This is a genomic window from Flavobacterium sp. 103 (assembly GCF_003096795.1).
GTDB lineage: Bacteria > Bacteroidota > Bacteroidia > Flavobacteriales > Flavobacteriaceae > Flavobacterium.
On the sequence record NZ_QENX01000001.1, the window covers coordinates 1,499,461 to 1,557,131 of the forward strand.

Below are 57,671 nucleotides of genomic sequence, written 5' to 3' on the forward strand. Positions count from 1 at the left end.
TTGAACACTACATCTTCGAGATGAACAATACTACGATCTGTAAAATATAATAAACTCAAGGGAAATGGTTTTTTATATTAGTTTTTTACTCCAATTGAAAATAGCTCCAAAACAAAGTATTTTATTATTTTTTGTCTTAAGAAAATCAAACTTACTTGATATGTATTCCAAATTACAATTTATCACTAAATCTTTATTTGTTTATTACAAAAATGTAATATCTTTGTAGAAGAATTATACATCAATAGATGTTTATATATTTGGATTGGGGTGTCCCCGGTCGACAATAAAGGCTGATTTTATCAGTCTTTTTGTTTTTACGGAAATATCTTTAATCCGTATCGTTTTCCGTTTTTCGTATAAAATTTATCTTTGATTAACTCATAAGAAATATTTACTCCCTCTGGAAATATAATTTTTCTAGCTATTGGGTAAGCCAATAAATCCGAAATTTGTAATCCGTTATTATTTTTTCTTTTATCAAGAAAATGATGCTTTACCGCGTATTTTTTCATTCGTTCTGCATCAACATAAAAAGTGCCAACTTGGTTTAATTTGTTTAAATGATTAGCTAGTTTTGCATCTTCTTTTTTTCCTCTTTTTTCGATTATTATCTCTAAAGAATCACAATCCTGAAGTTCATCAAGACAAAAAATCGTTCTTTCTAATATAAAAGAAAGAGCAATTTCATAAACATCATCTTCTAGTTTTCCATACTTTTTGATAAATGAAATTTTATCAATAGCCGAACAAATTATTTTGTAAATGCTCAAAGTAAGAATACTATTCAGGTCGTTATAAAATTGCTCTTTTATTTTTAAATCAAATAATATCTTGAATTCATTATTACATTTTCTAATATCACGAGAATGTATAATCACATTCGTATTGTCCCAGTATTTTAGTTTTGCATCATTAACTATTGAATTGATTTTAGAAAACTCATTTTCTGAAATCAAAACACCACATAACAAAAACACAGGGAAACTCTCGTCAATAGTTTTCAAACCGTGATCGCCACTTTCATCAATAAACAAATAATATTTCAAATCATTAAATACTTAAGATCCACACATTTCACAATCGTCTGGACCAGCATTTTTAGCTAATTCAATCATTGCTCTGTATTCCTCAGTAGTCATTTGAGTTTCTACTACTTCAACCGCCTCAAGAACTCTAGCTTGTGGTTTAGAATCAGGAATAGCTTCCTCTTTTTTATCGTTGTTTAACGTGAACTTGATAGCATCAACTGCCGCTTTGGTTCTCAAATAATACATACCTGTTTTCAAACCAGATTGCCAAGCATAGAAGTGCATTGAAGTCAATTTAGAATAATTAGCATCTTGCATAAACAAGTTCAATGATTGCGATTGATCCACAAAATATCCTCTTTGACGAGACATATCGATAATGTCTTTCATAGACATTTCCCAAACGGTTTTATACAATTCTTTCAAGTCTTGAGGAATTATATCAATATTTTGAACCGATCCGTTATGACGCATGATTTCTTGTTTCAAATTGTCATTCCACAATCCTAATTTCACTAAATCGTGCAATAAATGTTTGTTCACCACAATAAATTCACCAGACAATACACGTCTTGTATAAATATTCGAAGTATATGGTTCGAATGCTTCGTTGTTACCCAAAATTTGAGAAGTCGAAGCCGTTGGCATTGGCGCAACCAATAAAGAGTTACGAACACCGTTTTTCACTACTTCTTTTCTAAGCGAAGCCCAGTCCCATCTTCCTGATAGTTCTTCGTCTTTCATTCCCCACAAATTGTGTTGGAATTCTCCGTTTGACATTGGAGACCCTTTGAAAGTAGAATACGGACCTTCTTCGATTGCCATTTCCATAGAGGCAGTACAAGCTGCAAAGTAAAGGGTTTCGAATATTTCTTGGTTTAATTTTTTGGCTTCATCAGATGTAAAAGGCAAACGCAACATAATAAAAGCATCGGCAAGTCCTTGTACACCAAGACCAATTGGCCTGTGACGCATATTGGAGTTTTCAGCTTCTTTTACAGGATAGTAATTTCTGTCGATTACTCTGTTCAAGTTACGAGTTACACGCTTGGTCACATCGTACAATAATTTGTGGTTGAAAGCTCCATTCTCTACAAACATTGGCAAAGAAATAGAAGCTAAATTACAAACAGCCACCTCATCACTTGACGTGAATTCCATAATCTCAGTACACAAATTCGACGAACGAATAGTACCTAGATTTTTTTGATTTGATTTTCTGTTGGCTGCATCTTTATACAACATATAAGGCGTTCCAGTCTCAATTTGTGATTCTAGGATTTTCTCCCATAATTCACGGGCTTTAATGGTTTTTCTACCTTTGCCTCTAAATTCATAATCGGTATATAAAGCTTCAAATTCTTCTCCATACACATCATACAAACCTGGACATTCGTTAGGACACATCAAAGTCCAAGTAGAATCTTCCTGTACACGTTTCATAAATAAATCGGAAGTCCACATCGCAAAGAATAAATCTCTGGCGCGCATTTCTTCTTTACCTGTATTCTTTTTCAAATCTAAAAAGTCGAAGATATCCGCATGCCAAGTTTCGATATAGATAGCAAAACTTCCTTTTCTTTTTCCACCACCTTGATCCACATAACGAGCGGTATCATTAAACACTCTCAACATTGGTACAATTCCGTTTGATGTACCATTTGTCCCACGAATATAAGAACCTGTTGCACGAACGTTATGAATAGAAAGTCCAACTCCTCCCGCTGATTGCGAGATTTTTGCTGTTTGTTTTAAGGTATCGTATATTCCATCAATACTATCATCTTGCATTGCCAAAAGGAAACAAGAAGACATTTGAGGTTTTGGAGTACCCGCGTTAAACAAAGTTGGTGTTGCATGGGTAAAGAATTTTTTAGACATTAAGTCATAAGTCTCCATCACCGATTTCAAATCGTCCAGGTGAATACCAACAGAAACACGCATCAACATATGTTGCGGACGTTCTACAATTTTTCCGTTTATTTTCAATAAATACGAACGTTCCAGTGTTTTAAAACCAAAATAATCGTAATTAAAATCTCTGTTGTATATAATATGTGAATCTAGAAATTCAGCGTTTTCCATAATCACTTTATGAACTTCTTCGGCTAATAAAGGTGATTCTTGATTGGTTCTAGGATTGATGTAATGAAACATTTCATTCATCGTTTCCGAGAATGATTTTTTGGTATTTGAATGTAGATTTGAAATAGCGATACGAGCAGCCAATTGTGCATAATCCGGATGAGCAATGGTCATTGACGCAGCGGTTTCGGCAGCTAGGTTATCAAGTTCAGATGTAGAAACCCCATCATACAAACCTTCGATAACTCGCATAGCAACTTTAACTGGATCAACCAATTCGTTCAAGCCGTAACATAATTTTTTAATTCTCTCTGTAATTTTATCAAACATTACAGGTTCTTTGTGGCCGTCTCTTTTTACTACATACATACTTTTATCAATTTTTAATTAATGAATTGTGACTTACGAATAGCAGGAATTCATAAATCATTTTTTACTCACGGTCAATCCATAAACCATTTCGATATTTTGTTTCATCGCATAAATGAGATGAAACAAAACGCCGTCATTTGACCCAAAATTAATCGGGCTGAATTAACTTAGCTTTTAGATTTGGGGATCTTAAAAAACTACTTAATTATTGTTTTTTCTTTTATTTTTTTTTAGCGCTTTCAAAAGCTATAGGAAACATTTGAAAAATCAAAACTGTATTCTAAAAATCGGCGTCGAAGCTAATTTTTTGGGAATCACCTTCGGTAACTTTAACCCCAGATTTTTGATATTCTGCAACTTTTTTCTCAAAGAAATTAGTTTTTCCTTGAAGTGAAATCATATCCATGAAATCAAACGGATTGGCAACATTGTATTCTCTGTCACAACCCAATTCTACCAATAATCTATCGGCAACAAATTCTAAGTATTGAGTCATTAAACCTGCATTCATCCCAATCAAACTTACTGGAAGCGATTCGGTAATGAATTCTCTTTCGATATTCAAAGCATCAACGATAATGCTTCTTATTCTTTCTTTTGGCACTTTATTAATTAAATGATGATTGTGTAAATGCACCGCAAAATCACAGTGAACCCCTTCATCACGAGAAATCAACTCATTGGAAAAAGTCAATCCTGGCATCAATCCACGTTTTTTTAACCAATAAATAGAACAAAATGCTCCTGAAAAGAAAATTCCTTCTACCGCTGCAAAAGCGATTAGCCTTTCGGCAAAAGAATCAGATTCTATCCATTTCAAAGCCCAGTCTGCTTTCTTTTTAATAGCTGGGAAAACATCCAAAGCATTAAACAAATCAGATTTTTCAGCTTCGTCTTTTACATAAGTATCTATCAAAAGTGAATACGTTTCGCTATGTATATTTTCCATCATGATTTGGAAACCATAGAAAAATTTAGCTTCAGCATATTGCACTTCATTAACAAAATTCTCCGCTAGATTTTCATTTACAATTCCATCCGACGCTGCAAAAAAAGCAAGAATGTGTTTTATAAAGTAGCGTTCGTCATCATTTAGCTTATTATTCCAGTCATTTAAATCTTGTGACAAATCAATTTCTTCAGCAGTCCAGAAACTAGCCTCCATCATTTTATATCTTTCCCAAATATCATGATGTTTAATTGGAAAAATCACGAAACGATTTTTGTTTTCTTGTAAAATTGGTTCAATTTGAGACATTTGACTTTTTGTTTATTTTTGATTTTTATACTGAAAATAGATGCGAAATATGAATTACAAAGATTGTGAATTAATGCGGTTATTAAAAGCCAAACTTATTCACAATACCTCATAGTTTTTAACAAATAAGAAAAAACCCTTATTTTATTGTTGAATAATTAACATATTGATTAACAATGTTTTAAAAATAACTAAAACAAGCGACCTCCTGTAAAATAGGGAAAATTTAAACGATAAGAAATAGAAATTAGCTTTAGATTTTACAAACCTTTTTTTAAGTCTTCGGCAACTTTTTCAAGTTCCAAATACCAATCTTCACCAAAGCGACGAATAAGGGCTTCCTTGACAAATTTGTATACAGGAACTTCGAGTTCTTGCCCTAAAGAACAGGCTGCATCACAAATATCCCATTTGTCATAATTGACAGCTGCAAACTCGGTGAAATCTTTAACTCGTATTGGGTATAAATGACAGGAAACAGGTTTTTTCCAGTCTATTATACCTTGATTATAGGCTTGCTCAATTCCACAAAGAGCTGTTTTTCCGTCAAAAATAACGTAGGCACAATCTTTATTGTCAATTAGCGGAGTTTCAAGATCCCCATCAACACCATTAACCCAAGTCCCTTGGGCTTCTATAGCCTCAATTCCTTGTTTTCTTAAAAATGGTTTTACTTTTGGATATATTTCTTCCAATATTTTTGTTTCTGCCAAACTCAATGGTGCTCCTGCATCGCCATCGACGCAACAGGCTCCTTTGCAAGCTGACAAATTACAAACAAATTCTTTTTCGAGTATATCCTCCGAGACGATGGTTTTTCCTAGTTGAAACATTTTGCAAAGGTAACCAAAGATTCAAGAAATAAAAAACCCACTAACAAACATAAACTCCCAAATCAGACAAATTAACACATTGCAACTATTTTACTTACATAAATTTATAATCTGCTTTATTGAACACATAAGCGTTTTTCTCCAAACTAACGCATTTCATAGTCGTCACTTTTTCCTTGTTTTTCAAATCTTTCATACTCATATCCATTAACAATGTTTTTTCATTGGGCTTGAGATAACCGGCTAAAGCATCTGGCATTTTCCAATTTTTTTGATTTTTAAACATATCACCAAAACTCACTTTGGCTTCATTTGTAAAATAAAAAATGATATCATATTCGTCATTTGTGGCCTGAATCCCTTTGCAGTTGTAACCTAAAAATATTTTATTTGGCAATGTTTTATAAGTGAATTTAGATTTCTCACTCTCTTTCTTTGTCATTTCCGAATAATCAGGCATTTTGGAAGCCGAAGCCATTTTTTCCGTGCCATTTCCAAAAGAAGTCACCGTTAGTCTGTTTTTCATATCCATAACCATAAACATGTTTTGCCCTTCGCCCTGCGACACATTAAATCCAAAATAAGACACATTAGGTTCCAGAAAATAATCTGCATTCATCGCCTTAGCATCAGCACCTTTAATTTCCATAACGTATTTCCAGCTAAAAGTATACGAATCTGGAACTTGAGAAGCATCCACTTTATTTTTGCCGTAACCCAAAATCGCTTCATTCCTATTTACATTTTGGTCCACACTTTCCCCAATGGCTTTATCTCCCTCATCTAAAGCCTTATCCGTTGCAGCATTTGCTTTTTGCGAAGCTTTATTCAGCGCTTTTTGCTCCGCAGCTTTTTGAACTTGTTTCCAAATCTGTGCCTGTGAACCATCAAATGACAACAACAAAACCAAGAGTACTATAACAAACCACATCTTTTTCATAGTTAGTATATTTAAAATTACAAACAAATTTACTAATTGATTTTCAGTAAGTTAAATATTTTAACGTTTGATTTATCCTATTTTAATAATTCAACAAAAAGCAAAAAAACCTACTTTTCAATCATTTAATAATAGAATTCCCAAAATGAAAAAATAACCGTATTTTTGAAAGACAAAAAAGATTTACCCAACTTTTCATAAAAAAAACAATACTTATGATGGATTTTAATTTGAAGGAAATAATAACCGTAGGAATGGTGCTTTTTGCCGTAATTGATATAGTTGGATCTATTCCAATCATAGTGGGGCTGAGAGCCAAACACGGCCATATCGAATCGGAAAAAGCAGCTTTGGTAGCAGGATTGATTATGATATTGTTTCTATTTATTGGAGAGGAATTTTTAAGTTTAATTGGAATTGATGTCCATTCATTTGCAGTGGCGGGTTCTTTTGTATTATTCTTTTTGGCCCTAGAAATGATTTTAGGCATTCGTATTTATCGAGACGAAGAAGCAAGTTCCGCCTCAATAGTACCATTGGCATTCCCATTAATTGCAGGCGCAGGAACAATGACCACTTTACTTTCTTTACGTTCACAATTCCACACTATAAATATTGTCCTCGCAATTATATTGAACATTATATTGGTTTATATTGTTCTGAAATCATCCGGGAAAATTGAAAAAATGCTAGGACAAAATGGACTTGGCGTAATTCGTAAGACTTTTGGTGTAGTACTTTTAGCAATAGCTGTTAAATTATTCGCCGCTAATGTTAAAGGTTTGTTTGTCTAAAAAAAAAAATTATAAATTTACCCCCTAAATATTTTATTCGTCAAAGATTAAAGCCCATTTTTAAGCAATTTTTATTTCAAAATTAGACTCAAAAATACTTTGGCATTTTTTATAAAAAAATTAAACCTATGAAAACTTTCACTAACATTTTAGTGCTTTTGGCAGTTGCGCTTCTTATTTTCAATATTACTTTAATTGATTTTCAAAATCCATTTAAAGGAGATAGCATAGTGGCGTTCGTTGGTGTAGTCGCTTCATTTTGTGCGGTATTAATTCTTCTTATTTTTAGAATGTCTAAAAAAATAGTTGAAAAAATGAACGACAACGCATAACTGTGTTTGACGTATTAATTATAGGCGGTGGCGTTTCCGGAATATCATGCGCTATGGTATTGGGTTCCGCTAAAAAGAAAACTTTTGTTTCGTCTAAGAAAATCGGAATTCTCACGCATCAAAAGACTTCATCTCTTCAAGAGGCCCTTTTCAACAATGCTTACGGAATTCCTCCTGGAAAATTAGGTTCGGAATTACTAATTGAGAGCATCGATCATTTATCCAACACTTATCCCCATATTCTTCAAATCCCAGAGGAAAAAGTATTGAAAATAGAAGGTCTCTATCCCGAATTTACTGTTGTTACAAACAAAAACACATACAAAACTGCTACTATCGTAATTGGGATTGGATCAGCCAATACTTTTGCTATCGAAGGCTTAATGCAGTTTGTGGAACCGCATAAAAAAGCCCTTCCCGAAAAACAAAGGATTCAACTTAAGAATATTGACCATAAAGTGGCTGATGGTATTTATGTAATAGGAACTCTTGCGGGCTGGCGAAGCCAATTGGCTATTGCCGCAGGGAGTGGCGCAGCTGTCGCTACCGATTTACTTACTTTATGGAACGAGGGAATTCAGACGCATTCGCACGACAGCATTAGAAAATAAACTGTTTACACCTATATTAAATTACTTTGAAGTTTCAAGTTTAGAATTTTCCTTCAAAACTGCTTTTATCATAGCGTCGTCTTTCAAAACCATTTCGTAGTAGTAAGTATCCCCAAATAACTGTTTTGCAAACTCTGCACTGACATATCTTTTTACCAATGTTTTATAGCTCCCAAGATTAACCTCCAAACCGTTTTTGGAAAGGTATTTTTGAAAAGCATTAAAATACGAATCGGTAGCGTTTATTTGTATTTTAAATTGATCGTAAGTCAATTTGGTAAATGCATTTCTATCTTTGTCTAGTTCTTCAAAAACAAAATGTCCCACAATACCTGACTGCAACAAATATGAAATATTTTCTGCTCCGTGTTCCGCTTCCAAAGGCACGAAAACATCGGGCACAATTCCACCACCGCCATAAACAATCTTCCCTTTTTTGGTTTTAAACTTTAAAGAATCAACCACTTTTATGCTGTCTTTTTTATACAATTCGCCATGCAAAAAACGATCATCCGATTCTTTGAAGTATTCCTCATTCCCTTTAGAATATGGCTTTTGAATAGACCTACCCGTTGGTGTATAATATCTGGCAATGGTCAATCGCACAGCTGAACCGTCATTAAAATCCATTTCGCGCTGTACCAATCCTTTTCCAAATGATCGTCTTCCCACAATAGTTCCACGATCATTATCCTGTATCGCTCCAGCCAAAATTTCACTCGCCGAAGCACTGTTTTCATTAATCAAAACAAATACATTTCCGGTTTCGAAGCTACCCTCTTCTGTAGCATAGGTTTTCTCAGTTGGCTCTTTCTTGCTTTTGGTAAAAACAATTAATTCTTTGTCTTTCAAAAATTCATCGGCAATAGCAATGGCTTCTTCCATATAACCGCCCCCATTATCCCGAACATCGATCACCAGTGTTTTAATTCCTTGTTTTTTCAAAGAAGTCAAACCTTTTTTAAACTCATCGAAAGTAGTTTCCGCAAAACGGTTAATCTTGATATAACCCGTATTTTTGTCTAAAAGCATTGCAACATCAACACTTTTTAAAGGAATTACATCGCGCTTTATGGTAACCTTCATTTTCTTGTGTTCGGATTTTCTATAAACCGTCAATTCAATTTGCGAACCCGCCTGACCTTTTAGCGTGGCAAACAAACTGTCATTAGGCAATTTTCGACCAAATAACTTAGTTTTATCTGCATACAAAATTCGGTCTCCAGCCTTGATTCCTGCTTTTGCCGAAGGGCCATTTTTAACTGGATTTATAACCGCAACAGAATCATTGTGCATATAAAAATTAATTCCAATCCCAACAAAATCGCCTTTCATTGTCTCAGCTATTTCGGCTTGATCTTTTGGCGGAATGTACACGGAATGTGGATCTAATTTTGCTAAGATGCTATTTACCGTAAGACTAACAATCGAATCGGTATTTACATCATCTACATATTCGTTGTCAATGAAATCAATCAGTTTATTGAGTTTTTCTTTGGTATTCTTTTTGGCTATAAAAGATTTGGACGAAGGCGTACCGGACAAACTGCCAATAAAAATTCCAAGAGCAAAAATGCCCCCAATAAGTATGGGTAAATATTTGTTGTCGAATTTCATTTTTTTTCTAATCTGAGTGATTATTCTCTTTTACTTTTTAGATAATTGCAAAAAGGCAAAATATCTCCTTTTAGCCCCGGTTGAAGTGAAAATCCTTTTTGTGAACTTTATCAAAGTTCACAAAAAGATTGAAACGGAAAACGGGACGATCTTACCAAAAAAGGAAAAATGTTTCTGCTCCAAAATTAACAATCGAACTCCAGCTTCCTAATCTTCCAAAACGGGAATATGCTCTACTTCTATGCCTGCTTTCATTAAAAATTGTATTCCGGAATCATCACGGTATCCATTGTGGTACACTACTCTTTTTATCCCCGATTGATGAATTAATTTGCTGCATTCTTTACAAGGCGAAAGTGTGATGTACAAAGTCGCTCCTTCACAGGATTGAGTTGATCTGGCCACTTTCAATATCGCATTTGCCTCAGCATGGAGAACATCCCAACGTGTCAAACCTTCTTCGTCTTCACAACAGTTTTCAAATCCTGATGGTGTTCCATTATATCCGTCCGAAATAATCATACGGTCTTTTACTATGATAGCACCTACTTTTTTTCTGTGGCAATAGGACAACAAACCCCATTCTGTAGCAATCCTAAGATAGGCTTTGTCGTATTTATTTAATTTTATTTTGTTCATATTTTGAATTATCTTTTCCAGATTTCACTTTCCAGAATCATAGGCAACACTACCCCAATTATAAATGCCGACATCACTAATGTCCAATCGCGTTTTGAAAAACGAAATACCGTTTGTACAATATACGACAAAATCAACACAACAATCACTACCACAATTTGAGCGGCTTCGATTCCCAGTGCAAATTCGGCCATCGGCAATAACTTCGAACTTGGACTTCCTCCTAATATCGTTTTAAAATAATTAGAAAAACCTAAACCATGAATGATTCCAAAGAAAAGCGTTATTATAAAAACTAAATTGACACTACCATTTTTACTGGATTTACCAGCTGTAAACAAATTATAGAGAGCCGTTATTAATATTGTAATCGGAATAAGCAGTTCTACCACATTTACCTTAACTGAAATAATTCCAAAAACGGAAAGAAACAATGCGGTTGTATGTCCCAAAGTAAACACAGTTACCAAAAGCAAAATCCTTTTCCAGTCATTAAACGAAAAAGGAACAGACAAAGCAATTAAAAATAAAACATGATCATAGGAATGTATATCCAGTACGTGTTTCAATCCTATTTGAAAGTAAATCAAAAATTCTGACATCATAAAATAATTAAATTGATATGGGGTTGTAAACTTACGATTAATTTTGAAAATGGAATATTTGATTAAAAAATCATTCTTCAAAAAAAATAAAAAATAGAGGTCAATCGTACAAAAAAGTCATTAAAAACAAAAATCATTAGTGAAAAATTAATTATCTTTATGTCAAACCTTAAACACCACAATTATGCCATTCTCAGATTTATTTAGTAGCGAATTCAACCAAGCAAACAAAGGCCATTTTTCAGCCATTGTGCGGGTAGCCTATGCCGGTGGAAATATTACGGAACAAGAACAAAAATTTCTGGACAAACTTGCTGTGGATCTTGAAATTTCCGAAGAAGAATACAAAGAGATTTTAAAAGATCCGAACAAATATCCAATCAACGCACCATACTTATACATTGAAAGACTGGAAAGTCTCCACAAACTAGCCAGAATAGTTCGCCGAGACCATCAACTGGGAGATCAGCAAGAACACTTAATGGTTAAATTTGCATTAGCTTTAGGATTTACTCCTGCCAATGTGAATTATATTGTGGACAAAGCACTCAAATTGGTTGATAAACATGTAGATCTAGATACTTTTATATATGAAATGAAGAATATGTATAAATAAAAAACAGCTCCAATTTAGGAGCTGTTTTTTGGTTTAATCTTTGGTTTGTTTCTTGGTTTAATATTTACTCAGTTTTGCTTTATACATAAACTCTTCTGCTTTTTCAACCATTTTTATGCTACCGCAAAAGAAAGGCACCCTTTCGTGTAATTCTGTAGGTTGGATTTCCATTATTCTATCAAAACCATCCGAAGCTTTTCCACCAGCCTGCTCCACAATAAATGCCATAGGATTACATTCGTATAACAAACGTAACTTCCCTTTTGGTGCTTTTTTACTGGTAGGATAAATATAAATCCCCCCTTTAATCATATTTCTATGAATATCCGCCACTAAACTTCCAATGTAGCGAGAAGTATAAGGACGATCTTCTTCTTCCAATTGACAATACTTGATATAATCTTTCACCCCTTGCGGAAAATGAACATAATTTCCTTCGTTGATGGAATAGATATTACCATCTTCAGAGAATTTCATATTGGGATGCGAAAGGTAAAATGTTCCAATAGCGGGATTCAAAGTAAATCCGTTTACTCCATGACCTGTAGTATATACAAGCATAGTTGACGTTCCATAAATTACATAACCTGCAGCTACTTGTTGCGTACCCGGTTGCAAAAAATCTTCTAATGTAACAGGAGTTCCTATAGGCGTTACTCTTCTATAAACCGAAAATATAGTCCCCACTGTAACATTTACATCAATATTCGAAGATCCATCAAGAGGATCCATCAAAACCACATATTTATTATTATGACTGCTATCACTTCCTTCTACCGTAATAAAATCATCATTTTCTTCTGAAGCGATACCACAAACAATTTCGCGGTTGATTAAAGTTTGGATAAAAATCTCATTGGCATATACATCCAATTTTTGTTGGTCTTCGCCTTGAATATTTTGTTCTCCGGCTGCTCCTATTATATCGACTAATCCGGCTTTATTAACTTTGTAATTGACCACTTTGGCCGCCAAACGAATTGAGTTGATAATCCTGGATAATTCACCTGATGAATATTGGAAAGCTTTTTGGTTTTCAATAATAAATTCCCCTAGTGTTTTGTTTCTTTCTTCCATTACGAAATCGATGTAGTTAGTTTGAAGTCACAAATATCGTTTTTTTTGTGAAATTGAAAAGAATAATACTTAGATAGTTTATCAGTATTGTATATTTGCTACATATTCCATAAAAACTAGTCACTATTTGACTGTTTTTTAATAGAATTCAAGAATAATAATACGAAATCATGAAAATACGCAAAGGAGAAAAACAGGACATGCACGGTGTTTTGGCATTAATTAAGGAGTTGGCCGTATTCGAAAAAGAGCCAGATGCCGTTTTGATCACCGAAGAAGATTTAATTCGTGATGGTTTTGGAACAAATCCATTGTTTCAGGTTTTTGTTGCCGAGGTTGAAAAAGAAATTGTAGGCATTGCTTTGTATTATTACCGATACTCTACTTGGAAAGGAAAAACAATCCATTTGGAAGATTTAGTAGTTAAAGATAGCATGCGCGGAACCGGATTGGGTTATGCTCTGTATTCTGAAATCATCAAACAAGCCAAAAAAGATCAGGTTCGAAGAATTGATTGGAATGTCTTGGACTGGAACACACCAGCAATTGATTTTTATGAAAAATCAGGAGCCAAAGTTTTAGACGAATGGAGAGTTGCACAAATGGACGAAGCTGCAATCAACTATTTTGTGGACAACAAATTAAGAAATTAAAAAAAATAAAATATGATTTCGTTTTGGAGAAATTCCAAAATCTGAAATCTAAAATCTGAATAAAATGAGGGTATTTAAATTTGGTGGTGCTTCTGTGAAAGATGCAGCCGGTATCAAAAACGTTTATGACGTTTTGCAACAAGTGGGTTATGAAGATGTATTAGTGATTGTTTCAGCAATGGGAAAAACAACTAATGCTCTGGAAGAGGTTATCAAAAACTATTTTGACAAATCTCCAGAATTGAATTCATCGGTACAAGAAGTAAAAAAATACCACAATCAAATCTTGTTGGATTTGTTTGAAGATGAAACAAATGAAGTTTTTGCCGCTGTGAATGCTCAGTTTGCTGATTTAGAATATTTTCTGGCCCATAATAAATCTCCAAATTACAATTTTGTTTACGACCAAATCGTAAGCTTCGGAGAATTGATTTCGACTACTATTTTGAGTCATTTTATGGCTTTCAAAGGCATTCAAACACAATGGCTGGACGTTAGAAACTTTATAAAAACAGATTCAACTTACCGAGATGCTGAAGTGGATTGGGAATTGACGCAAAAAAATATTGCCAACAACATCAAACGCAAAATATTGAATATCACTCAAGGATTCTTGGGTTCTGATGAAAACAATTTCACCACTACTTTAGGACGTGAAGGTTCGGATTATACCGCTGCAATTTTTGCTTATTGCTTGAATGCCGAAAGCGTAACAATCTGGAAAGACGTCCCAGGAGTTATGAATGCCGATCCAAGATATTTTGAAAATGCAAGTTTGCTGAATCAAATTTCGTATCGTGAAGCTATCGAATTGGCCTTTTATGGTGCATCGGTTATTCACCCAAAAACATTACAACCTTTACAGAAAAAAGAAATTCCATTGTATGTAAAATCGTTTATCAATCCATTGTTACCCGGAACCCGTGTAGCCAAAGGAGCTGACCTTGAACCTTATTTACCTTGTTTTATTGTAAAAAGAAGCCAATTGTTGATTTCATTATCTTCGATAGATTTCTCTTTCATCATGGAAGAAAACATAAGCGAAATCTTTGGTTTGTTTCACCAATTCAAACTAAAAGTGAACTTAATCCAGAATTCCGCGATTAGTTTCTCAGTTTGTGTGGAAGATAAATTTGGCAATTTCAATGAATTGAATGCGATTCTTTCGAAAAAATTCAAAGTAGATTTCACCGAAAATGTTACTTTATATACCATTAGACATTTTAATGAAAACGCTGCTCAAACTGTAGAAGAAAACAAAACAGTTCTTTTGAAACAAGTGAGTAGAGAAACAATGCAAATTGTAACCAAAGAGAATTAACACATTACCAAAAAACAAATTACCTTTAAAAATGGAAGCTGAGAATTCGGCTTCCATTTTTTTATTTTTAATGTGTCTAATTATCTAAAATTCAATCCTTAAAATCATTTTCAATATCTTGAATTGTCACATCGACTAATTAACACATTATAAAAATAATAAACACTATTTTTGACACTTTGGAGTTATACTATTTATGCTAAAAAAGGTATTATTTTGGGTTGTCATTTTTTATTTTTCTGGGCTTCAGGCGCAAGAAATAGATTCGACTTACACCACCAAAAAAATAGCTTTTACGACCGACACGATTCACTTGGAATCCGTAAGTATCAACTCCAGTTATTTCAAGGTATTGGATGCCAAAAATCAAGTCATTGACAGTACTTTGTATCAAATCAACTTTCCCAAAGGCTATCTTCTATTCAAAAACCAAAACTTCTCTCCTACTGATTCTCTGACGGTTCATTATCTAAAACTACCGGATATTTTAACCAAAGAATATACCATTTACGACAGCAGCAAAATCATTGACAACGATGCCACCAATCAGAACTTATACAGGATGGAGAGTATTTCGGCTCCAAAAAACATTCCGTTTGATGGCCTTTTAGCAACAGGAAGTCTTTCCCGTGGTGTTACTGTAGGCAACAATCAAAATGCGGTGGTCAATTCAAATCTAGACTTTCAAATCACGGGAAAAATATCCGAAAAAGTCAGCATTCGAGCTTCGATTCAAGATACAAATATTCCGGTTCAAGAAGGCAGTTACTCACAACGGCTGAACCAATACGACAACATTTTCATGGAGCTTTTTACCGATAGCTGGAATGTTCGTGCAGGCGATGTTTTTATTGGCAACAACACTACTCGTTTTCTTACTTTCAACAAAAAAATACAAGGATTGTCTGCTACTGTCAATTTTGGAAATGAAGACAGCAAGACCAATGTTTTCGCATCGGGCGGATTGGTTACGGGGAATTATGCCAGCAGTAATTTCAAAGGACAGGAAGGAAATCAGGGGCCGTATAAATTAGTTGGACAAAATGGAGAATTGTATGTTTTGGTCATCATTGGTTCGGAACGGGTTTATGTCAATGGTGTTTTGCTAAAAAGAGGCGAAAACTTTGACTATATTATCGATTATAATTCGGGGGAAATTGTGTTTAACGCTCAATTCCCTATTACTTCCGAGATGCGAATAGTAGTCGAATACCAATATTCCGAAAACAATTACACGAGATTCATCACCTACGACGGCGGAAGTTATACCGACAAAAAATGGAATTTTGGAGCCGCCGTATATTCCGAAAATGATTTAAAAAACCAACCCGTACAGCAAAACCTTTCCAGTGAGCAGGCTCAAATTTTGGCGAATGCCGGAGACAATCCCAATATGATGGTTGCTCCATCAGCCGTTCCTGATACCTATGACGAAAAGAAAATACAATATAAAAAAACCATTCTCGGGGCTTCAACTATCTACGAATATTCCACAAACCCCGATGACGAGCTATACAATGTTCAATTTACTTTAATTGGCCAAGCCAAAGGAAATTACATACTGACAAACCCTACCAGTGTTGACAAAATATTTGAATATGTTGCACCAGTAAACGGAATTCCACAGGGAAAATACGAACCGGTTATACAATTGGTTGCTCCAATAAAAGCCCAAGTAGCCACTTTCTTTGGAAAATACAATCCTTCAGAAAAAACTGCTGTCGATTTTGAATTGGCCGTCAGTAACAACGATAAAAATTTATTTTCTTCGACAGACGACACCAACAATCAAGGATTTTCGGGCGAGATTAACGCCAAACAGAGACTATATTCCAAAAAATGGAATATTGATGCTTTCTTCAATTTTCAAGGCGTAGAAGCAGAGTTCAAGCCCGTAGAACGCATCAACAGTATCGAATTCTATCGAGATTGGAATGTGAACACTACAGCAATTGGAGATCAGAGTTTATTGGGAACGGGTTTGAATTTTAATTTAATTCCGAATGAAAACTCCAAAAACATAGCCACAATTACCTATGCTTTCCAAAAACTCAATCTTTCAAATACGTATTCGGGTGTAAAAAACAACCTTAACGCGGGATTTGAATTTACTGATTGGAGTATCAAAAACGACGGGAGTTATTTAAAAAGTGACGACTTGAAAAACACTTCAAAGTTCTTAAGAAACTTTTCGCACGTTCGCTACAATTCCAAAAAAAACTGGATTGGTAGTACATTACGCTTTGAAGACAATCAAGAAAAAAACAAGGCAACCCAACAATTCTCTTTACTAAGCCAACGCTTTTCGGAATACGGAATATATGCCGGACATGGCGACAGCACCAAAGTTTATGTCCAATTGGGTTATGTAAAAAGAGTAAACGACAGTGTTCAAAACGGTTTATTGCAAAGAGTAAACACCTCAAACAGTTATAATTTGCAAACCAAATTATTTCAAACTGAGAGTCGTGATATATCCTTATTCGTTAATTACAGACAATTGAATTACACCGATCCAGCTTTAAAAACAACTCCGTCGCTAAATGCAAAAATGCTGTACAATGACCAATTTTTCAATAAATTGATTCAAAGCAATACACTCTATCAAACCAATTCCGGAACCATGCCTTTCCAAGATTACACTTATGTTGAAGTTCCAGCTGGACAGGGAAAATATACTTGGAATGATTACAATGGCAATGGAATAAAAGATTTGGAAGAATTTGAAATTGCCCCATTTTCTGATTTGGCGACCTACACCAGAATCTTTTTACCAAATCAGATTTACGTCAAAACCAACCAAAACAAATTCTCCCAGTCTTTTATAATCAATCCTATTGTTTGGCAAAATAGTACTTCGTTCAAGAAAAAGCTGTCCTATTTTTATATGCAGACTTCCTTTATTATGGATCGAAAGATTAAAAACAGCGGAGAACATTTGGTCCTGAATCCATTTGAATCTTCATCGGAAGACATTTTGGGGCTTATCAAAACCTTTACTAATACTTTATCGTACAACAGAGGAAAAAGAGACAATTCAGTTACCTATACTTTTACAAAAAACGAAACCCAAAATTTATTGTCCATTGGAACCATCCAAAACAAAAACAGTTTCCATCAACTGCAATACCAACACTTATTGCAAAAAAGCTGGCTTTTTGATATACTGGCCAAAACCATCCAAACTGCAACAGAATCACAAACATTTGCAGAAAAAAACTATACTATTGAAGGTTATTTATGGACTCCAAAAATTAGTTATCTTTTCTCCAAGAATGTTAGCTTAGATCTTTTCTACGAATACATCAACAAGGAAAATCAAATTGGTACGTTGGATACTTTGACCCAAAATCGATTTGGCACTTCTTTTAGTTACGTTGGCAATTCCAAGTTTAACGTAAACGGAGAAGTCTCTTTGTATGAAAATGATTTTGTGGGCAATGAATTTTCTTCGGCTGGATACCAAATGCTGGAAGGATTGCAAAGAGGACAAAATGTAACCTGGAGAACCCTGTTTCAAATGAATTTGACAAAGTTCTTGGATTTAAATTTTGTTTACCAAGGCCGAAAAAGCGAAACAAGTGACGCTATTCATACTGGAAGCGTGGAGATTAGAGCTTATTTTTAACTATTTTAAATTCAATATTAAAAATAAAGTAGTAAATTTAGGTTTAATCTAAAAACTAATAGACATGAAAAAATTATTGCTATTAAGCTTCCTATTTATTGCATCAGGTACTTTTTACGGTCAAACCAAAGCGAAAGAAAAAGTAAAAACGGAAGCAAAAAACGAAGTCAAAACAGAGGCTAAAAAAAGCGTAAACACTACATCTAACAATTCGAAAGTAAATGACCCCAAACAAACAAAATCTGAAGCTGAAAAAACAAAAGCAGATGCAAAAGCAAAAGCAGACAAAGCAACAAAAGTGGCCAATGATCCGAAAACAGCAGCTAAAGATGGAGTAAAAACAGAAGCTAAAAAAAACATCAACACAACATCTAGCAATTCGAAAGTAAAAGATGCAAAAGAATCGAAAGCTGAAGCAAAAGCAAAAGCTGACAAAGCAACCAAAGTAGCCCAAGATCCAAAAGCGGCTGCCAAAAAAACAGCAACAGACAAAACTGCCAGCGCCAAAAATGAAGCAGCAGCAAAAACAAAAGATAAAGTAACTGGAGAATATAATGGTAAAAAAGTATATACTGGACCACAAGGAGGTCAATACTACATCAACTCAAACGGAAACAAAACTTATATCAAACAATAGTTTTGTTTTTTTTAAATACTGTAAAGGCTATCCAAATTGGTTAGCCTTTTTTGTTTACTACCACTTTTCAATACTATTTTAGCATAGAAAATCTCAATTTATTAAATTAAATAATCTTTTAGTAATACATTGCAAACATTAAAAAACAAAGCATCCAGTATCTTTCGCCTTACAACTAAACTGTAAGACTGACACATGAATTTAGACTCTAAAAATAAAACTATTTTGATAACTCCATTGAATTGGGGACTGGGTCATGCTACCCGCTGCATTCCTATTATTAAAGCATTGCAAGAAAATAATTTTACCCCAATAATTGCCTCAGATGGAGTTGCCCTTGAGTTACTTCGAAAAGAATTCCCATATTTAAAAACCCTCGAATTGCCTTCCTACCAAATTGAATATGCCAAAAACGGCAAAAACTTCAAATGGAAACTGATGAAAAACCTCCCAAAAATGGTTGAGGCAATCAGGGAAGAAAAAAGAATCGTGAAAAAATGGATTCAGAAATATGAGATAGACGGTATCATATCCGATAATCGACTGGGGGTTTTCAGTAACAAAATTCCATCCGTATTTATCACTCATCAATTGAATGTAATGACTGGAAACACCACTTGGATTACCAGCAAATTACACCAACATATTATAAAAAAATACAATGCCTGCTGGATACCCGATGTCAATGCAAAATTGAATCTCACAGGAAAATTGGGTCATCTGGAAAACAACTCTTTAAACTTACGTTATCTGGGGCCATTGAGCCGTATGCACAAAATGGCCTTGCCTATTCAATACGACTTAATGATTATTCTATCTGGACCGGAACCACAACGCGGATTACTGGAAGCCCATCTTACCGAAGAGATAAAGCGATTTCAAGGAAAAGTAGTTTTTGTAAAAGGCATTATCGAAGCCGAACAAAAAAAGGAACAAGTTGGAAATGTAACTTATTATAATTTCATGAAAACCCGTCAATTGGAACAAACTTTCAATGAAAGCAAAAAAATACTGTGCCGTTCTGGATACACTACCATAATGGATTTAGTCAAACTACATAAAAAAGCATTTTTCATCCCCACTCCCGGGCAATATGAACAAATTTATCTGGCCGAAAAACTGCAAAATGAAGGCTTAGTACCTTATGCAACCCAAGAAGCCTTTAGAATTGAAAATCTTTCGCAAATAGAACAATTCAAAGGACTTCCTGAAATAGAAACAACAGTAAATTGGGAAGAACTCTTCAAAATATTCTAAAATAATATTGATCTAATTCTGTTTTATTTGTTTTTATGAGACAATAAAACCGTTTTATGTTCATTTGATATACGAAAGAAAAAATCAATGTTTTAGTTTCCAACCAAATCCTGTTGAAAAAACATAATCCAATTTTGTTGTATTTTGTGAAGGTTGATTGTCATAATTGGCACTGATAGACGATTTTATATAAAAATCTAAGGGCAAATCATATTTGAATGAAAAATCAATATCTGTTCTAAATCTACCTTTTTCGGACAAACTAGGAAACATTAAAATAGATGTGTTTATATTGATATCTTTAAAATTAAACATATTAAATTCTGTGGACAAAACCACTTCAAATGAATTTTTGTCTGTTGCAGAATCAAAATACTTTTCAATATTATAAGTCAAACCTCCTCCAACCAAAAAATAAAGTTTATTATTTCTGACCAAATAATTCCCCATACCCAAACTTGGACTATATCTTCCTTTTATGGATTGACTTGTATTTGACAAAAAAGAAAAATTTGAATTAAAAAACCAATTATTTTTATAATATTTTTTAGTGTCCAACTCCAAATCCACTCTTTCAATATCTTCAACATCATCCTGAACAGTGTTCAATTCATCATATTTAATGGTGTGAATCCACTTTTCACTAATATAATTCAATTGTAAGGCAAAAGTTAATTGTTGACTATTATTTGTTTTTGTTAAGTTATATCCAAAATCAAGTGAGCCTGTAAAATGTTTCCAAAAACCATTTTCAATTTTATTCAACCTGACTATTTTATTAACCCGTACATCCTGTGTTAAATCCCCAAAAGTGATCGTAACTTCATTATCCTTATTTGATTTTAATGTACCGTAAAAACTACTGCCATCAACTAAATAAATAGAATATTTATTGACTAAAATTAGTCTTTCCACTTTATCAAATTCAATTTTAAAATCCTGATCACTATATTTAGTTTCAGCAATAAGTATATTATTTGACATACTTTTCACTTTCCCAACCATCATTTCTTTGTTTTTAAAATATAGCGTGTCATTTTGGCTGTACAATCCAATATAAAAAAGTAAAAAGAAAGGTAGCAAAAAACATTTCATAAGGATTAAATAGAAGTCAAAGCATAAAGTTAAACAATTGAATTTAAAGAAAATACCATCATTGCAAAAACAAAAAAGCCGGAACAAACAAATGTTCCGACTTTTTAAAATTTATATTCTTTAAATTTTGAAAGAAAAACTAGTCTTCCGATCTCAAATCATCGAATTTATCGTGTTTGATAATTTTGGCATTAACCGTAAAATAAACGTACTCCGCGATATTGGTACAATGCTCAGAAATGCGTTCCAAATGTTTCAAAACAATCACCAAATTGGTTCCTGAAACCACAGCTTTAGAATTCACCTTCATTTCATTGATAATATCATGAATGGCATCTTCACAGCTATTTCTTATGTCCTTATTTAAAACAAATATCTCTCCGGTAGCTTTACCGTTTTGCTCAGAAAAACAATTGTTGGTTTTAGCCGTAATTAATTCAACTTGCCTTGCAATATCGCCAATATCGAACTTTAAGATCAAATCGTGTTTTTCCTTTATGTTTTTTGCTTTTTTAACGATACTAATAGATAAATCCCCTATTCGTTCAATCTCATTACTGATTTGCATTGCCGACATAATAAAACGCAAATCAGAAGCAACAGGCTGTTTCAAAGCAAAAATACTTTGACAGATTTCGTCTATTTTGACATCTAATTTATCAATTTTATTCTCGGTCTTTTTTATAACTTTTCCTTCAGCGGCTTCCGGTTCCTGTAAAAGTATTTTGACTGCTTCGCTCACTTGGCCTTCAGCCAATTTTCCGATTTTTTTAATAATACTTTTTAAATTATCTAGTTCCATTTCGAAATGTGTTGCCATTGTATTTTGTTTAAAATTGTAGAAGTTTATAAATTTAATAGTCTAAAAGTTCAATAGTTCAAAATCAACTATCATACCAAAACTAATATACTTAAAACCATTAACCAAATCTTCCTGTAATATAATCTTCCGTTTGTTTTTGCATTGGTTTGGTAAAAATAGAATTTGTTTTTCCCATTTCTATTAAATTACCCATATAAAAGAAAGCAGTGTGATCACTCGTTCTAGCCGCTTGTTGCATATTGTGCGTCACGATAATGATTGTGTATTGTTCTTTTAACTCGTGTATCAACTCCTCAATTTTTGAAGTAGAGATTGGGTCCAAGGCACTTGCTGGTTCATCCATCAAAATAATATCTGGACTTACCGCCAACGTTCTTCCAATACACAAACGTTGCTGTTGTCCTCCAGAAAGTCCCAATGCAGAATCTTCCAAACGATCTTTCAACTCATCCCAAATAGCCGCCTGACGCAATGATTTTTCTACAATTTCATCCAATTCCGCTTTATTGTTTATCCCATTGATACGAGGTCCGTAAGCAATATTTTCATAAATAGATTTAGGAAAAGGATTCGACTTTTGGAAAACCATCCCAATCTTCTTTCGGATATTAACCACATCCACATTTTTATCGTAGATGTCAACGTCCTCCACTAACATTTGACCAGTAATGGAAACACTTGGAATCAAGTCATTCATTCTGTTGATGCATCTCAAAAAAGTAGATTTCCCACAACCCGAAGGTCCAATTAAGGCTGTCACTTTATTGGATGGAATATCCATTGTGATTTCATTCAGCGCCTTCTTTTCACCATAGTATAATGACAAATCATTAACTTTTATTTTTATGTCTTTCATTGTATATTTTTTATATCTAAAAGAATATCTATTTAGTTGAACTAAGTCTTATTTTGCTTTTCTTCTAATTCTTGATCTAATAATTACGGCAACGACGTTTAGTGACAGTGTCAAAATTAACAACACTAAAGTTGTGGCAAACTGTATCGGCATCGTCTTCTCCACATCCGAAGATTGAGTTGACATAATATAAACGTGGTATCCTAAATTCATAAACTGATCACTCAGAGATCCTGGCAGTGTCGCCAAATAATAGGCCGCACCCGTAAATAATATTGGGGCTACCTCACCGGCACCTCTACTTACGGCAAGAATAGTTCCTGTCATAATTCCGGAAACAGAACCTGGAAGCACCACTTTTTTGATGGTTTGCCATTTCGTTGCGCCAAGTGCCAAACTAGCTTCCCTTAATTCACGAGGAATAGTTTTCAAGGATTCTTCAACAGAAACAATGATAACTGGCAAAGTCAATAAAGACATCGTTAAACTCGCCCATAAAATATTGGGTTGGCCCCAACGCAATTGTCCGTCATTAAAAACAGTATCGGCACCAGCTCCCAAAAATTGGATAAAAAATCCAAGACCAAAAAGACCAAATATAATCGATGGCACTACCGCCAAAGTACGAACCGAAAATCGAACCGCAGCCGCAAATTTGGAATTTTCACTGGCATATTCTGTTAAGTAAAGTGCGGTAATTGTTCCAAAAGGAACTGCCGCAATAGACATAACAATCACTAAAATAAAAGTACCTATCAAAGCTGGGAAAATTCCCCCTTCGGTCATTCCATTTGTTGGGAAAGTAGATATAAATTCCCATGAGAATTTAGTTCTTCCTTGGTAAATTATGATTCCCAAAATAATAAAAAGAATGGCAATAATTAGGATTACAGCTAATTGAGTAATACCAATGAAAATTTTTCCTTTTATTTCCGAAGTACTTTTTTTACCGGAAAAAAAGTGATTTTCTGATTCATTTATAATTTTATCCATAATTATTTTCCTTGGAATTTTTTCAACAATTTGCCTTTTACATAAAACTCAGCCACAGCATTTAAGGCGAAAGAGAAAATAAAAAGTAATGACCCAATAAAGAACAAAACACTGTAATGCGTTTCTCCAAATACCGTTTCGGCCATTTCAGAACCAATTGTCGCAGCAAACGTACGCACACTTTCAAAAGGGTTAGCAGAAATTAAAGCTGCATTTCCGGTTGCCATCAAAGCGATCATTGTTTCCCCAAAAACCCTTCCAACTCCTAGCAGTAATGCGGCAAAAATACCTGGAGTTGCCGCCGGTAAAACCACAAAAAAAGCGGTTTGCCATTTGCTGGCGCCCAATGCCAGACTCGCTTCGGTATACGTTTTTGGAACCGATGCCAACGCATCCTCCGAAATCGTATAAATAATTGGAATAGCGGCCAAAGCCATCGCCACCCCACCGATAAAAGCGTTCAATCTGGAATCATATCCAAATACATCCTGAAAAAAGCTAGCCAAAACCATCAATGCAAAAAAACCAATAACCACCGATGGAAAAGCGGCAAGCATTTCAATAACGGGTTTTATGATTTCTTTGACTCTTTTGGAAGCAAAACAAGAGGTAAACAAAGCGGCCAATACTGCCAATGGACCCGCAATGAGCATGGCAATAATAGTCACTTTCAAAGTTCCTATTAACAAACCAATTAATCCAAACCTCGGATTATCGGAAACGGGAACCCACTCAGTACTAAAAAAAGTACTCCAAGTTTTATCTGACCCCTCTTTGTTTTGGGATTCTGCATTCATCATCTCATCTGCCGGCGCAACACTTAAATCTTCTTTTGGAGTGTCTCCGTAGCTTTCCGGTTTCAAATCATCTTTTGCTGCAGTTTCGGAACCATAGGTCTCCGGTTTTAATTCCTCTGTTGTTTCCGTACCGTAAGATTCCGGTTTTAAATCCTCAGCAGTCTCCGCTCCATATGACTCAGGCTTCAACTCTTCCGAAGCTGTGCCATAAGATTCTGGTTTATTTGCAGTTGTTACTTGAGCTTCTGTTTTTGCTTTAGCATCACTACCTAAACTAAATAATGGCAACGACTCTTTGAAAACAAAAATGAAAATCAGAAAAATAATTGCTATTGATAGAAAAGCAATCGACGAAATAATTTTTTCGGCCAGAAACTCAGAAAGCCTGAATTTCTTTTTTAAGCTTTCTTTAGTGAAACTTTGTTTGATTGGTAATTGGGAATCCATTTTATTTATTTAGGAATTCATCTGTAGATATTAATTGATTTTTATCGGTCATATGTAATTGCTTCGCCAATTCGCTATCGCTCGAGTCGCATATCATCATTGGTGCTAACTACCTACTTACAATAATGCTCATTCCGTATAGAATAAACATAAATATCCCTCACTTCAAATTAAAATGAGGGATATTTTACTTCAAATTACTTTAAAGGATAATAACCTACTTCAGCAATAATAGCCTGACCTTCGGCACTTAAAATCCAATCAATAAACGCTTTAACCTCACCTGTCGGTCTTGATTTCAAATACATGTATAAATACCTTGAAATTGGGTAAGTATGATTTTTAATCGTTGCAGCAGTTGGCAAAATCCCAGGACTCTTATCATCTTTTTTCACAGCACAATCCTTTACTCCTTCAGCATAGGCTGCTCCACCGTAGCCAATTGAAAATTTGTCTTTTTTAACTGCATTTACAATTGCAGCTGTTCCTGGCAATGTCTGGCAAGATGGTGAAAAATCAGTTCTTACTACATTATCTTTAAAGAAACCAAAAGTTCCTGAACTGCTTTCTCTTCCGTATAATTTGATTGCAGCATCTGGACCACCTACATCTTTCCAGTTTGTAATTTTTCCAGCAAAAATTTGTCCAATTTGTTTCAAAGTAAGAGATGTAACTGGATTGGCTTTATTCAAATAAACAGACAAACCATCTTTTGCACAAGGAATCTCAACTCCAACTGATCCGTATCTTGCTTTCAATTTTTCAACTTCAGAAGGTTTAATTGGACGACTTGAATTGGCAATATCCGTAGAACCGTTAATTAATGCCGCCAAACCTACTCCAGATCCACCACCTGTAACTTGGATAGAAGCACCCGGGTTTTTCTTCATATATACTTCAGCCCATTTTTGAGACAAAATAACCATAGTGTCAGACCCTTTTACTGTTACTTTGTTAACTGTAGTAAAAGAAAAACCAATTCCCATAACTACTAGCATGAATAATGCTACTTTTAATTTTGTTGTTTTCATTTTGATATAAATTAATATTTTTTTTAAAATTTTTAGAAATTAACTTGAAATCTCAAGGTTGTTGTATTGTTTTTAACATCACTAGTATAAATTCCACCAACTGTTGAACTTGTTTCATTTATTGGCATTGAATATCCTAAAGCAATTTTTGTATAATTAGTAAAGAAATAGTCAAAAGCAAATGACCAAGTATGTACTCTCAAATCTGGAGCTACAGTAACCTCATCACCAGATAATCTTGAATTTGGATCCCATGAATCATAACGAACTGCCGCTTGAAATTTTGTCCCAAAGTTTTTTTCCAATTCTACATAATACCCCAAGAATTCTCTTTCTCCACTAAAGTTAAATGAAGGATTATTGTTTACTATGGCACTTCCTGCTGTACCAGAGATAACTCCTTTATTGAATTGAGACTTCAAAGCAAAACCACCTAAAACATCGTAAAACATTTGAAGCTCAGCCCCAAACCAATGTTTATCTAATATATCGCCAACCGCTGCCGTAAATGGATTGTTATTAATATCACTATAGGTACCAGCCGCAAAAACAGTATTTTTTCCAAAATAACCATTTCCACCAAAATCAATTCCTAAACCTGCGCTTGGAAATTTCAAGGAATAAGTTGCTCTTATCGCAATATCTTTGTGACTGTCCACATCCGAAACTTGATTAGCAATTGGTCCTTCTCCAAAATTTCCGTTAAATGCTGCGAAATCAATTTTCAAAGGAATTTCATATCTAGTAGCAAAATCAACAACAAACTTTGCTCCCAAATCTCTTTCTTGAGGATATAAAATAGTTGTCATTCTACTTCTTTCCAATATTATTCTGTCTCTTGAAGAAAATTCTACCTCATAATCAGGTCTGTTGAATTGTCCAACCCACAATTGAAAAGTGTTCAACCAAGGATCATTCAACTGTACATAGGCATCTTTCAAAGTTACCGCGCTAAAAGAAAAATTAGGCTGTAAAACGAATGCCACTCCCTCAATAGGCTTATATGTAAATTTAACCCTTGCTCTTCTTATCACGAAAGAATTAGAGACATCAACAGGATTGGTAGTCAAAGGCACGTTGGTTTCGGATGTTCCAGGTTTCAATTGAAACATTCCTGTAGCAGTCGGTACATCTTGATAATTATACATCTCATACTGAACTTGCATATAACCCGATATTTTCAACTTAGACATTCTGTCAACCTCTTCCTGTAAAGGGGATATCTGTTCATTAAGAGCATCAAATTTTAATTGATGTTCATTTATGGCTTGTTGTAATGAGTCAAGACTAATTGGTTTAATTGAGTCATTTTCAACTTCCTGAGCATTAACTATACCACAAATTGATATCATTATTGCAACTATAACTTTTTTCATTTTCTTTTAATATGAATGTTAATTTGCCGCAAAGGTGATACTGCAATGTTAAGTTAAAGTTAACGCAATGTTATTTAGATGATAATTTAATGTTAATGGGGTTTTTCCTAGTCAATTTAATATGTAATTTTCTTATTCAAAATTTTATTTAACCTAAAAATCAACTACTTACAAACATTCCTTTAAAGTTAACTAATGTTTAATTTAATTTCTTTTTTAAGCCAAATTGATCAGTGATGTATGTCTTTTCGAGTGTAAAAGAGAATTCGGAACCTATTCCAAACTCACTTTCGACATAAATTTTTTCTTTATGAGCTTCAATTATATGCTTCACTATGGAAAGTCCTAATCCTGAACCTCCTTCGGTACGAGAACCGCTTTTGTCCACTCTATAAAATCGCTCAAAAAGTCTTGGTATATTTTGAGACTCAATTCCTTCTCCATTATCGGTAACCCTGACCAATACTTTTTTGTTGGTTAAATTCACAATTGAAACTTCGGTCAAACCGCCTTCTTTTCCATATTTTATCGAGTTTACAATCAAATTCTCGACTACTTGCTGGATTTTGTCTTTATCACCATTAACAAAAATGGGCTGAATGTTATCATTTTCGAATGCCAAAGTGATGTTCTTTTTATCAGCTTTCATTTCCAACAAATCGAAAACATTCTGAATTAATTTTACGATATCAAATTTTGTAAAATCAAGATTCAGATCCCCCGATTCCAATTTGGTAATCATATCCAAATCTTCGACAATATAAATCAATCGCTCCACTCCTTTTTCGGCACGTTTTAGGTATTTCTTTCTGATGGTTTTATCCTCCATGGCACCATCAATAAGTGTTGACAAATAACCTTGAACCGTAAATAATGGCGTTTTAAGCTCATGGGAAACATTTCCTAAAAATTCTCTTCTATACTCTTCACGTATTTGAAGCATCTCAATTTCCAACTTTTTGTCGGTAGCAAACTTCTTCACTTCTCGAGTTAAAGTTTCCATATCGGTGGTGATGGGCTTATTGATAAATGTACTCGATTCTAATAATGCCACATCATCGTAAATTTTCTTTACTCTGCGGTAAATAAATCGTTCCACTCGGTATTGCAAAACAAAAAATGAAAATACATAAACAAAAAACAGGCTGATAAAACCAAACAACAACATGCTGACAAAAGAAGATTTGAACAGTATTACAGATAGAATCATGCAAAATCCTGAGACAAATAAACTGATATACAAAGCTGATTTTATAGCAAACTTGTAACTTTTTTTGAAATTGATTTTCATTATTATTTTAGCACGCGCATTATGGTTATTTGAAAAGACTTTTAAAATCTATCAAAAGTACCATTTATTTAAACTTCAAATTTATACCCTACTCCTTTTATGGTCTTAAAAAGATCATCCCCTATTTTTTCACGAAGTTTTCTAATGTGAACATCGATTGTTCTACCACCAACCACTACATCATTTCCCCAAACCTTATCCAGTATTTCTTCTCGTTTGAAAACTTTTCCGGGTTTTGAAGCCAGTAGATAAAACAACTCGAATTCTTTTCTTGGTAAGGCAATTTCTAGATTATCCTTTACAATTTTATATTCTTCGCGGTTGATTTCGATTCCGCCCACATTAAGTGTTTCGCTGTTTTGATCTTGTTCTTTCAATCTTCGCAACAATGCTTTCACTTTGCTAACCAATAATTTTGGTTTTATCGGTTTAGTAATATAATCATCGGCACCGGCATCAAAACCAGCTACTTGAGAATAATCTTCACTTCTTGCCGTCAAAAATGTAATGATAACATTATTCAACTCAGGTATTCTTCTAATATGTTCACAAGCTTCCATTCCGTCCATTTCTGGCATCATAACATCCATTATGATAAGGCTTGGCATTTCTTTTTTTGCTTTTTCAATAGCATCTTTACCATTGACAGCCGTAACAATCTGATATCCTTCTTGTGCTAGGTTATAGCCTACAATTTCTAAAATATCTGGTTCATCATCAACCAGTAGAATTTTGGTGTTTCTTTTCTTCATATTAATAGCAAAAATTAAGTTTTTCTATTGTATTTATCTCTTAATTAAACACAATGACTTTTTATTGCAATGTAAAAGTAATAATAAACGGTAAGTATCAATACTAAAAAAGCGGACTTAACCTTAATTTAATATGTTAACGATTTCATAATAATTATGATATCCATTCATAACTTGATGTTAACACAAAGACTAGAATCCCACCATTTCTTTGCAGAAAATTAAATACTACTAAAAATGAAATTAAAATTTCTATTCTTTACACTGTTTATTTGTGTTATTGGTTTTTCACAAAATAAAGGAACAATAACAGGTGTTTTATTAGACAAAGATTCCAACAATCAATCCTTACCATTTGCCAATGTGCAAATAAAAGGAACAAAAATTGGCGCCAACACTGATGTAGAAGGAAAATATACAATTACTATAGCTCCAGGAAATTACACTGTACAATTTAGTTTTGTAGGTTATGAAACTACAGAAGTTCCTGTAACTGTAGTCGCCAATGAAACTGCAACTGTAAATAGCTCTTTGGGTTCCGGAAGTTACAAACTAAAAGACGTAGTTGTAAAATCAAGCGGCGGACGTGAAAAAGAAACGGCATTATTATTAGAACAAAAAAATGCAGTTGTAATCAAGCAAAGTATCGGAGCCCAAGAAATGTCAAGAAAAGGGGTTAGCGATGTCGAGGAAGGTTTAACCAAAATCACCGGAATCACAAAAGTGGGCTCAAGAGGTTTATTCGTACGCGGACTGGAAGACCGTTACAATAATTTATTGATTAATGATTTAGCTGCACCTTCAAACAATCCATACAACAAATACATCGCTTTGGATTTATTCCCAACTGACATTGTAGGTGTAATTGATGTGTACAAAACGTTTAATACTAACATTTACGGTGATTTCGCCGGAGGTACTTTTAATATCCAAACAACAAGACCATCAAAAAGCATCACTAAATTAAGCATTGGCATTGGTTACACTACAAACAATAGCTTTTCTGATTTTTTAATTGCCGAAAATGCCGATTCTCCGGAAGGTTTTTTTGGATTAACTGGAAAATACAGAAAAATTCCTTCTGCATTAGGGAGTTCACCAGCATCTGTAACCTTGACTCCAGAGCAATCGTTGAATGCTTATAAAGACAGTGGTTTCAATGTTGCCGATACTAAAAGCCCATTAAACACGAGTATTAGTTTCTTGAATTCAGAAAAATTTGATTTCGAAAACGAAAAAAGCTTTTCTTATTTATTGTCACTTTCATTCGATAATGATTATAAAATCACAAACGGGGTACAAAGAAACTTCAATAACAATCCATCGGGTTATGTTTACAACAGTAATTTTGTAACAACTGATTACTCTTATGAAACTTCTTTTACAGGATTGGTTGGTTTAAATTATAATACCAAAAAACTAAAACTGTCTTACAACACTACCTATATTAAGACAACAAAAAGTTTAATACAAGATCAATTTGGAGTTCCAAATACCAGTACAGCAAACAATGATGTTTTAATAAGAACGAATCAATTGGATGAAACAGCATATCTGAACAACCAATTGTTAGGAGAATATGCTTTAACAGAAAATAATGATCAAAACATAAAAGCTGGAGTTTCCTATGCTTTTACAAAATTTGCACAACCAGACCGTAAATTTTTCTCTGGACCAAAATCAGGAGATACTGACATCACAACCTCAATTGCAGGGAACAATTTTATTCGCCAATATCTAGACATCACCAGTGATTATTATTATTCAGGGTTGGCAGAGTACAATTATAAATTCGGAAAAGAAGAAAAAAACAAAAAATTCTCGGTTGGTTATAATGGCTATGCTTCAAACATGGAATCTTCGTATCGATTTGTAGTTCCTACAACCGGGCCAACATTCACTGGACCAATTAACAATATCGATACTCAATTAAACAGCTATTTAGCCAATAATGATTTTGCTTTTAGAGAAAGTTCTAACGCTACTTGGCAAGCCAAATTATTTCAATCGGCGAATGCTGGTTATGCAAACCTATTGTACAATTTTGACAACAAATGGGAGGTTAACGGAGGTTTGAGAGTAGAAAGCACTTTGAGAGAAACTCAATACAGAGCACAAGGATCTTTCAACGATCCATTTATAAAATTATCCTATGATAATTTATACTTCTTGCCTTCATTGAATGTGAAATATGCAGTTACTGACGCTTCAAACATGCGTTTTTCTGCAACAAAAACATATACTTTGCCTATTATAATGGAAGCCTACCCAATAGAATACATCAATGCCGATGGAACTTCTACAAGAGGAAATCCTTATTTATTAAATAGCGAAAACTACAATGTAGATTTGAAATATGAAATATTCCCATCTGCAAAAGAACTTTTTTCTGTAGGCTTGTTTGGAAAGAAAATTTTAGATCCAATAGAACGTACTTTCATTGCCAATGCAGCCAATACGACAATCACAACTTATTTAAATTCGGATCAAGCAGTATTATTTGGAGCTGAATTTGATTTCTTGTATGATTTAGGAAGAATCAATGAAAACTTAGCTGATTTCTCTTGGGGATTCAATACTTCATTAATGCACACTCAAGTAGATGTAAAACCTACTTTCACAGATGCTGATGGAAATGTTACTACCTCTATTGAAACACATCAAAAAAGAGAGCTACAAGGAGCTTCAAAATATTTAATTAATTCAGATTTAAAATACCAATTCAATTTTAGCTCAGAATGGAGCAACACATTATCTCTAGTATACTCCGTATTCGGAAAAAGAATTTACGCAATTGGTACAGGAGGTTTAGACCATATATATGAATTACCGGTTAATCAATTGGATTTTGTTTGGGGAAGTAAAGTATCCAAAAACATAGATTTAAAATTTTCGGCTCAAAACATCTTAAATCCAAATATAAAATTTGAACAAGGAAATGATGGTAACGCTCCTTTACTAGAGGATCCAACTATTCGCAATTACAAGAAAGGTGTTGAATTCTCAATGAGTTTAGGATATACCTTCTAAAAGGCACACCATCCACATAAAGCCTCTAATTCATTAGAGGCTTTTTTATTTATCAGCACCAAAATTTCTTAACATTAACATCACAATTAAGATTGATTTTAATAACTTTTTTGTAATTATTAGGTAACATCCATTCCGAACTCTCAAAGTACTTTTGACATATCAAATTATGAAAAATAACACTCAAACTATGAAAACAAAATTTTTAGCTTTAGCAATGTCTTTAGGCTTATTTATCACATCATGTAGTAGTAATGATGAGAATCCAATTACAGTAGCTCCTTTAACGGGGACCGAAAGTATCGTTGTAGGTACAACTACTACTTTTTCAAGTACAACTACAGGAGGTACTTTTACAAGTGCTACTCCCGCGGTAGCAACAGTTGAAGCTAAAACAGGTGTAATTACCGCAGTATCTGTTGGTACATCTTTAATCACTTATACAGTTTCTGGAGCAGCCGCATCAGTAACAAAAACAGTAACAGTAACTGCAGTTCCAGCTGCAACTGGAGAAATTACAGGAACTTTTTCAGCTGACAAAACTTACGCTTATGGTAACTACACTTTGAAAGGTATCGTTAAGGTAGCTTCAGGTGTAACAGTAACTTTTGAAGCAGGTTCTACCATTACTTGTAACAAAACTACAGGAGACAATGCTTTAGTGGTTTTGAACGGTGGTAAACTAATCATCAAAGGAACAGCTGACAAACCAGTTGTATTTACTGAAGCATCTAAAACTCCAGGATCTTGGGGAGGAATCATTATCTATGGTGATGCACCTATCAAAGCTGTTGGTGGTGTAACAACTTCAACTTCTGAAGATGGAAATTCATTACCTTACGGAGGAACAAATGCTACTCACAATGGCGGATCGTTAGTATATGCTAGAGTAGAATATGCCGGAGCAAAATTGGCTGATGGAACAAAAGAAAACAATGGGTTTACTTTTTACTCTGTAGGTTCAGGAACAACTTTAGATCACTTAGTTTCTTACAAAGGAGCAGATGACGGATATGAATTTTTTGGAGGAACTGTAAGTATGACTAATGCAATTTCTTACGGAAATTACGATGATGCTTTTGACTGGCAAGATGGATGGCAAGGTCAAAACAATAGCAATTGGTATGCTTACCAAACTGCTAAAGGAAACTATGGTATGGAAATTGAATGTTCAGCTAATAATAATGCATTTTGGCCAAAAGTTACTAATATCACTTTAAAAAGAGCTGCAGGTACTACACCAGAAGTAGCGGGTGATGTACAAGTTGATGCCTTCCAATTCAAAAAAGAAGGAAATGGAGATTACAGCAACATCATCATTGACGGATATGGTAACTATACTGAAGGAAGTGTAACTTATACTGGTGCAGCTTGTAAAATTCAAGATGCTTCTACAAACACTAACCAAGTAAATGGTTCTAGAATTAAAATGACTAATGTAACTATTACAAATACTAGTGTAAACATTTTAGGAGCAACTGTTTCTGGCACACCACTTGCTGTTAATTTCCCTGCTGGTCAATTTGTAACCAGTACTAATGCAACAGGAGCTTCATTAACAAACGGAGCTTGGTCAACTGTAGACGGAAATACTTTAATAAAATAATAAATCTTTGAATTAGTTAAAAATGCCTCTCAAAAACTGAGAGGTATTTTTTTTATCTAAAATATTTTTCTTATATTTACGGGTAATTTATAATGTGAATGACAAAAAACTACTTTTATATTATTCTCTTATTGGCCATTTTCTTTACTTCGGGTGCAACTGCACAAGAAAGTAAACAACCGCCAAAAATACAAGAAAGCACTTCAATTGAAGGGTTAAATTTGTATCCAAACCCCGTGACTAATGGTAAAGTATATATTTCTTCAAAAAACGACTTAGAAAAAGAAATTATCATTTTTGACGTATTAGGAAAAAAAGTATTGCAAACCATTATTAGCAACAAAGAATTAAACGTTTCCAACCTTTCTCCTGGGGTTTACATCATTAAAATCACTGAAGAAAGCGCAACGAGCAGCAGAAAATTAATAATCCAATAATTCTTCTTAAAATATTCACAAAAGTTCCAATTAAAATTGGAACTTTTTTTTTGAAACTTTTCAAAGTCATAAACATCAAAAACCAAAAAAAGGTTCCAAAATAATAATACCTTTGTCCTCAAAAAAAAAAAAAAGAACTTGATTACAGCCAGCGACATATTTACCATTTCGAGTCAGAAGCAATTTGAAAAAATAGCTTTAAAAGTATTCCGATTTCAATATGAAAACAATTTGGTGTACCAAGAATTTTGTGATTTGCTAAAAACAAATCCGCAAAAAGTAAAATCGTTGCATCAAATTCCTTTTTTGCCTATACAATTTTTCAAAAGCCACAGTATTGTTTCAAACAACAATCCAATTGAAGCAACTTTTACGAGTAGCGGAACAACAGGTACCATCACAAGCAGACATCTGGTTACCGATGTTTCCATTTATGAAGAAAGCTATCGGAAAGGGTTTTCTCAATTTTACGGCAATATTGAGGATTATGTGGTTTTGGCTTTACTTCCATCTTATTTGGAAAGAGAAGGCTCTTCTTTGATTTACATGGTCGAAGATTTGATACAACTCACAAACAATAGCAATAGTGGATTTTACCTCAACAATCACGAAGAACTCATTCAAAAACTGATAGAATTAGACCAAGCGGGACAAAATGTAATTCTCATTGGAGTTACCTATGCTTTATTGGATTTAATCGAAAAAAGAACATTCCAACTGCAGCACACGATTACCATGGAAACCGGTGGTATGAAAGGAAAGCGCAAAGAAATGATTAGAGAAGAATTGCACGAGCAGCTTTGTAACGGATTTGGAGTTTCAGCCATCCATTCTGAATATGGTATGACCGAATTGTTATCCCAAGCTTATTCGTTAGGAAATGGCTTATTTGAATGCCCTTCATGGATGCAAATACACATTCGCGACACCGAAGATGCTTTAACCTATATAAACGACGGAAAAACGGGTGGAATTAACGTTATCGACCTAGCCAACATCAATTCCTGTTCCTTTATTGCCACGCAAGATTTAGGCAAAAAATATCCCAATACCACTTTCGAAGTATTGGGACGTTTTGATAACTCAGATATCCGAGGTTGTAATCTAATGGTTGTTTAAAAAAGTTGAATCGGTTAAACAAATAAACGATTTACCGATTAAACATATAAAACAGTTAAACAATCCTGATCAAAAAATAATTTTTCTTACCACTTTGCAAAAGCACAAACTGATTATTTATCAAGTCCTTTGAAGAAAGCACAAACGTTTCATTTACTTTTTCTTTATTCACCGAAATAGAATTGGCAATTAAGGCTCTTCTTGCCTCTCCATTAGATTTAAAGAAACCTGTCTTTTCATTCAAAACTTGAACAATATCCAATCCTGCTTCAACATCGCTTTTTGAAATTTCAGCTTGAGGAACACCGTCAAAAACTTCTAGAAAAGTAGCTTCATCCAATTGTTTCAAATCATCGGCAGTAGCATTTCCAAAAAGAATATTTGAGGCTTTAATCGCTTTCTCCAATTCTTCTGCAGAATGCACAAAAACAGTTAACTCTTCAGCTAATTTTCTTTGTAATACTCTTAAATGTGGCGCTACTTTATGCTCTTCGATTAAAGCATCAATGGTTTCTTTGTCCAAGAAAGTAAAAATCTTGATATACTTCTCGGCATCCACATCGGTAGTATTCAACCAGAATTGGTAAAATTTATACACCGAAGTTTTATCTGCAGTTAACCAAACGTTTCCACCTTCGGATTTTCCAAATTTAGAACCATCAGCTTTGGTAATTAACGGACAAGTCATTGCAAAAGCTTTGGCTTCTTCTCCAACGTTCATTCTACGAACTAATTCGGTTCCAGTGGTGATATTCCCCCATTGATCCGAACCACCCATTTGCAACAAACAATTGTATTCTTTATGCAAATGATAGAAATCATATCCTTGAATCAATTGATAAGTAAACTCCGTAAACGACATTCCTTCGCCTTCGCCAGACAATCTTTTCTTTACAGAATCTTTGGCCATCATATAATTTACAGTGATACGTTTACCCACATCACGAGCAAAATTGATGAATGACAAACCTTTCATCCAATCGTAGTTATTTACCAAAACCGGAGCATTGGCAGCAGTATCATTAAAATCTAAAAAACGAGACAAAACACTTTTTATTCCTTCAACATTATGATTTAAAGTCGCTTCATCCAATAAATTTCTCTCATCCGATTTTCCGGAAGGATCTCCAATCATTCCAGTCGCACCACCTACCAAAGCAATTGGTTTGTGACCAAAATTTTTAAGGTGAACCAATAAAATAATCGGCACTAAACTACCAATATGCAATGAATCTGATGTGGGATCAAATCCAATATAAGTGGTTGTCATTTCTTTTAAAAGTTGTTCTTCAGTCCCAGGCATGATGTCATGTACTAAACCACGCCATTGTAATTCGGAAATAATATTTTTCATCTATAAAATAATCAATTTTGAGCAAAGGTAGGAAATTCAATGGCAAAATTCAATTTCAATTTCAATGGCAATGGAAACGATAATTCAATGTTTTTAAATTGATTTTTGATTTTTGAAATTGCCATTGAAATTGATTTTATTACATTTACAAAATGGTATTAGTCACAGGAGGAACAGGTTTAGTAGGCGCACATCTTTTAATTCACCTATTGGAAAAGGGAGAAAATGTAAGTGCCATCTATAGAAATTTAGACAGCACCCAAAAAACCAAAGCTCTTTTTTCATTGTACCAAAAAAATGGCCTTTATGATTCCATCCAATGGATTCAAGGTGATGTTCTGGATATTCCCACCTTAGAAAATGCCTTTCAGGGAATAGATCAAGTATACCATTGTGCGGCGATGATTTCTTTTGACCCAAAAGAGGAAGAACTCGTTCGAAAAACCAATATCGAAGGCACAGCAAACATTGTCAATTTTTGTTTAGCCAATAATGTCAAAAAACTTTGTCATGTGAGCTCCATAGCTGCTCTTGGCGACTTGCCGGAGCACGAATCCATTATTACCGAAGAAACTGAATGGAATCCCGAAAAACCGCATAGCGATTATGCTATTTCAAAATATGGTGCCGAAATGGAAATATGGCGTGCACTGCAAGAAGGACTTGAAGTAGTGATTGTAAATCCAGGTGTCATTATTGGTCCAGGATTTTGGAACCAAGGAAGCGGTGAACTTTTCACAAAAGTAAAAAACGGACTAGCTTTTTACACCAAAGGATTAACAGGTTTTGTAGCCGTTTCGGATGTGGTAGACGTAATGTATTTGCTAATGAAAAGCCCCATTCATGGCGAACGATTTACATTAATAAGCGAGAATATTATTTTTAAGGATCTGCTTTTTTCTATTGCCGATGCTCTAAAAGTCAAAAGACCTAAATATCATGCAACTCCATTTATGATAAATGTTTTATCAAAATTGGACTGGGTTGCTTCCAATATTTTTTATCAAAAGCGGCAATTAAGCAAAGCCTCCGCAAGATCTTCTTACACAACTGATTTATATTCCAATGAAAAAATAAAAAACGCCCTGAATATTACATTCATAGACGTTCATACTTATATAAAGGAAATTACAAATTTGTAACTGCTTTTATTTTTTGGCTTTTATTTCTTGTTTCTTTTGGGCAATGGAATCTTTTTCTTTTTTGATTTTCAAATCCTTTATTTTTTTCGCCTTTGTTATAGAATCCTGCACCTTTTTTGCTCTTGCTTTTTTAAGTGCAGCCTCTTTTTTTGCCTCTTTTTTTATTATCAAATCTACTGCTGTTTTTTCCTTTTTCAAACGGTCGTTAAGGGCATCGTACATTTTTTTGTACTCTCTATAATCAGCGGCATAATAAGCATTGCTTTTCGCAAATTGAAGGCTGTCAATTTTATATTTTTTAAAAATATAAGTCTTTGGATTGATTCCGTTCGTGTATAATGAATTTGGATTTTGATATTTTAAAGCTTCCAAAATTGACATGTCATAATAAATATCTCCCATCACTTTTTTGTCAATAAGATTATCTGGTTTTTCAACCAAATCCTTATTGCAGCTCAAAAACAAGGCAACTAAAGCAAAAAGGGAAATGTATTTTTTCATATAAGATTTTATCTATCAAACAACATTCTTTTACCTGCACGAATATCTTTTACCTTAAAACCAGAATAAACCAACTTACCATTTACAAAAGTATGCGTAATTCTAGATTTAAAAGTAAAGCCTTCAAAAGGAGACCAACCACATTTCGAAAGTATATTTTCTTTCTTTACACTCCAAGGCAATCCTGCATTGATAATAACCAAATCGGCAAAATAACCCTCTTTGATAAAACCTCTTTTTTCAATTTTAAAAATCTTGGCCGGATTGTGGCACATTTTTTCTACAATTTTCTCGACACTTATTTTTCCTTGATGATGCGCCTCAAACATAGCCACAAGAGCATGTTGCACTAATGGCCCACCAGAAGGAGCTTGCAGGTATTTTTGTTTTTTCTCATCCAATGTATGTGGAGCGTGATCCGTCGCCACAACATCAATGCGTCCGTCATTAAGCGCTTCCCATAACACTTTTCTATCGTTAGCAGTTTTTACAGCAGGATTCCATTTAATTAGATTTCCTTTTGTAGCATAATCATCATTGGTAAACCATAAATGATGCACACAAACTTCGGCGGTAATTTTTTTATCCTCAAGTGGAATTTTATTGGTAAACAATTCCATTTCTTTGGCAGTCGAAAGATGAAAGACATGCAATCTTGCACCCGTTTTTTTGGCCAAAGCAACAGCTTTTGAAGACGAAATATAACAGGCTTCTTCGCTGCGGATAAGATGATGTGCAGTTACCGGAACATCTTCACCATATTCTTCTTTGTATTTTTCTAAATTATTCTTTATTGTCATTTCATCTTCACAATGAACTGCAATCAACATGGATGTACAAGCGAATATTTTTTCCAAAACTGCTTCATTATCCACCAACATGTTTCCCGTTGAAGAACCTAAAAATATTTTGATTCCAGCAACATTCTTAGGGTTTGTCTTTAAAACTTCCTCAAGATTGTCATTGGTGGCGCCCATCATAAAAGAATAATTGGCAAAAGACTTTTCGGCTGCAATTTTATACTTTTCTTCAAGAATTTCTTGGGTAACAGCATTAGGAACTGTATTTGGTTGCTCTATGTAAGATGTAATTCCGCCTGCAACCGCAGCTCTAGATTCCGATTCAATATCCCCTTTATGAGTTAATCCCGGTTCTCTAAAATGCACTTGATCATCGATAACTCCAGGCAAAAGATAATTCCCTTCTGCATCAATAATCATACAATCTGAAGATTTCAGGCTAATGTTCTCAGAAACCTCAACAATAAGGTCATTCTCTACCAGCACATCCCCTTCAAAAATAACTCCTTCATTTACTATTTTAGCATTTTTAATCAAATATCTATTCATAGTATCTTTCTTTTACAAACTGTTAACTAACTTTTTTAAACGCAACATTATAACTCCAAATACGGCTTCAACAATTATGGAATTGCTCATTTTGGACTGCCCTTTGGTTCTATCGGTAAAGATAATAGGCACTTCCGAAATGGCGAATTTTTTACAATACGTTCGGTATTTCATTTCAATCTGAAAAGCATATCCAACAAATTTAATTCTATCCAAATTAATTGTTTCGAGTACTGCTCTTTTGTAACAAACAAATCCCGCGGTAGCATCGTGTATTTTCATTCCGGTAATCATACGAACATAAACCGATGCAAAATACGACATTAAAACACGACTTAAAGGCCAATTGACAACATTTACCCCAGTAACATAACGCGATCCAATCGATAAATCAGCATCTCCAAAATGACACGCATCATATAATTTCTCTAAATCAGAAGGATTATGAGAAAAATCAGCGTCCATTTCGAAAATAAAATCATAGTTATTTTGCAATGCCCACTTAAAACCATGTACATAGGCAGTCCCCAGCCCCGATTTCTTCGCTCTTTTTTCCAAAAACAACCTACCGTTGTACTCTGACTGAAGCATAACCACTTTATCCGCAGTATGATCTGGAGAGTTATCATCAATAATTAAGACATGGAAAGGTTTGTGTTGAGAGAGCACTGCTCTAATAATGCTTTCTATGTTTTCAATTTCGTTATAGGTGGGGATTATAACAATACAATTGTTCATGTTTCGCGTAATTTCCGTGCAAAAGTAACCTTTTTATGCCATTTGATTATTATAAAATTATAATAAATAATGATATAAAAATCACTAATTTTGCTCTAATTATGACTGAACACGTACTTCATCCTAGAATAACCGACACTAACGACTGGGTAACACTCGTTTTTATCTTGGCTTTTGGCATTATTGCTTTAACCAAATCCGTCTATGAAAATCGCTTTGAAGATTTCACTAAATTGATATTTTCAGACAAATACGTTCGAATATACAGAGACAGTAGTCATTTGATGGGAATGTTTTCCATCTCTTTATTTATTGTTCAAATTATTTCGTTTTCGTTTTTTATCCAAATTTTACTGAGCAATTTTGGTTATGGTTCAAAAACAGATTTGATCCTATTCATACAAATATTCACTTTTGTCATTTACTTCATTTTATCAAAATTTTTAATCGAAAAAATAATTGCAACTTCATTCAGAATTGAAGAACTTGTCGAACAGTTTAATTTACAGAAAGTTACCTACCGAACATATGTAGGCTTATTACTACTGCCAATTGACATCATTTTATTCTATTATGAATCTATTTTAAAAAATATCCCACTACTGGTTTTATATAGTATCTTAGTTTTAAACGTTTTACTATATGTGTACTCCATAAAAAATTACAGAAAGGAAATTTTCAGCAAGTTGTTTTATTTTATTTTATATCTTTGCACTCTTGAAATAGCACCCTATTATTTTATGTATTATTGGTTTACAAAAGGTAGCGTTTAGAAATTATTTAAATATGAAAGTGAAAACAATTTTGGTATCACAACCAGAACCTAAAGTGGAAAATTCTCCATACTTTGAGCTGCAACAAAAGCATAAAGTAAAAATTGATTTCAGACCTTTTATTCATGTAGAAGGGGTAAGCGCAAAAGAGATTAGACTTCAGAAAATCGATCTTAATAACTACACTGCTATTATATTAACAAGCAAAAATGGTGTGGATCACTTTTTTAGAGTGGCAGACGAAATGCGCTATAAAGTTCCTGAAGGATTAAAATACTTCTGTCAATCGGAAGCAATTGCATTTTACCTGCAAAAATACGTAGTATACAGAAAACGTAAAATTTATGTAGGCCCTAAAGATTTTGCTGATTTGTCGCCTTTAATCAAAAAATATAAAGACGAGAAATTCTTATTACCGGCATCTGACCAATTGAACGCCGACATTCCCGTAACATTAAACGCTTTGAAAGTTGACTGGACTCCAGCCACTTTTTACAAAACGGTTATGAGCGACTTGTCTGATTTGGCTGATGTTTATTACGACGTTTTGGCTTTCTTTAGCCCAACCGGAATTAAATCTTTATATAAAAACTTTCCAGATTTTGAACAAAACAATACTCGAATAGCCGTTTTTGGAAGCACCACTCAAAAAGAAGCTTTGGATCACGGATTACGCATAGACATTATGGCTCCAACACCAGGAACTCCATCGATGACAATGGCTTTAGAAAAATATATAGCCGAAGCGAATAAAGGAAAATAGACACCAATGAAATGGCAATAACATTTGCAATTTCAATAACAATAAAAAAATCCAAATTCCAATTTTACGATTGGGATTTGGATTTTTTTTAATTTATACTTTCTTATCTTCTATTATTAAAAATCGAGATATAATACAGTAAAGTAGCAATAGAACCCAATGCAGCCACTACATAGGTTCTAGCGGCCCATTTTAAAGAATCTTTTGCACCTGCCTGCTCTTCTCGAGTTAACATGTTTTTATTCTCCAACCAAACTAAAGCCCTCTTACTCGCATCATATTCTACTGGCAAAGTAACAATTGAAAACAAAGTCGTTGCGGCAAAAATCACAATTCCAACCAATAGCAATTGCGGAAAAGTACGCAACATCAAGATTCCCGCCAATAAAATCCATTGCATATAGGACGAAGCCACATTGACAATTGGAACCAACTGAGAACGCAATGTCAGCATACTATAAGCTGTGGCATGTTGTACCGCATGCCCACATTCGTGTGCTGCAACGGCGGCGGCGGCGGCATTCCGTTGGTTATAAACCGCTTCGCTTAAATTAACCGTTTTATCTGTTGGATTGTAATGGTCGGTCAATTGTCCCTCAACCGAAATTACCCTTACATCACGAATTCCGTGATCTGCAAGCATTTTCTCGGCGATTTCACGACCAGACATTCCGTTTTGCAAATGCAGTTTCGAATAAAATTCAAATTTACTCTTTAGCGTAGAACTCACTAACCAACTTGCCAGCATAATACCTCCAGCAAGAATTAAATAACTTAGTCCCATATTTTGTTTTTTTTATTTTCTGTTTCTAAATAAACATCAAATTACAAACCAAAATTAACAAAATGTCATCTTGTCACTTGTAAACTCTTGTTAAATTATTCCGGAACGAAAAAATCCCAAACCCCAATTGTAAAATTGGAATTTGGAATCTTTTAAAATTTAGAATTTGATTTTCTTTTACCCCACCAAATTGATGATTTTCCCTGGAACAATAATCACCTTGTTTGGTGTTTTACCGTCCAATTGTTTGATGGTTCTTTCGTCTTTCATTACGATTTCCTCGATTTGTTCTTTGGTTAAATCCAAAGGCAAATTGATTGTGAAACGCATTTTTCCATTAAAAGACACCGGATATTCTTTATCGCTTTCTACCAAATGAGCCGGTTCAAATACTGGGAACGGAACCTTTGCAATTGAACCGGTATTTCCTAGCAATGACCATAATTCCTCGGCAATATGTGGTGCATAAGGCGAAATCACAATTGCCAATGGCTCCAAAATAGCACGAGAATGACAATTTTGAGTTGACAATTCATTCACACAAATCATAAACTGTGAAACCGAAGTATTGAAAGAGAAATTCTCGATATCCTCAGCGACTTTCTTGATGGTTTTGTGCAATGATTTTAAGTTGTCTTTCGTTGGTTCGTCATTGGTAACAATCAAACCATTTTCGTCAAAATACAAACGACATAATTTTTTCAAGAATCCAAAAACTCCCGAAATTCCTGCTGTGTTCCAAGGCTTGGCTTGTTCCAATGGCCCTAAGAACATTTCATACAAACGCAAAGTATCGGCTCCATATTCATTACAAATATCATCTGGAGTTACAACATTGTAATAAGATTTCGACATTTTTTCGACCTCACGACGAACTTTAAATTTATTATTAATTTCAAAAAATATTGCATTTTCAAAATTAGAACTATATAGCGTTGAAGTTTTAAAGTCAGCAATTTGCAATTCATCTGATGAATTAACATAATTTACATTAATTCGCAAAGGAGAAGAATCCTTTTTAACATCAATATCTTTTATATCAATTCCATTTAAAACTTCTTTCGTCTTTTCATCATTAATAGAATTTACTAGCAATCTTCTTAAAACTAAATCAGTTTCAGAATTTAATTCAATATCATCTTCAGAAATACAAATCGGATTAGACAATTTAAAAGGATGGAAATTCAATCCAATGTTTTGACATGTTATAAAAATTTGAGTGACCTTCCTAACATAAGCACTAGTCCCCAAAATCATCCCTTGATTAATCAGTTTCTTGAATGGTTCTTCGGTTGGTGCAAAACCTTTGTCTTTAAGAAATTTGTTCCAAAAACGAGAATACAATAAGTGGCCAGTTGCGTGTTCGCTTCCGCCAATGTATAAATCCACACTTTCCCAATATGCCAAAGCTTCCTTACTGGCAAATTCGTTCTCGTTGTGCGCATCCATGTAACGCATCCAATACCAAGAACTTCCCGCCCAACCCGGCATAGTATTCAATTCTAATGGAAAAATAGTAGCATTATCAACCAAACTCGTTTCAACCACTTTATTATTTACGCTGTCCCAAGCCCAAACACCAGCGTTCCCCAATGGAGGCAATCCGTCTTCAGTTGGTAAGTATTTCTCCACTTCGGGCAAGATGATAGGCAAATGCTGCGCATCAATCATTTGTGGCAAGCCATTCACATAATACACAGGGAAAGGCTCTCCCCAATACCTTTGACGGGAGAAAACCGCATCACGCAAACGGTAATTGATTTTCCCTTTTCCTTGACCTATTTTTTCTAACTCTTCGATTATCTTTTTTGTCGCCTCTTTGTAATTCAATCCATTTAAGAAATCCGAATTGGCAATTTCCACATTGTCTTTAGATCCAAAAGCTGCTTCCGAAATATCCACATTCGCAAAAATGTTTTTGATTTCCTGCATTCCTTTTTGCCCTTTGAAGAAATTCGCAAAAGCATAATCTCTTTCATCTCCACAAGGAACCGCCATAACAGCGCCTGTTCCGTAACCTGCCAAAACATAATCCCCAATCCAAACCGGAATTGGTTCTTTAGTAAATGGATGCTCAGCAAAAGCTCCCGTAAACACACCCGAAATAGTTTTCACATCCGCCATACGCTCTCTTTCGGAACGCTTGGCCGTTTTTTCGATATAGGCTTCTACTTCCGCTTTTTGTTCAGCAGTCGTAATTTGTGCAACCAATTCGTGTTCCGGCGCCAAAGTCATAAACGTTACTCCAAAAATCGTATCAGGTCTAGTGGTGAACACTGAAATAGTCGCTGATTGTTGGTCGTTGGTTGTTGGTACCACATTGAAATCCACCATCGCCCCTACGGATTTTCCAATCCAGTTTCTTTGGCTTTCCTTGATGCTTTCGCTCCAGTCAATGTCGTTCAAACCTTGCAGCAAACGTTCCGCATAAGCCGAAATTCGCATACTCCATTGTGTCATTTTTTTACGTATCACAGGATATCCGCCACGCTCCGAAACACCGTTTACGATTTCGTCATTTGCCAAAACCGTTCCCAATCCCGGACACCAGTTCACTTCGGTCTCCGCCAAATATGTCAATCGGTATTGCAACAAGATTTTCTCCTGCTGTTCTTTTGCGAAAGCGTTCCATTCATTGGCCGAAAACGATTCAATATTATCGTCACAAACTGCATTTACATTCGCATTTCCTTCTGTAGAAAAAACCGAAACCAAAGTCGAAATATCTTCTGCTTTGTCAGTGTTTTTATTGTACCAAGAATTAAACAATTGGATAAAAATCCATTGTGTATGCTTGTAATAATCGGGATTCGAAGTACGCACTTCACGATCCCAATCAAATGAAAATCCTATTTTATCCAATTGCTTTCTGTAACCGGCAATCACTTTCCCTTCTTTGTCAACGCCTCCGTCAATATTTACCCGAGTAGTGTCCTCAGGACGTTGCCCAGTCTGAATCGCATATTGCTCCGCCGGCAATCCAAAACTGTCGTACCCCATCGGGTGCAATACATTAAAACCTTGGTGCCTTTTGTATCGAGAGTACACATCCGAAGCGATGTAGCCAAGCGGATGCCCCACGTGCAGTCCCGCTCCAGACGGATACGGAAACATATCCAACACATAATGTTTTGGTTTGTCTGAATCGTTTTTGGCTGCAAAAATTTTATTGTCAGCCCAGTATTTTTGCCATTTGGCTTCTATTTCGTTCGGATTGTATTTCATTCCCCTTTTATATTGTTTTTTTAATGGAGTCATGCTTTCGCACACTCAAGTCATTTCTTCAAGTTTCTAAGCTACTGAGTCGCTAAGTTTCTAAGATTTTATTCTCTTAATTTTCAGTTGGCAAATTTACGTTTATTGTGCTATGTGCCAAAGTTATTTCTTAAACAAAAAAATAAATCACTAAATATAAGTGAAAATACTTATTTTTGATTGTATGTTTCTTATTTGAGATTAGTTATAATTCAACAAATATAAGACCTCATAGAGGTTAACTGTTTGTTGAAAAATAAGTAATTTTGATTTTAGCTCCATAGGAGCGACCTGAAAAAAAAATTTATGACAAATACCTATTCACAAATTTATATTCAATTTGAAATCGATTAGGATAAAACAATTGTCATCGCTACGGATTCAATGACAAACTGGTCACTCCTTCGGAGTTTTTCTCAAAATACCTATTAAATACTACAATCAGTATGCCTCTACAAGGAAATAATGATGAACTAAATAAAGTTTACATACTTGTAATTTTAAAATTAAATTTGGATTATAACCTAAAACAACATTTAATCAACTATTAAAATAGATAAAAAAACCTCGTAGAGGTTTACTGTTTGTAGAAAAATAAACGGTTTTAATTTTAGCTCCATAGGAGCGACCTGAAAAAAAGAATCTATGGCAAATACCTATTCACAAATTTATATTCAAATTGTTTTTGCTGTAAAAGGACGTGAAAACCTTATTAAAAAAGAAAACCGCGAAGAATTGCATAAATTCATTACAGGTATTGTTTCCAATCGAGAACAAAAGTTATTAGCTATTTTTGCAATGCCAGACCATGTTCATATTTTGATTGGAATAAAACCAAGTATCACAATCTCAGATTTAGTAAGGGATATAAAAGCGGGTTCGTCAAAATTCATTAATGACAGTAAATGGATTAACGAAAAATTCAATTGGCAGGAAGGATATGGAGCATTTTCATATTCAAAAAGTCAACTCGATAATGTGATAAAATACATTCTAAATCAAGAAAACCATCATAAAAAGCAAACATTTAAAGAAGAATATATTTCGTTTTTAGAAAAATTTGAAATTGAATATGATGAAAAATATTTATTTCAATGGATTCAATGATCAACAGGCCGCTCCTACGGAGCTTTTCAACAAATACCAAATCATTGCTACAGACAGTAAGCCTCTACGAGGCAATTAAATAGAATTCCATTGTGAAAGTTAGCCCACAAATTTTGGTATATTAACCAGAATACAATGAAAATTAAATCTAAACGTATGATTATTAAAAAATCAATGTTCTCAATGCTAATGCCGTTTATACTATTAACATTTGGAACAGCCGAAGCCCAGCAAAAAATCACCATTGTCGCCGCCGCCAATCTAAAAGTGGCTTTAGATTCCATAACAACCGTTTTCAAAATCCAAAACCCAAAGATTGACGCACAAGTGACTTATGGTGCTTCGGGAAAATTATTTGAACAAATTTCCAATGGTGCTCCTTTCGATTTATTCTTTTCCGCCGATATGGATTATCCCAACGAACTCAAGAAAAAAAATCTAACGGCATCAGAAGTTAAAATGTACGCGAAAGGAAAACTGGCCCTTTGGAGCAAAAAAACAGATCCAAACATCAAAAAGATGAACACCCTTTTGAATGCCAACATCGTTAAAATAGCCATTGCCAATCCAGCAACAGCACCTTATGGCGAAAAAGCCGTAGAAAGTTTGAAATTCTACAAAGTATATGATAAGGTAAAAAGCAAATTGGTTTTTGGCGAAAACATCACGCAAGCCGCACAATTTGCCACAACTGGAGCCGCTGATATCGGAATCATTGCATTATCACTCGTTCTCACCCCAAATATGCAGAAAGAGAAAGGTAAATATTACATCATCCCCGAAAAAAGTCACGCCCCTTTGAAACAAGGCTGTGTAATTCTGAAACACGGACAAGGAAATGCAACCGCTGCTAAATTTTATAATTTTATTTCCTCAAAAAAAGCGGGCGCTATTTTAAAATATTACGGTTATTCAACTAAGAAATAATGAACACATTAAACGGAAATATAACAGCAATTCAATCGCACGAGGGAATTTCATTAGTGAAAGTAAAATCCAATGACACGATTTTCACTTCAATTGTTCTCGACACTCCGGAAACAGCCTCTTATCTCGAAACAGGCCATTCCGTAAAAATCATTTTTAAGGAAACCGAAGTCATTATTTCCAAAGATTCCAATCCAAACATCAGCATTCAAAACCGATTACAATGCACCATTGAGTCCATAAAAAAAGGCGTTCTGCTCAGTCAAATAAAATTGAACTTTGGCGAAACAATTATAGAATCCATAATAACGACCAATGCCTGCGAACAATTGCAGTTAGAAAAAAACGATGTGGTATTCGCATTAATAAAAACGAACGAAATAAGCTTATCTCCCAATGATTGATTTCGCCCCATTATGGCTCACGGCAAAATTGGCGTTTATCACAACGCTTATTCTCTTACTACTGGCAATTCCGTTTTGTTATTGGCTCGCGTATAGTCGTTTCCGATTCAAAGCTGTAATCGAAGCCATCATCAGTTTGCCTTTGGTACTGCCTCCGTCAGTTTTGGGGTTCTATCTCTTGATTGCTTTTAGTCCTGAAAATGCTTTTGGCAAATTCCTGTCCGATTATTTTGATTTGCAGTTGGTTTTCACTTTTCAAGGTTTAATTCTGGCTTCCGTTTTATACAGCCTACCTTTTATGGTGAACCCAATTCTGTCGGGCTTAAAAAATCTGCCAGCTTCTTTGCAGGAGGCTTCTTTCATTTTGGGGAAATCAAGATTCTCAACCATCCTAAAAATCATCCTTCCAAATATTCGACCTTCGTTGCTCACTGGAATCATAATGACCTTTGCGCATACAGTGGGCGAATTTGGCGTTGTCTTAATGGTTGGGGGAAGCATCCCTAAAGAAACCAAAGTAGTTTCCATTGCAATTTACGAAGAAGTTGAATCGATGAATTACGATAATGCCAATGTTTACGGGGGAATACTGTTTGTGTTTTCTTTTTCAATTTTGCTGGCCGTTCATTTAATCAATAACAAAAGAAAAGCAACTCTCTATTAATGATACAGTTTAATGCCTATAAAATGCTGCAAACAGCAGATGGAGAATTGCCCCTGGATGTTTCTTTTACGATCGAGGAAGGACAGTTTCTTGCTATTTATGGAAATTCTGGAGCAGGAAAAACAACGCTGCTCAGAATATTGGCAGGACTCACCCAAGCCGACAAAACACAGATCAAAGTTGCCAATGAAATCTGGGACGACTCCCAAAACAAAATTCATCTGTCTGTTCAAAAACGTTCTATTGGTTTTGTTTTTCAGGATTATGCACTGTTTCCTAATTTAACCGTAAAAGAAAATTTAGAATTTGCTTTGCAAAAAAATGACAACAGCAAAATAGTTTCCGAATTGATTGAACTGATGGAATTACAGTCTTTGCAGAACAGCAAACCTCAAAATTTATCCGGTGGGCAAAAACAGCGTGTAGCTTTGGCAAGGGCGATTGTCCGCAAACCGAAAATCCTCTTATTGGACGAACCGCTCTCGGCACTTGATGATGAAATGCGGTTTAAACTTCAGGATTATATCTTGAAAATCCATCAAAAATATCAACTGACCACTTTAATGATTACCCATTCTATTCCTGAAATATTCAAGCTTTCGGACAAAGTCATTATTCTGGATAAAGGAAAAATCATCAAAGAAGGAACACCAGTAAATGTGTTTTCGGAAGAAAAAATAAGCAGTAAATTCAAGCTGACGGGAGAAATAATCAGCATCATCAAAAGCGATATTATTTATGTCGTCCAAGTACTTTCTGGTAATAACATCGTAAAAGTGGTAGCCTCCGAGGACGAAATAAAGGATTTCAAAATTGGACAAAAAGTATTCGTTGCCTCAAAAGCATTTAATCCAATCATTCAGGTTATATCATGAATTGGCGGTAAAAACCAATCAACCTTCAGCTATTCAACCTCTAATGCGAGTTATTTACACAAAAGTTAAAACTTTGGGAGTTATTAACTTCAAATTAAAGAATATGTTTATTATTTTTACCGCATAATTTAGATATACTATGAGTTCATCCTTTGAAAAGTTTCAAAAGCGCAGGTTAATTTCCTCTTATTTTTCAGTAGTGCTAAGTGTATTCTTAGTATTATTTCTACTAGGCATATTGGGATTTTTTATTATCAATTCCAAAAAACTGGCCGATGATTTCAGAGAAAAAATAGCAATGACTGTTTTTTTCAAAAATGAAGCCAATGACTCTATTCTTAAGGCTTTTGGTCAAGAATTGAAAACCACCAAGTTTTCTAAAACTTTCGTCTACGTTTCCAAAGAACAGGCAGCAAAAGAACACACTGACATTATTGGTGAAGATTTCGTGACCTTTTTGGGCGAAAATCCTTTGCAAAATTCATACGACATTCATTTAAAAGCCGATTACGTTGAAAGAGACAGTATAGCAAAAATCGAATCCCATTTACGCAAAAACGCAATGGTTTCAGATATTGTTTATGACAAACAATTGGTCAACTTAGTAAACGACAACATCAAAAAAGTCAGTATGTGGATTTTAATTGTTAGTGCTTTCTTGACTTTTATTGCAGTACTTTTAATCAACAGCTCATTGCGTTTGTCGATATATTCCAACCGATTTATCATCAAAACCATGCAAATGGTAGGTGCAACCAAAGCCTTTATCAGAAAGCCTTTTGTAATGCGCAGCATAAAATTGGGAATGATTGGCGCAGGACTTGCTATTCTTGCCTTAATAGGTGTTTTGATTTATCTTGAAAACAGCTTTCCGGACCTTGGCATCCTAGATGACAAGTTATTGATAGGACTTGTATTGGTTGCCGTATTTGGACTTGGCGTTTTAATCACGTGGTTAAGTACTTATTTTGCAACGCAACGTTTCTTGAATTTAAGAACAGACGATCTTTATTAATTTTAGATTGCAGATTTTAGACTGCAGATTTCAGTAATAAAACATAAATTTAAAACAGCGGATGAGATTGCTTCGTCCCTCGCAATGACAAAATGAAAAACGAAGAACACAAACACGAATTCCTTTTTGAAAAAATAAACTATAAAATTCTATTGATTGGAATTGGAGTAATTGCATTGGGATTTATACTAATGTCTGGTGGAGGAAGCGATGATCCTAATGTTTTTAACGACTCTGTATTTGATTTCCGCAGAATTCGTTTGGCTCCAACCACCGTTTTAATTGGATTTGGAATTACCATTTATGCCATTCTTAAAAACCCTAAAAAATAGTAAGCAGTCGTCAGTATTCAGTGTTCAGTTAGTAACAGTCTGGAAACTGAAATGCTTCGCCAGTTCGCTATCGCTCGAGTCTGAAAACTGAAAACTTTCACAAAATGAATACATTACAAGCTATCGTTCTTGCCATTATAGAAGGAATTACAGAGTTTTTACCGATTTCTTCGACTGGCCACATGATTATCGCCTCTTCTTTTTTTGGAATTGCACACGATGATTTTACCAAACTTTTTACTATTGTGATTCAATTGGGAGCAATCCTTTCAGTGGTAGTTTTGTATTTCAAACGCTTTTTTCAATCCTTTGATTTTTATTTCAAATTACTAGTTGCTTTTATTCCCGCAGTTGTTTTCGGATTACTTTTCAGTAAAAAAATTGATGCTTTGCTCGAAAATCCAGTGACTGTCGCCGTTTCATTATTGATAGGTGGAATCATTTTATTAAAAGTAGATGAATGGTTCAACAGTGCCACAGCTTCCGAAACGACTCAAGAAATCACTTATCTTCAAGCTTTAAAAATAGGTTTGTTCCAATGCCTTGCAATGATTCCTGGAGTTTCCAGAAGTGGTGCGACAATTGTTGGCGGAATGTCTCAGAAACTATCTCGCACATCTGCCGCAGAATTCTCTTTTTTCCTTGCGGTTCCTACAATGCTGGGTGCAACGGTGAAAAAATGTTACGATTATTATAAAGATGGTTTTGTTTTGAACGACGACCAAATCAATTTCTTAATTATAGGAAATGTGGTTGCTTTTATTGTTGCCCTTTTGGCGATTAAAAGCTTCATCGGATTTTTGACAAAAAACGGATTTAAAGTTTTTGGTTATTACCGAATTATTGCAGGAATCATATTATTGGCAATACACTTTTTCATTCATCCTTTGACCGTACTTTAATGACAACCGAAGATTTTTTAAACGGCCAAGTTCTCTTAATTGACAAACCTTTGCATTTTACTTCCTTTCAGGCGGTAAACAAACTTAAATATGCCTTAATCAATAAAGCTGGATTGCCAAAAAAATTCAAGATTGGACACGCAGGAACTTTGGATCCTTTGGCTTCTGGATTATTATTGGTTTGTACTGGAAAATTCACCAAAAAAATTGCCGAATTACAAGGGCAACCCAAAGAATACACTGGAACGTTCTACATTGGAGCCACTACACCATCCTATGATTTGGAAACCGAAATTGACAAAACTTTCCCGACAAATCATATCAACGAATCTCTAATTCACGAAACCGTAAAACAGTTTTTGGGTGAAATTGATCAAAAACCGCCTATTTTTTCGGCCATAAAAAAAGACGGTGTACGTTTATACGAACATGCCCGAGCTGGGGAAACGGTAGAAATTGCCTCGAGAAAAACTACTATACATGAATTTGAAATCACAAGAATTGCACTTCCTGAAGTCGATTTTAGAGTAGTTTGCAGCAAAGGAACTTACATTCGCTCCTTGGCGTATGATTTTGGAAAAGCAATGAATTCAGGATCGCATTTAACGGTTTTGCGACGCACGAAAATTGGCGATTACAATGTAAAAGATGCGATTGATGTAAATGATTTTGAGGCAACTTTAAATCCTAAAAAAGAGTAATTTTTAAAAATTAAAATTACTTAATTCTTTTTAGACGCAAACGCATTCCTCAATAGAATACATCATCTCCACAACTTCGTTTTGAACAGACAATCCTTTGTCGTGTAAATACCACAGTTGCAATTGTCTTTTTGCCTCTTCATCTACAATACTAAACTCTTCTTTGTAGTTTTTAATTAAATCCGAAGCACCTTTTGGTCTTGGTCCCCAATGGTTGCAAACCTTACCTAATTCTTTATCAATTATAAGGAGTTTTGGAATGGCTCTGGCTCCATTAGTCAAAAATTGATTCATTAAATCATCATTCAAATCACGTAAAACAATTTTCAAATCTATCTTATCCGATTCTAAAGCCATTTTATTCAATATTGGCAAAATCTGGGCTGCATCCCCGCACCAGCCTTCGGCGATGACCATCCAAATATATTCTTTTTCAAGTGCTTTTAATTTGGAACTGACATCCTCCGGAACGCTTATTGTTTTATCCAAACGTTTCAAACGGATTTCGTTTAAGACACTATATTGCAGTAAATCTTCCGATTGTTCGATTCCGGTTGACTTTCCTTCGGATAGCAAATCGGATACGATTTTTTTGTATTCTTGATAAGTATAACTATTAAACAAGGCCTTCGCTACTGAACTTTTCATAACTAAATCTTTTTCCCTTTGTTTCATAAAACGGCACATCTTCATTGGTGTATACTTCCAATGACGACATGCTCATTTCATTATACAAATTTATTTGAAGCAAAATTAACAATACCCGTTGTTTAAAAACGTGATAAAAATCACTTTGTAACAAACAAAATGCATATTTTTATAAAATGGACAGCAAATCAAAATCAATCGGTTTAATACTATCCGGCGGTGGATCAAAAGGCATCGCACATGCTGGCGTTTTAAAATTTTTGGAAGAAAAAAATATCGTTCCTACCCAAATTGCAGGTTCAAGTGCTGGTTCAATTGTCGCTGCTTTATACGGAAGTGGTAAATCGCCCGATGCTATTTTGGAATTCTTTAAATCCATATATTTTTTTCATTGGAAACATTTTACATTCTCCAAAGCTGGACTAATTGATTCGGAGTCATTCAAAGAATATTTCTATGAAATATTTAAAGACACTACTTTGTCTGAACTTAAAATTCCTGTTCACATTACCGCAACCGATATGATTAAAGGAAAATCAAAAATATTTGGCCCCGAAACCAAAACAATAGATGCAATCTTAGCCTCATCATCATTTCCGGGAGTAATGTCTCCTTATGAATTTAACGGAAAACTGTATAGTGACGGAGGTATTCTCAATCATTTTCCAACCGATATTTTAAAAGAGAAATGCGACACTTTAATTGGCGTTTATGTTAGTCCAATCCAAAAAATAGAAGCCAAAGATTTAACTTCCATCAAATCGGTAACCGCTAGAGCTTTTGATCTATTCTCGGCCAATTCCAGCATACATAAATTTGATCATTGCGACTGGTTGATAGAACCCGAAGCTTTATCACTCTATAGTACATTCGAAACCAGCAAATCCAAAATGGAAGCAATTTTCGATATTGGATACGAATCGGCAAAAAAAACTTATAAAAAACTTAACTCATCGCTAGACGCAAAATTAATAAGTTGCTAAGATTTAAACAGCCTATTTGAAAAACGAAAAATAATATTCTGACTTCTAAAAAAAGCTTTAAACTTATAAAAACATAGACTCTCAGCGCATTAGTATCAAAATAAGAGTACGAAATAGTCACCAATAAACTTAATTTAAATATTTAAGGAGCACTATTTTCAAAAAAAACAGAATATGTCTATATTTGCACAAATTTGACAGCATTGAACCCAATCAGTGATGCAATTTACTTTCGATAACGAAGGGAGACCTTAAAAAACAAAAACTGACTGATGAAATACAAAAGAATCCTTCTGAAATTGAGTGGTGAAGCTTTAATGGGTGATTTACAATACGGAATTGACCCAAAACGATTGGCCGAATATGCCGACGAAATCAAGCAAATTCACGAAAAAGGAGTTGAAATCGCTATAGTAATTGGTGGAGGAAACATTTTTAGAGGTGTTGCAGGAGCCAGTTCTGGGATGGACAGAGTACAGGGAGATTATATGGGAATGCTGGCCACAGTTATCAACGGAATGGCATTGCAAGGTGCCCTTGAAGATAAAGGCATGAAAACCCGTTTGCAAACTGCCTTAAAAATGGAATCAATCGCAGAACCTTATATCAAAAGAAGAGCTGATCGTCACTTGGAAAAAGGAAGAATCGTTATTTTTGGAGCAGGAACCGGAAATCCATATTTCACGACAGATACAGCTGCCGTTTTACGTGGTATCGAAATAAATGCTGATGTGATTCTAAAAGGAACTCGTGTAGATGGTGTTTATGACTGTGATCCAGAGAAAAATGAGTCTGCAATAAAATTTGATTTCATCTCTTTTGAAGATGTATTGAAAAAAGGATTAAATGTAATGGATACCACCGCATTTACTTTAAGCCAAGAAAACAAATTACCGATAGTAGTATTCGACATGAACAAAATAGGGAATCTATTGAAAATTTGTGAAGGGAAAAATATAGGAACCGTAGTAAACATATAAAAAGCAGTAGGCAGTTTTCAGATGACAGTACAAGAATCTGAAAACTGAAGTCTAAACTCTGAAATCTTAAAAAAAATGACAGAAGAAATTGAATTTATATTAGATAGTACAGAAGAATCTATGACGGGTTCTATCGAGCATTTAGAAAAAGCCTTTTTAAATATTCGTGCCGGAAAAGCATCTCCTGCTATGTTGGGAAGTGTTTTTGTTGATTATTATGGATCGGCATCTCCACTATCTCAAGTATCAAAAATCAGTGTGCCTGATGCAAGAACCATCACGCTTCAACCTTTTGAAAAAAACATGTTGCATCCTATTGAAAAAGCAATTATGGTTGCCAATCTTGGATTCAACCCAATGAATAACGGAGACATGATTATCATTAGTGTCCCACCTCTTACCGAAGACCGCAGACGTGAACTAGCCAAACAAGCCAAGTCTGAAGCGGAAGATGCCAAAATTGGTGTTAGAAATGCCCGAAAAGACGCTAATTCGGATATCAAAAAATTAGAAAAAGAAGGAACTTCGGAAGACATTTGCAAAAGCGCAGAAGAAGAAGTTCAAAACTTAACTAATTCATTTATCAAAAAAATTGATGAACTTCTGGCAGTAAAAGAAGCCGAAATCATGAAAGTTTAATCTTTGGATTCTACAATTAATAAATCTGTCTCGTTTTTAGGAACAAGACAGATTTTTTTATAGTTATTTTTGCCATTACAAAATGTAATTGAACACATTTTGCAACAAATCGTTTTATGAAGTACTTTTTTTTACTGTTCTTCTTTTTTACGCTTTCGCTTCAAGCGCAATTTCAAGTAAATGGAATTGTCAAAGACGCTTCAACCCAAAAAATACTTCCATTTGCCTCTATCATTACAAATGACAGCTCCAACACCATTTCGGATGTTGATGGAAAATTCAGTATTTCATCCAAAAACAAAATAACATCCATAACCGTTTCTTATATTGGTTATTTAAAAAATACGATTAGTATAGAAAACAATAAGCTATTTTATAAAATAGATCTTGTTGAAAAAGCAAACCAGCTCAAAGAAGTTTTAGTTTCTAATGAAAATCCAGCATTGGCCATTATAAAAAAGACCATTCAGAACAAAGCAGAAAACAATCCGCAGAAAAAACTCAAAAGCTTTGAATTCAAATCCTACAATAAACTCATCGTTACTGCCAATCCAGACTCCATTAATGGAACTATAGACTCTGTGTTTGTAACCAATTCGTATGAAACTTATCTAAAAAAACTGGATTCAACTGATTACAAATTCAAACAACTCATCAAGAAACAGCATTTGTTTCAAACTGAGAAAGTATCAAAATATCAATTCGACGGCAAAAGATTGAAAGAAACCATTTTAGGAACGAGAATGGCAGGATTCAAACAACCTGTTTACGAAATACTCACTTTCAACCTTCAATCATACTCCATATACGATTCTAAATATGAGCTTTTCGAAACCAAATACAAAAGTCCAATTGCAAATGATGCCTTGGATGATT

Annotated in this window: 54 protein-coding genes and 1 pseudogene (2 of these 55 only partly in view); 29 read left to right on the top strand and 26 right to left on the bottom strand. The window is 34.4% G+C overall.

Going from position 1 to position 57,671, the window contains the following annotated elements:
* The 6 genes from C8C85_RS06145 to C8C85_RS06170 form a co-directional block, all read right to left on the bottom strand.
* Positions 1-59, bottom strand: partial view of an AAA family ATPase gene (locus tag C8C85_RS06145; RefSeq protein ID WP_116796284.1) — the 5' portion only. It extends 661 nt beyond the left edge of the window; 59 of the gene's 720 nt are visible here — the first part of the coding sequence; its start codon is at positions 57-59; the stop codon falls past the left edge of the window.
* A gap of 258 nt (positions 60-317) precedes the next feature.
* A complete protein-coding gene (locus C8C85_RS06150) occupies positions 318-1,049 on the bottom strand; it encodes a DUF3800 domain-containing protein (protein WP_116796285.1) in 732 nt (243 codons plus the stop codon).
* 12 nt (positions 1,050-1,061) lie between these two features.
* On the bottom strand, positions 1,062-3,485 hold the full coding sequence (locus C8C85_RS06155; RefSeq protein WP_116796286.1) for a ribonucleoside-diphosphate reductase subunit alpha: 2,424 nt from the start codon (positions 3,483-3,485) through the stop codon (positions 1,062-1,064).
* 283 nt (positions 3,486-3,768) lie between these two features.
* Complete coding sequence (locus C8C85_RS06160) at positions 3,769-4,746, bottom strand: ribonucleotide-diphosphate reductase subunit beta (protein ID WP_116796287.1); 978 nt, start codon at positions 4,744-4,746, stop codon at positions 3,769-3,771.
* A gap of 260 nt (positions 4,747-5,006) precedes the next feature.
* The gene (locus tag C8C85_RS06165) at positions 5,007-5,579 is read right to left on the bottom strand and encodes a DUF3109 family protein (protein WP_116796288.1); all 573 of its coding nucleotides are present in this window, start codon (positions 5,577-5,579) and stop codon (positions 5,007-5,009) included.
* Positions 5,580-5,673: 94 nt separating this feature from the next.
* Positions 5,674-6,519, bottom strand: a complete 846-nt coding sequence (locus C8C85_RS06170) for a hypothetical protein (protein ID WP_133243373.1) — start codon at positions 6,517-6,519, stop codon at positions 5,674-5,676.
* Positions 6,520-6,737: 218 nt separating this feature from the next.
* Between C8C85_RS06170 and C8C85_RS06175 the strand changes: the two genes are divergently transcribed.
* The 3 genes from C8C85_RS06175 to C8C85_RS06185 all read left to right on the top strand — a co-directional run bounded on the left by C8C85_RS06175 (position 6,738) and on the right by C8C85_RS06185 (position 8,256).
* Entirely contained in the window at positions 6,738-7,313 is a 576-nt protein-coding gene (locus C8C85_RS06175; protein WP_371811647.1) for a MarC family protein, read from the top strand.
* A gap of 128 nt (positions 7,314-7,441) precedes the next feature.
* On the top strand, positions 7,442-7,645 hold the full coding sequence (locus tag C8C85_RS06180) for a hypothetical protein (RefSeq protein ID WP_116796291.1): 204 nt from the start codon (positions 7,442-7,444) through the stop codon (positions 7,643-7,645).
* A gap of 2 nt (positions 7,646-7,647) precedes the next feature.
* Positions 7,648-8,256, top strand: a complete 609-nt coding sequence (locus C8C85_RS06185; protein WP_116796292.1) for an FAD-dependent oxidoreductase — start codon at positions 7,648-7,650, stop codon at positions 8,254-8,256.
* Positions 8,257-8,277: 21 nt separating this feature from the next.
* Here C8C85_RS06185 and C8C85_RS06190 read toward each other — a convergent pair whose 3' ends face one another.
* From C8C85_RS06190 to C8C85_RS06200, 3 genes are all read right to left on the bottom strand, one after another.
* Positions 8,278-9,873: a S41 family peptidase gene (locus tag C8C85_RS06190; RefSeq protein ID WP_116796293.1), complete on the bottom strand. Its 1,596-nt coding sequence runs from the start codon at positions 9,871-9,873 to the stop codon at positions 8,278-8,280.
* A 207-nt stretch (positions 9,874-10,080) separates the two neighbouring features.
* Complete coding sequence (locus C8C85_RS06195) at positions 10,081-10,512, bottom strand: deoxycytidylate deaminase (protein ID WP_116796294.1); 432 nt, start codon at positions 10,510-10,512, stop codon at positions 10,081-10,083.
* 8 nt (positions 10,513-10,520) lie between these two features.
* Positions 10,521-11,114 carry a HupE/UreJ family protein gene (locus C8C85_RS06200; RefSeq protein WP_116798400.1) on the bottom strand — a complete coding sequence of 198 codons (594 nt, stop codon included), beginning with the start codon at positions 11,112-11,114 and terminating at the stop codon, positions 10,521-10,523.
* Positions 11,115-11,301: 187 nt separating this feature from the next.
* Here C8C85_RS06200 and C8C85_RS06205 point away from each other — a divergent pair, with 187 nt between their 5' ends.
* Positions 11,302-11,733 carry a TerB family tellurite resistance protein gene (locus C8C85_RS06205; protein ID WP_111409646.1) on the top strand — a complete coding sequence of 144 codons (432 nt, stop codon included), beginning with the start codon at positions 11,302-11,304 and terminating at the stop codon, positions 11,731-11,733.
* A gap of 57 nt (positions 11,734-11,790) precedes the next feature.
* Here the strand turns inward: C8C85_RS06205 and fbp are convergent, their stop codons facing one another.
* On the bottom strand, positions 11,791-12,810 hold the full coding sequence (gene fbp, locus C8C85_RS06210) for a class 1 fructose-bisphosphatase (RefSeq protein WP_116796295.1): 1,020 nt from the start codon (positions 12,808-12,810) through the stop codon (positions 11,791-11,793).
* Between the two features lie 170 nt (positions 12,811-12,980).
* Between fbp and C8C85_RS06215 the strand changes: the two genes are divergently transcribed.
* The 5 genes from C8C85_RS06215 to C8C85_RS06235 all read left to right on the top strand — a co-directional run bounded on the left by C8C85_RS06215 (position 12,981) and on the right by C8C85_RS06235 (position 20,306).
* Positions 12,981-13,463, top strand: a complete 483-nt coding sequence (locus C8C85_RS06215) for a GNAT family N-acetyltransferase (protein ID WP_116796296.1) — start codon at positions 12,981-12,983, stop codon at positions 13,461-13,463.
* 64 nt (positions 13,464-13,527) lie between these two features.
* A complete protein-coding gene (locus C8C85_RS06220) occupies positions 13,528-14,784 on the top strand; it encodes an aspartate kinase (protein ID WP_116796297.1) in 1,257 nt (418 codons plus the stop codon).
* Between the two features lie 196 nt (positions 14,785-14,980).
* Positions 14,981-18,412, top strand: coding sequence for a hypothetical protein (locus C8C85_RS06225; RefSeq protein WP_116796298.1), 3,432 nt, complete (start codon positions 14,981-14,983; stop codon positions 18,410-18,412).
* Positions 18,413-18,476: 64 nt separating this feature from the next.
* On the top strand, positions 18,477-19,049 hold the full coding sequence (locus C8C85_RS06230; protein WP_116796299.1) for a hypothetical protein: 573 nt from the start codon (positions 18,477-18,479) through the stop codon (positions 19,047-19,049).
* Positions 19,050-19,244: 195 nt separating this feature from the next.
* Entirely contained in the window at positions 19,245-20,306 is a 1,062-nt protein-coding gene (locus C8C85_RS06235; protein ID WP_116796300.1) for a glycosyltransferase family protein, read from the top strand.
* A gap of 84 nt (positions 20,307-20,390) precedes the next feature.
* On the opposite strand, the gene C8C85_RS06240 is transcribed toward C8C85_RS06235, so the two are convergent.
* The 9 genes from C8C85_RS06240 to C8C85_RS06280 all read right to left on the bottom strand — a co-directional run bounded on the left by C8C85_RS06240 (position 20,391) and on the right by C8C85_RS06280 (position 29,767).
* A complete protein-coding gene (locus tag C8C85_RS06240) occupies positions 20,391-21,290 on the bottom strand; it encodes a DUF481 domain-containing protein (protein WP_165818101.1) in 900 nt (299 codons plus the stop codon).
* Positions 21,291-21,540: 250 nt separating this feature from the next.
* Positions 21,541-22,221 (bottom strand): phosphate signaling complex protein PhoU, encoded by a 681-nt coding sequence (phoU, locus tag C8C85_RS06245; protein ID WP_116796302.1) that lies wholly within the window; start codon positions 22,219-22,221, stop codon positions 21,541-21,543.
* A gap of 100 nt (positions 22,222-22,321) precedes the next feature.
* Positions 22,322-23,080, bottom strand: coding sequence for a phosphate ABC transporter ATP-binding protein PstB (pstB, locus tag C8C85_RS06250; RefSeq protein ID WP_116796303.1), 759 nt, complete (start codon positions 23,078-23,080; stop codon positions 22,322-22,324).
* 48 nt (positions 23,081-23,128) lie between these two features.
* Entirely contained in the window at positions 23,129-24,073 is a 945-nt protein-coding gene (gene pstA / locus C8C85_RS06255) for a phosphate ABC transporter permease PstA (protein ID WP_116796304.1), read from the bottom strand.
* Positions 24,074-24,075: 2 nt separating this feature from the next.
* The gene (gene pstC, locus C8C85_RS06260) at positions 24,076-25,317 is read right to left on the bottom strand and encodes a phosphate ABC transporter permease subunit PstC (protein ID WP_116796305.1); all 1,242 of its coding nucleotides are present in this window, start codon (positions 25,315-25,317) and stop codon (positions 24,076-24,078) included.
* Positions 25,318-25,514: 197 nt separating this feature from the next.
* A complete protein-coding gene (locus C8C85_RS06265; protein WP_116796306.1) occupies positions 25,515-26,348 on the bottom strand; it encodes a phosphate ABC transporter substrate-binding protein in 834 nt (277 codons plus the stop codon).
* Between the two features lie 32 nt (positions 26,349-26,380).
* On the bottom strand, positions 26,381-27,724 hold the full coding sequence (locus tag C8C85_RS06270; RefSeq protein ID WP_116796307.1) for a hypothetical protein: 1,344 nt from the start codon (positions 27,722-27,724) through the stop codon (positions 26,381-26,383).
* A gap of 199 nt (positions 27,725-27,923) precedes the next feature.
* Positions 27,924-29,015: a sensor histidine kinase gene (locus C8C85_RS06275; RefSeq protein WP_116796308.1), complete on the bottom strand. Its 1,092-nt coding sequence runs from the start codon at positions 29,013-29,015 to the stop codon at positions 27,924-27,926.
* Between the two features lie 68 nt (positions 29,016-29,083).
* Positions 29,084-29,767, bottom strand: coding sequence for a response regulator transcription factor (locus C8C85_RS06280; protein ID WP_111409632.1), 684 nt, complete (start codon positions 29,765-29,767; stop codon positions 29,084-29,086).
* 237 nt (positions 29,768-30,004) lie between these two features.
* On the opposite strand from C8C85_RS06280, the gene C8C85_RS06285 reads away from it, so the two are divergent.
* The 4 genes and pseudogenes from C8C85_RS06285 to C8C85_RS06300 all read left to right on the top strand — a co-directional run.
* Entirely contained in the window at positions 30,005-32,797 is a 2,793-nt protein-coding gene (locus tag C8C85_RS06285; RefSeq protein WP_116796309.1) for a TonB-dependent receptor, read from the top strand.
* A gap of 190 nt (positions 32,798-32,987) precedes the next feature.
* Positions 32,988-34,403: a hypothetical protein gene (locus C8C85_RS06290; RefSeq protein WP_243412076.1), complete on the top strand. Its 1,416-nt coding sequence runs from the start codon at positions 32,988-32,990 to the stop codon at positions 34,401-34,403.
* 98 nt (positions 34,404-34,501) lie between these two features.
* The gene (locus C8C85_RS06295) at positions 34,502-34,840 is read left to right on the top strand and encodes a T9SS type A sorting domain-containing protein (protein ID WP_116796310.1); all 339 of its coding nucleotides are present in this window, start codon (positions 34,502-34,504) and stop codon (positions 34,838-34,840) included.
* Between the two features lie 117 nt (positions 34,841-34,957).
* Positions 34,958-35,959: pseudogene (locus tag C8C85_RS06300) on the top strand (acyl transferase); the annotation flags it as partial.
* A 55-nt stretch (positions 35,960-36,014) separates the two neighbouring features.
* On the opposite strand, the gene tyrS reads toward C8C85_RS06300, so the two are convergent.
* A complete protein-coding gene (tyrS, locus tag C8C85_RS06305; RefSeq protein ID WP_116796312.1) occupies positions 36,015-37,313 on the bottom strand; it encodes a tyrosine--tRNA ligase in 1,299 nt (432 codons plus the stop codon).
* Between the two features lie 152 nt (positions 37,314-37,465).
* Here tyrS and C8C85_RS06310 point away from each other — a divergent pair, with 152 nt between their 5' ends.
* Entirely contained in the window at positions 37,466-38,455 is a 990-nt protein-coding gene (locus C8C85_RS06310; protein ID WP_116796313.1) for an NAD-dependent epimerase/dehydratase family protein, read from the top strand.
* Positions 38,456-38,461: 6 nt separating this feature from the next.
* Here the strand turns inward: C8C85_RS06310 and C8C85_RS06315 are convergent, their stop codons facing one another.
* Genes C8C85_RS06315 through C8C85_RS06325 form a run of 3 tightly spaced genes read right to left on the bottom strand, consistent with a single transcriptional unit; the run spans position 38,462 to position 41,043 of the window.
* The gene (locus C8C85_RS06315) at positions 38,462-38,956 is read right to left on the bottom strand and encodes a DUF4296 domain-containing protein (RefSeq protein ID WP_116796314.1); all 495 of its coding nucleotides are present in this window, start codon (positions 38,954-38,956) and stop codon (positions 38,462-38,464) included.
* An 8-nt stretch (positions 38,957-38,964) separates the two neighbouring features.
* Positions 38,965-40,305 carry a dihydroorotase gene (locus C8C85_RS06320; protein WP_116796315.1) on the bottom strand — a complete coding sequence of 447 codons (1,341 nt, stop codon included), beginning with the start codon at positions 40,303-40,305 and terminating at the stop codon, positions 38,965-38,967.
* Between the two features lie 12 nt (positions 40,306-40,317).
* Positions 40,318-41,043, bottom strand: a complete 726-nt coding sequence (locus C8C85_RS06325; protein WP_116796316.1) for a polyprenol monophosphomannose synthase — start codon at positions 41,041-41,043, stop codon at positions 40,318-40,320.
* A gap of 101 nt (positions 41,044-41,144) precedes the next feature.
* Between C8C85_RS06325 and C8C85_RS06330 the strand changes: the two genes are divergently transcribed.
* Complete coding sequence (locus tag C8C85_RS06330) at positions 41,145-41,816, top strand: DUF4271 domain-containing protein (protein ID WP_116798402.1); 672 nt, start codon at positions 41,145-41,147, stop codon at positions 41,814-41,816.
* Positions 41,817-41,829: 13 nt separating this feature from the next.
* Positions 41,830-42,579, top strand: a complete 750-nt coding sequence (locus tag C8C85_RS06335) for a uroporphyrinogen-III synthase (protein ID WP_077378154.1) — start codon at positions 41,830-41,832, stop codon at positions 42,577-42,579.
* Between the two features lie 103 nt (positions 42,580-42,682).
* Here C8C85_RS06335 and C8C85_RS06340 read toward each other — a convergent pair whose 3' ends face one another.
* On the bottom strand, positions 42,683-43,363 hold the full coding sequence (locus tag C8C85_RS06340) for a zinc metallopeptidase (protein WP_116796317.1): 681 nt from the start codon (positions 43,361-43,363) through the stop codon (positions 42,683-42,685).
* 177 nt (positions 43,364-43,540) lie between these two features.
* Positions 43,541-46,588: a leucine--tRNA ligase gene (locus C8C85_RS06345; RefSeq protein ID WP_116798403.1), complete on the bottom strand. Its 3,048-nt coding sequence runs from the start codon at positions 46,586-46,588 to the stop codon at positions 43,541-43,543.
* A gap of 675 nt (positions 46,589-47,263) precedes the next feature.
* Between C8C85_RS06345 and tnpA the strand changes: the two genes are divergently transcribed.
* From tnpA to truB, 9 genes are all read left to right on the top strand, one after another.
* Positions 47,264-47,725 carry an IS200/IS605 family transposase gene (gene tnpA, locus C8C85_RS06350; RefSeq protein WP_116796318.1) on the top strand — a complete coding sequence of 154 codons (462 nt, stop codon included), beginning with the start codon at positions 47,264-47,266 and terminating at the stop codon, positions 47,723-47,725.
* Positions 47,726-47,860: 135 nt separating this feature from the next.
* Complete coding sequence (modA, locus tag C8C85_RS06355) at positions 47,861-48,652, top strand: molybdate ABC transporter substrate-binding protein (RefSeq protein ID WP_207786924.1); 792 nt, start codon at positions 47,861-47,863, stop codon at positions 48,650-48,652.
* The gene (locus C8C85_RS06360) at positions 48,652-49,056 is read left to right on the top strand and encodes a molybdopterin-binding protein (protein ID WP_116796319.1); all 405 of its coding nucleotides are present in this window, start codon (positions 48,652-48,654) and stop codon (positions 49,054-49,056) included. The genes modA and C8C85_RS06360 overlap by 1 nt, the downstream gene beginning before the upstream one ends.
* On the top strand, positions 49,049-49,720 hold the full coding sequence (gene modB, locus C8C85_RS06365; protein ID WP_116796320.1) for a molybdate ABC transporter permease subunit: 672 nt from the start codon (positions 49,049-49,051) through the stop codon (positions 49,718-49,720). The genes C8C85_RS06360 and modB overlap by 8 nt, the downstream gene beginning before the upstream one ends.
* A gap of 23 nt (positions 49,721-49,743) precedes the next feature.
* Positions 49,744-50,595, top strand: coding sequence for a sulfate/molybdate ABC transporter ATP-binding protein (locus C8C85_RS06370; RefSeq protein ID WP_243412078.1), 852 nt, complete (start codon positions 49,744-49,746; stop codon positions 50,593-50,595).
* Between the two features lie 139 nt (positions 50,596-50,734).
* Entirely contained in the window at positions 50,735-51,610 is an 876-nt protein-coding gene (locus C8C85_RS06375; RefSeq protein ID WP_116796322.1) for a cell division protein FtsX, read from the top strand.
* A gap of 92 nt (positions 51,611-51,702) precedes the next feature.
* A complete protein-coding gene (locus tag C8C85_RS06380) occupies positions 51,703-51,942 on the top strand; it encodes a DUF3098 domain-containing protein (protein WP_116796323.1) in 240 nt (79 codons plus the stop codon).
* A 104-nt stretch (positions 51,943-52,046) separates the two neighbouring features.
* Positions 52,047-52,844, top strand: coding sequence for an undecaprenyl-diphosphate phosphatase (locus tag C8C85_RS06385; RefSeq protein WP_116796324.1), 798 nt, complete (start codon positions 52,047-52,049; stop codon positions 52,842-52,844).
* The gene (gene truB, locus C8C85_RS06390; protein WP_116796325.1) at positions 52,844-53,545 is read left to right on the top strand and encodes a tRNA pseudouridine(55) synthase TruB; all 702 of its coding nucleotides are present in this window, start codon (positions 52,844-52,846) and stop codon (positions 53,543-53,545) included. The genes C8C85_RS06385 and truB overlap by 1 nt, the downstream gene beginning before the upstream one ends.
* Before the next feature lie 30 nt (positions 53,546-53,575).
* On the opposite strand, the gene C8C85_RS06395 is transcribed toward truB, so the two are convergent.
* Positions 53,576-54,193 (bottom strand): thioredoxin family protein, encoded by a 618-nt coding sequence (locus C8C85_RS06395; RefSeq protein WP_116798405.1) that lies wholly within the window; start codon positions 54,191-54,193, stop codon positions 53,576-53,578.
* A gap of 176 nt (positions 54,194-54,369) precedes the next feature.
* Here C8C85_RS06395 and C8C85_RS06400 point away from each other — a divergent pair, with 176 nt between their 5' ends.
* The 4 genes from C8C85_RS06400 to C8C85_RS06415 all read left to right on the top strand — a co-directional run.
* Complete coding sequence (locus C8C85_RS06400; protein WP_116796326.1) at positions 54,370-55,176, top strand: patatin-like phospholipase family protein; 807 nt, start codon at positions 54,370-54,372, stop codon at positions 55,174-55,176.
* 272 nt (positions 55,177-55,448) lie between these two features.
* Positions 55,449-56,156 (top strand): UMP kinase, encoded by a 708-nt coding sequence (gene pyrH, locus C8C85_RS06405; RefSeq protein WP_116796327.1) that lies wholly within the window; start codon positions 55,449-55,451, stop codon positions 56,154-56,156.
* 75 nt (positions 56,157-56,231) lie between these two features.
* The gene (gene frr, locus C8C85_RS06410; RefSeq protein WP_116796328.1) at positions 56,232-56,795 is read left to right on the top strand and encodes a ribosome recycling factor; all 564 of its coding nucleotides are present in this window, start codon (positions 56,232-56,234) and stop codon (positions 56,793-56,795) included.
* Between the two features lie 116 nt (positions 56,796-56,911).
* On the top strand, positions 56,912-57,671 hold the 5' end (the start) of the coding sequence (locus C8C85_RS06415; protein ID WP_116796329.1) for a DUF5686 family protein. The gene runs 1,739 nt beyond the window's last position; 760 of the gene's 2,499 nt are visible here — the first part of the coding sequence; it begins with the start codon at positions 56,912-56,914; its stop codon lies beyond the right edge, outside the window.

Coding starts and splice junctions, on each gene's coding strand:
- C8C85_RS06155 (WP_116796286.1), bottom strand. CDS start 3,485: ATGTATGTAGTAAAAAGAGACGGCCACAAAGAACCTGTAATGTTTGAT.
- C8C85_RS06160 (WP_116796287.1), bottom strand. CDS start 4,746: ATGTCTCAAATTGAACCAATTTTACAAGAAAACAAAAATCGTTTCGTG.
- C8C85_RS06165 (WP_116796288.1), bottom strand. CDS start 5,579: ATGTTTCAACTAGGAAAAACCATCGTCTCGGAGGATATACTCGAAAAA.
- C8C85_RS06170 (WP_133243373.1), bottom strand. CDS start 6,519: ATGAAAAAGATGTGGTTTGTTATAGTACTCTTGGTTTTGTTGTTGTCA.
- C8C85_RS06175 (WP_371811647.1), top strand. CDS start 6,738: ATGGATTTTAATTTGAAGGAAATAATAACCGTAGGAATGGTGCTTTTT.
- C8C85_RS06180 (WP_116796291.1), top strand. CDS start 7,442: ATGAAAACTTTCACTAACATTTTAGTGCTTTTGGCAGTTGCGCTTCTT.
- C8C85_RS06190 (WP_116796293.1), bottom strand. CDS start 9,873: ATGAAATTCGACAACAAATATTTACCCATACTTATTGGGGGCATTTTT.
- C8C85_RS06195 (WP_116796294.1), bottom strand. CDS start 10,512: ATGAACAAAATAAAATTAAATAAATACGACAAAGCCTATCTTAGGATT.
- C8C85_RS06200 (WP_116798400.1), bottom strand. CDS start 11,114: ATGTCAGAATTTTTGATTTACTTTCAAATAGGATTGAAACACGTACTG.
- C8C85_RS06205 (WP_111409646.1), top strand. CDS start 11,302: ATGCCATTCTCAGATTTATTTAGTAGCGAATTCAACCAAGCAAACAAA.
- fbp (WP_116796295.1), bottom strand. CDS start 12,810: ATGGAAGAAAGAAACAAAACACTAGGGGAATTTATTATTGAAAACCAA.
- C8C85_RS06215 (WP_116796296.1), top strand. CDS start 12,981: ATGAAAATACGCAAAGGAGAAAAACAGGACATGCACGGTGTTTTGGCA.
- C8C85_RS06220 (WP_116796297.1), top strand. CDS start 13,528: ATGAGGGTATTTAAATTTGGTGGTGCTTCTGTGAAAGATGCAGCCGGT.
- C8C85_RS06225 (WP_116796298.1), top strand. CDS start 14,981: ATGCTAAAAAAGGTATTATTTTGGGTTGTCATTTTTTATTTTTCTGGG.
- C8C85_RS06230 (WP_116796299.1), top strand. CDS start 18,477: ATGAAAAAATTATTGCTATTAAGCTTCCTATTTATTGCATCAGGTACT.
- C8C85_RS06235 (WP_116796300.1), top strand. CDS start 19,245: ATGAATTTAGACTCTAAAAATAAAACTATTTTGATAACTCCATTGAAT.
- C8C85_RS06240 (WP_165818101.1), bottom strand. CDS start 21,290: ATGTCAAATAATATACTTATTGCTGAAACTAAATATAGTGATCAGGAT.
- phoU (WP_116796302.1), bottom strand. CDS start 22,221: ATGGCAACACATTTCGAAATGGAACTAGATAATTTAAAAAGTATTATT.
- pstB (WP_116796303.1), bottom strand. CDS start 23,080: ATGAAAGACATAAAAATAAAAGTTAATGATTTGTCATTATACTATGGT.
- pstA (WP_116796304.1), bottom strand. CDS start 24,073: ATGGATAAAATTATAAATGAATCAGAAAATCACTTTTTTTCCGGTAAA.
- pstC (WP_116796305.1), bottom strand. CDS start 25,317: ATGGATTCCCAATTACCAATCAAACAAAGTTTCACTAAAGAAAGCTTA.
- C8C85_RS06265 (WP_116796306.1), bottom strand. CDS start 26,348: ATGAAAACAACAAAATTAAAAGTAGCATTATTCATGCTAGTAGTTATG.
- C8C85_RS06270 (WP_116796307.1), bottom strand. CDS start 27,724: ATGAAAAAAGTTATAGTTGCAATAATGATATCAATTTGTGGTATAGTT.
- C8C85_RS06275 (WP_116796308.1), bottom strand. CDS start 29,015: ATGAAAATCAATTTCAAAAAAAGTTACAAGTTTGCTATAAAATCAGCT.
- C8C85_RS06280 (WP_111409632.1), bottom strand. CDS start 29,767: ATGAAGAAAAGAAACACCAAAATTCTACTGGTTGATGATGAACCAGAT.
- C8C85_RS06285 (WP_116796309.1), top strand. CDS start 30,005: ATGAAATTAAAATTTCTATTCTTTACACTGTTTATTTGTGTTATTGGT.
- C8C85_RS06290 (WP_243412076.1), top strand. CDS start 32,988: ATGAAAACAAAATTTTTAGCTTTAGCAATGTCTTTAGGCTTATTTATC.
- C8C85_RS06295 (WP_116796310.1), top strand. CDS start 34,502: ATGACAAAAAACTACTTTTATATTATTCTCTTATTGGCCATTTTCTTT.
- tyrS (WP_116796312.1), bottom strand. CDS start 37,313: ATGAAAAATATTATTTCCGAATTACAATGGCGTGGTTTAGTACATGAC.
- C8C85_RS06310 (WP_116796313.1), top strand. CDS start 37,466: ATGGTATTAGTCACAGGAGGAACAGGTTTAGTAGGCGCACATCTTTTA.
- C8C85_RS06315 (WP_116796314.1), bottom strand. CDS start 38,956: ATGAAAAAATACATTTCCCTTTTTGCTTTAGTTGCCTTGTTTTTGAGC.
- C8C85_RS06320 (WP_116796315.1), bottom strand. CDS start 40,305: ATGAATAGATATTTGATTAAAAATGCTAAAATAGTAAATGAAGGAGTT.
- C8C85_RS06325 (WP_116796316.1), bottom strand. CDS start 41,043: ATGAACAATTGTATTGTTATAATCCCCACCTATAACGAAATTGAAAAC.
- C8C85_RS06330 (WP_116798402.1), top strand. CDS start 41,145: ATGACTGAACACGTACTTCATCCTAGAATAACCGACACTAACGACTGG.
- C8C85_RS06335 (WP_077378154.1), top strand. CDS start 41,830: ATGAAAGTGAAAACAATTTTGGTATCACAACCAGAACCTAAAGTGGAA.
- C8C85_RS06340 (WP_116796317.1), bottom strand. CDS start 43,363: ATGGGACTAAGTTATTTAATTCTTGCTGGAGGTATTATGCTGGCAAGT.
- C8C85_RS06345 (WP_116798403.1), bottom strand. CDS start 46,588: ATGAAATACAATCCGAACGAAATAGAAGCCAAATGGCAAAAATACTGG.
- tnpA (WP_116796318.1), top strand. CDS start 47,264: ATGGCAAATACCTATTCACAAATTTATATTCAAATTGTTTTTGCTGTA.
- modA (WP_207786924.1), top strand. CDS start 47,861: ATGAAAATTAAATCTAAACGTATGATTATTAAAAAATCAATGTTCTCA.
- C8C85_RS06360 (WP_116796319.1), top strand. CDS start 48,652: ATGAACACATTAAACGGAAATATAACAGCAATTCAATCGCACGAGGGA.
- modB (WP_116796320.1), top strand. CDS start 49,049: ATGATTGATTTCGCCCCATTATGGCTCACGGCAAAATTGGCGTTTATC.
- C8C85_RS06370 (WP_243412078.1), top strand. CDS start 49,744: ATGCTGCAAACAGCAGATGGAGAATTGCCCCTGGATGTTTCTTTTACG.
- C8C85_RS06375 (WP_116796322.1), top strand. CDS start 50,735: ATGAGTTCATCCTTTGAAAAGTTTCAAAAGCGCAGGTTAATTTCCTCT.
- C8C85_RS06380 (WP_116796323.1), top strand. CDS start 51,703: ATGAAAAACGAAGAACACAAACACGAATTCCTTTTTGAAAAAATAAAC.
- C8C85_RS06385 (WP_116796324.1), top strand. CDS start 52,047: ATGAATACATTACAAGCTATCGTTCTTGCCATTATAGAAGGAATTACA.
- truB (WP_116796325.1), top strand. CDS start 52,844: ATGACAACCGAAGATTTTTTAAACGGCCAAGTTCTCTTAATTGACAAA.
- C8C85_RS06395 (WP_116798405.1), bottom strand. CDS start 54,193: ATGAAAAGTTCAGTAGCGAAGGCCTTGTTTAATAGTTATACTTATCAA.
- C8C85_RS06400 (WP_116796326.1), top strand. CDS start 54,370: ATGGACAGCAAATCAAAATCAATCGGTTTAATACTATCCGGCGGTGGA.
- pyrH (WP_116796327.1), top strand. CDS start 55,449: ATGAAATACAAAAGAATCCTTCTGAAATTGAGTGGTGAAGCTTTAATG.
- frr (WP_116796328.1), top strand. CDS start 56,232: ATGACAGAAGAAATTGAATTTATATTAGATAGTACAGAAGAATCTATG.